This is a genomic window from Bradyrhizobium sp. NAS80.1, from assembly GCF_001908205.1.
In the GTDB taxonomy this organism is placed as follows: Bacteria; Pseudomonadota; Alphaproteobacteria; order Rhizobiales; family Xanthobacteraceae; genus Bradyrhizobium.
This window is the reverse complement of sequence record NZ_LGHL01000021.1, coordinates 1-56,516: the sequence shown is the minus strand read 5'-3', so window position 1 is coordinate 56,516 and position 56,516 is coordinate 1. Positions and strand designations below refer to the sequence as shown.

The 56,516-nt window shown below is 64.5% G+C and carries 53 protein-coding genes and 3 pseudogenes (1 of these 56 running past the window's edge); 28 read left to right on the top strand and 28 right to left on the bottom strand.

Going from position 1 to position 56,516, the window contains the following annotated elements:
* Both AC629_RS05980 and AC629_RS05975 read right to left on the bottom strand, forming a co-directional pair.
* A protein-coding gene (locus AC629_RS05980; RefSeq protein ID WP_084803826.1) for an FUSC family protein crosses the window boundary here: on the bottom strand, positions 1–829 show its start. 1,223 nt of this gene lie to the left of the window's left edge; the window shows 829 of its 2,052 coding nt (coding positions 1–829); the start codon lies at positions 827–829; its stop codon lies off the left edge, out of view.
* Between the two features lie 2 nt (positions 830–831).
* The gene (locus tag AC629_RS05975; RefSeq protein WP_084803825.1) at positions 832–1,317 is read right to left on the bottom strand and encodes a MarR family winged helix-turn-helix transcriptional regulator; all 486 of its coding nucleotides are present in this window, start codon (positions 1,315–1,317) and stop codon (positions 832–834) included.
* A gap of 91 nt (positions 1,318–1,408) precedes the next feature.
* Between AC629_RS05975 and AC629_RS05970 the strand changes: the two genes are divergently transcribed.
* The gene (locus tag AC629_RS05970; RefSeq protein ID WP_084803824.1) at positions 1,409–2,635 is read left to right on the top strand and encodes an MFS transporter; all 1,227 of its coding nucleotides are present in this window, start codon (positions 1,409–1,411) and stop codon (positions 2,633–2,635) included.
* 10 nt (positions 2,636–2,645) lie between these two features.
* On the opposite strand, the gene AC629_RS05965 is transcribed toward AC629_RS05970, so the two are convergent.
* On the bottom strand, positions 2,646–3,554 hold the full coding sequence (locus AC629_RS05965; protein ID WP_084803823.1) for an amino acid ABC transporter substrate-binding protein: 909 nt from the start codon (positions 3,552–3,554) through the stop codon (positions 2,646–2,648).
* Between the two features lie 363 nt (positions 3,555–3,917).
* On the opposite strand from AC629_RS05965, the gene AC629_RS05960 reads away from it, so the two are divergent.
* From AC629_RS05960 to AC629_RS05920, 10 genes and pseudogenes are all read left to right on the top strand, one after another.
* Positions 3,918–4,712 (top strand): ABC transporter ATP-binding protein, encoded by a 795-nt coding sequence (locus AC629_RS05960; RefSeq protein ID WP_245331724.1) that lies wholly within the window; start codon positions 3,918–3,920, stop codon positions 4,710–4,712.
* Positions 4,709–5,452 (top strand): ABC transporter ATP-binding protein, encoded by a 744-nt coding sequence (locus AC629_RS05955; protein WP_084803821.1) that lies wholly within the window; start codon positions 4,709–4,711, stop codon positions 5,450–5,452. The genes AC629_RS05960 and AC629_RS05955 overlap by 4 nt, the downstream gene beginning before the upstream one ends.
* Positions 5,449–6,303, top strand: coding sequence for a branched-chain amino acid ABC transporter permease (locus tag AC629_RS05950; protein WP_084803820.1), 855 nt, complete (start codon positions 5,449–5,451; stop codon positions 6,301–6,303). Before AC629_RS05955 ends, AC629_RS05950 begins: the two co-directional genes overlap by 4 nt.
* Entirely contained in the window at positions 6,300–7,277 is a 978-nt protein-coding gene (locus AC629_RS05945; RefSeq protein WP_084803819.1) for a branched-chain amino acid ABC transporter permease, read from the top strand. Before AC629_RS05950 ends, AC629_RS05945 begins: the two co-directional genes overlap by 4 nt.
* Positions 7,278–7,299: 22 nt before the next feature.
* A pseudogene (locus tag AC629_RS05940) lies at positions 7,300–8,115 on the top strand (ABC transporter substrate-binding protein); the annotation flags it as partial.
* 61 nt (positions 8,116–8,176) lie between these two features.
* Positions 8,177–8,440 carry an ABC transporter substrate-binding protein gene (locus AC629_RS49740; RefSeq protein WP_283845713.1) on the top strand — a complete coding sequence of 88 codons (264 nt, stop codon included), beginning with the start codon at positions 8,177–8,179 and terminating at the stop codon, positions 8,438–8,440.
* Positions 8,441–8,668: 228 nt separating this feature from the next.
* On the top strand, positions 8,669–9,430 hold the full coding sequence (locus AC629_RS05935) for a GntR family transcriptional regulator (RefSeq protein ID WP_084803818.1): 762 nt from the start codon (positions 8,669–8,671) through the stop codon (positions 9,428–9,430).
* Between the two features lie 223 nt (positions 9,431–9,653).
* Complete coding sequence (locus tag AC629_RS05930) at positions 9,654–10,892, top strand: amidohydrolase family protein (RefSeq protein WP_084803817.1); 1,239 nt, start codon at positions 9,654–9,656, stop codon at positions 10,890–10,892.
* Between the two features lie 81 nt (positions 10,893–10,973).
* Positions 10,974–12,179 carry an amidohydrolase family protein gene (locus tag AC629_RS05925; protein WP_084803816.1) on the top strand — a complete coding sequence of 402 codons (1,206 nt, stop codon included), beginning with the start codon at positions 10,974–10,976 and terminating at the stop codon, positions 12,177–12,179.
* Between the two features lie 157 nt (positions 12,180–12,336).
* Positions 12,337–12,663, top strand: coding sequence for a hypothetical protein (locus AC629_RS05920; protein ID WP_084803841.1), 327 nt, complete (start codon positions 12,337–12,339; stop codon positions 12,661–12,663).
* Here AC629_RS05920 and AC629_RS05915 read toward each other — a convergent pair.
* From AC629_RS05915 to AC629_RS05880, 8 genes and pseudogenes are all read right to left on the bottom strand, one after another.
* Complete coding sequence (locus AC629_RS05915) at positions 12,653–13,570, bottom strand: DUF1932 domain-containing protein (RefSeq protein WP_168195403.1); 918 nt, start codon at positions 13,568–13,570, stop codon at positions 12,653–12,655. The two genes, AC629_RS05920 and AC629_RS05915, sit on opposite strands and share 11 nt — an antisense overlap.
* Positions 13,567–14,436, bottom strand: coding sequence for a substrate-binding domain-containing protein (locus tag AC629_RS05910; protein WP_084803814.1), 870 nt, complete (start codon positions 14,434–14,436; stop codon positions 13,567–13,569). The genes AC629_RS05915 and AC629_RS05910 overlap by 4 nt, the downstream gene beginning before the upstream one ends.
* A gap of 85 nt (positions 14,437–14,521) precedes the next feature.
* Positions 14,522–15,205 (bottom strand): 4-carboxy-4-hydroxy-2-oxoadipate aldolase/oxaloacetate decarboxylase, encoded by a 684-nt coding sequence (locus AC629_RS05905; RefSeq protein WP_084803813.1) that lies wholly within the window; start codon positions 15,203–15,205, stop codon positions 14,522–14,524.
* Positions 15,202–15,916: pseudogene (locus AC629_RS05900) on the bottom strand (PIG-L deacetylase family protein). Before AC629_RS05900 ends, AC629_RS05905 begins: the two are co-directional and overlap by 4 nt.
* 68 nt (positions 15,917–15,984) lie before the next feature.
* Complete coding sequence (gene dctA / locus AC629_RS05895) at positions 15,985–17,283, bottom strand: C4-dicarboxylate transporter DctA (RefSeq protein ID WP_084803812.1); 1,299 nt, start codon at positions 17,281–17,283, stop codon at positions 15,985–15,987.
* Positions 17,280–18,164: an amidohydrolase family protein gene (locus AC629_RS05890; protein WP_084803811.1), complete on the bottom strand. Its 885-nt coding sequence runs from the start codon at positions 18,162–18,164 to the stop codon at positions 17,280–17,282. The genes dctA and AC629_RS05890 overlap by 4 nt, the downstream gene beginning before the upstream one ends.
* Positions 18,164–19,123 carry an amidohydrolase family protein gene (locus AC629_RS05885; protein ID WP_084803810.1) on the bottom strand — a complete coding sequence of 320 codons (960 nt, stop codon included), beginning with the start codon at positions 19,121–19,123 and terminating at the stop codon, positions 18,164–18,166. Before AC629_RS05885 ends, AC629_RS05890 begins: the two co-directional genes overlap by 1 nt.
* 74 nt (positions 19,124–19,197) lie before the next feature.
* Positions 19,198–19,908 (bottom strand): TetR/AcrR family transcriptional regulator, encoded by a 711-nt coding sequence (locus AC629_RS05880; protein ID WP_084803809.1) that lies wholly within the window; start codon positions 19,906–19,908, stop codon positions 19,198–19,200.
* A gap of 115 nt (positions 19,909–20,023) precedes the next feature.
* Between AC629_RS05880 and AC629_RS05875 the strand changes: the two genes are divergently transcribed.
* From AC629_RS05875 to AC629_RS05860, 4 genes are all read left to right on the top strand, one after another.
* Positions 20,024–21,001 (top strand): tripartite tricarboxylate transporter substrate binding protein, encoded by a 978-nt coding sequence (locus AC629_RS05875; RefSeq protein ID WP_084803808.1) that lies wholly within the window; start codon positions 20,024–20,026, stop codon positions 20,999–21,001.
* Between the two features lie 7 nt (positions 21,002–21,008).
* Complete coding sequence (locus tag AC629_RS05870) at positions 21,009–21,815, top strand: ABC transporter substrate-binding protein (protein WP_084803807.1); 807 nt, start codon at positions 21,009–21,011, stop codon at positions 21,813–21,815.
* Between the two features lie 191 nt (positions 21,816–22,006).
* A complete protein-coding gene (locus AC629_RS05865; RefSeq protein ID WP_084803806.1) occupies positions 22,007–22,930 on the top strand; it encodes a PepSY domain-containing protein in 924 nt (307 codons plus the stop codon).
* Positions 22,931–23,003: 73 nt separating this feature from the next.
* Complete coding sequence (locus AC629_RS05860) at positions 23,004–24,269, top strand: DUF763 domain-containing protein (RefSeq protein WP_084803805.1); 1,266 nt, start codon at positions 23,004–23,006, stop codon at positions 24,267–24,269.
* 22 nt (positions 24,270–24,291) lie between these two features.
* On the opposite strand, the gene AC629_RS05855 is transcribed toward AC629_RS05860, so the two are convergent.
* The 4 genes and pseudogenes from AC629_RS05855 to AC629_RS05840 all read right to left on the bottom strand — a co-directional run bounded on the left by AC629_RS05855 (position 24,292) and on the right by AC629_RS05840 (position 26,774).
* On the bottom strand, positions 24,292–24,525 hold the full coding sequence (locus AC629_RS05855; protein ID WP_084803804.1) for a hypothetical protein: 234 nt from the start codon (positions 24,523–24,525) through the stop codon (positions 24,292–24,294).
* A 93-nt stretch (positions 24,526–24,618) separates the two neighbouring features.
* A pseudogene (locus AC629_RS05850) lies at positions 24,619–25,487 on the bottom strand (cytochrome P450).
* An 80-nt stretch (positions 25,488–25,567) separates the two neighbouring features.
* Positions 25,568–25,894: a hypothetical protein gene (locus AC629_RS05845; RefSeq protein WP_084803803.1), complete on the bottom strand. Its 327-nt coding sequence runs from the start codon at positions 25,892–25,894 to the stop codon at positions 25,568–25,570.
* A 106-nt stretch (positions 25,895–26,000) separates the two neighbouring features.
* A complete protein-coding gene (locus AC629_RS05840) occupies positions 26,001–26,774 on the bottom strand; it encodes a ferredoxin--NADP reductase (protein ID WP_084803802.1) in 774 nt (257 codons plus the stop codon).
* 156 nt (positions 26,775–26,930) lie between these two features.
* Between AC629_RS05840 and AC629_RS05835 the strand changes: the two genes are divergently transcribed.
* Positions 26,931–28,127 carry an amidohydrolase family protein gene (locus AC629_RS05835; protein ID WP_084803801.1) on the top strand — a complete coding sequence of 399 codons (1,197 nt, stop codon included), beginning with the start codon at positions 26,931–26,933 and terminating at the stop codon, positions 28,125–28,127.
* A gap of 119 nt (positions 28,128–28,246) precedes the next feature.
* Here AC629_RS05835 and AC629_RS05830 read toward each other — a convergent pair whose 3' ends face one another.
* From AC629_RS05830 to AC629_RS05795, 8 genes are all read right to left on the bottom strand, one after another.
* A complete protein-coding gene (locus AC629_RS05830; RefSeq protein ID WP_074119246.1) occupies positions 28,247–28,702 on the bottom strand; it encodes a MarR family winged helix-turn-helix transcriptional regulator in 456 nt (151 codons plus the stop codon).
* 14 nt (positions 28,703–28,716) lie between these two features.
* Positions 28,717–29,421 (bottom strand): ABC transporter ATP-binding protein, encoded by a 705-nt coding sequence (locus AC629_RS05825; RefSeq protein ID WP_084803800.1) that lies wholly within the window; start codon positions 29,419–29,421, stop codon positions 28,717–28,719.
* Positions 29,418–30,209 carry an ABC transporter ATP-binding protein gene (locus AC629_RS05820; protein WP_084803799.1) on the bottom strand — a complete coding sequence of 264 codons (792 nt, stop codon included), beginning with the start codon at positions 30,207–30,209 and terminating at the stop codon, positions 29,418–29,420. Before AC629_RS05820 ends, AC629_RS05825 begins: the two co-directional genes overlap by 4 nt.
* Positions 30,206–32,095, bottom strand: coding sequence for an ABC transporter permease (locus tag AC629_RS05815; protein WP_084803798.1), 1,890 nt, complete (start codon positions 32,093–32,095; stop codon positions 30,206–30,208). Before AC629_RS05815 ends, AC629_RS05820 begins: the two co-directional genes overlap by 4 nt.
* A 252-nt stretch (positions 32,096–32,347) precedes the next feature.
* Positions 32,348–33,550, bottom strand: coding sequence for an ABC transporter substrate-binding protein (locus AC629_RS05810; RefSeq protein WP_084803797.1), 1,203 nt, complete (start codon positions 33,548–33,550; stop codon positions 32,348–32,350).
* Between the two features lie 80 nt (positions 33,551–33,630).
* The gene (locus AC629_RS05805; protein ID WP_084803796.1) at positions 33,631–34,215 is read right to left on the bottom strand and encodes an amino acid synthesis family protein; all 585 of its coding nucleotides are present in this window, start codon (positions 34,213–34,215) and stop codon (positions 33,631–33,633) included.
* Between the two features lie 26 nt (positions 34,216–34,241).
* Positions 34,242–35,141, bottom strand: coding sequence for a UPF0280 family protein (locus AC629_RS05800; RefSeq protein WP_084803795.1), 900 nt, complete (start codon positions 35,139–35,141; stop codon positions 34,242–34,244).
* Positions 35,138–36,595: a 6-hydroxynicotinate reductase gene (locus tag AC629_RS05795; RefSeq protein ID WP_084803794.1), complete on the bottom strand. Its 1,458-nt coding sequence runs from the start codon at positions 36,593–36,595 to the stop codon at positions 35,138–35,140. Before AC629_RS05795 ends, AC629_RS05800 begins: the two co-directional genes overlap by 4 nt.
* Positions 36,596–36,843: 248 nt before the next feature.
* Here AC629_RS05795 and AC629_RS05790 point away from each other — a divergent pair, with 248 nt between their 5' ends.
* Entirely contained in the window at positions 36,844–37,326 is a 483-nt protein-coding gene (locus tag AC629_RS05790) for a (2Fe-2S)-binding protein (RefSeq protein ID WP_084803793.1), read from the top strand.
* Positions 37,326–40,856 (top strand): molybdopterin cofactor-binding domain-containing protein, encoded by a 3,531-nt coding sequence (locus tag AC629_RS05785; RefSeq protein ID WP_084803792.1) that lies wholly within the window; start codon positions 37,326–37,328, stop codon positions 40,854–40,856. The genes AC629_RS05790 and AC629_RS05785 overlap by 1 nt, the downstream gene beginning before the upstream one ends.
* Position 40,857: 1 nt before the next feature.
* Here AC629_RS05785 and AC629_RS05780 read toward each other — a convergent pair whose 3' ends face one another.
* Positions 40,858–41,823, bottom strand: a complete 966-nt coding sequence (locus AC629_RS05780) for a catechol 2,3-dioxygenase (RefSeq protein WP_084803840.1) — start codon at positions 41,821–41,823, stop codon at positions 40,858–40,860.
* 436 nt (positions 41,824–42,259) lie between these two features.
* On the opposite strand from AC629_RS05780, the gene AC629_RS05775 reads away from it, so the two are divergent.
* From AC629_RS05775 to AC629_RS05765, 3 genes are all read left to right on the top strand, one after another.
* Positions 42,260–43,999, top strand: coding sequence for an ATP-binding protein (locus tag AC629_RS05775; protein ID WP_143198938.1), 1,740 nt, complete (start codon positions 42,260–42,262; stop codon positions 43,997–43,999).
* A gap of 224 nt (positions 44,000–44,223) precedes the next feature.
* Complete coding sequence (locus tag AC629_RS05770; RefSeq protein ID WP_084803838.1) at positions 44,224–44,802, top strand: peroxidase-related enzyme; 579 nt, start codon at positions 44,224–44,226, stop codon at positions 44,800–44,802.
* 24 nt (positions 44,803–44,826) lie between these two features.
* The gene (locus AC629_RS05765) at positions 44,827–45,309 is read left to right on the top strand and encodes an MgtC/SapB family protein (RefSeq protein WP_084803791.1); all 483 of its coding nucleotides are present in this window, start codon (positions 44,827–44,829) and stop codon (positions 45,307–45,309) included.
* A gap of 37 nt (positions 45,310–45,346) precedes the next feature.
* Here the strand turns inward: AC629_RS05765 and AC629_RS05760 are convergent, their stop codons facing one another.
* Together AC629_RS05760 and AC629_RS46550 are read right to left on the bottom strand one after the other, a co-directional pair.
* Entirely contained in the window at positions 45,347–47,641 is a 2,295-nt protein-coding gene (locus AC629_RS05760) for a hypothetical protein (protein WP_143198937.1), read from the bottom strand.
* Between the two features lie 92 nt (positions 47,642–47,733).
* Complete coding sequence (locus tag AC629_RS46550; protein WP_168195402.1) at positions 47,734–47,889, bottom strand: hypothetical protein; 156 nt, start codon at positions 47,887–47,889, stop codon at positions 47,734–47,736.
* A 395-nt stretch (positions 47,890–48,284) separates the two neighbouring features.
* On the opposite strand from AC629_RS46550, the gene AC629_RS46545 reads away from it, so the two are divergent.
* On the top strand, positions 48,285–48,440 hold the full coding sequence (locus tag AC629_RS46545) for a hypothetical protein (RefSeq protein WP_167561209.1): 156 nt from the start codon (positions 48,285–48,287) through the stop codon (positions 48,438–48,440).
* Between the two features lie 15 nt (positions 48,441–48,455).
* On the opposite strand, the gene AC629_RS05755 is transcribed toward AC629_RS46545, so the two are convergent.
* Positions 48,456–49,085: a ParB-like protein gene (locus tag AC629_RS05755; protein WP_084803789.1), complete on the bottom strand. Its 630-nt coding sequence runs from the start codon at positions 49,083–49,085 to the stop codon at positions 48,456–48,458.
* A gap of 324 nt (positions 49,086–49,409) precedes the next feature.
* Here AC629_RS05755 and AC629_RS05750 point away from each other — a divergent pair, with 324 nt between their 5' ends.
* The 6 genes from AC629_RS05750 to AC629_RS05725 all read left to right on the top strand — a co-directional run bounded on the left by AC629_RS05750 (position 49,410) and on the right by AC629_RS05725 (position 54,260).
* A complete protein-coding gene (locus AC629_RS05750; protein WP_084803788.1) occupies positions 49,410–49,751 on the top strand; it encodes a hypothetical protein in 342 nt (113 codons plus the stop codon).
* 225 nt (positions 49,752–49,976) lie between these two features.
* Complete coding sequence (locus tag AC629_RS05745; protein WP_007592476.1) at positions 49,977–50,264, top strand: acyl carrier protein; 288 nt, start codon at positions 49,977–49,979, stop codon at positions 50,262–50,264.
* 10 nt (positions 50,265–50,274) lie between these two features.
* A complete protein-coding gene (locus AC629_RS05740; RefSeq protein WP_084803787.1) occupies positions 50,275–50,745 on the top strand; it encodes a 3-hydroxyacyl-ACP dehydratase FabZ family protein in 471 nt (156 codons plus the stop codon).
* A complete protein-coding gene (locus AC629_RS05735; protein ID WP_084803786.1) occupies positions 50,742–51,947 on the top strand; it encodes a beta-ketoacyl-ACP synthase in 1,206 nt (401 codons plus the stop codon). The genes AC629_RS05740 and AC629_RS05735 overlap by 4 nt, the downstream gene beginning before the upstream one ends.
* 93 nt (positions 51,948–52,040) lie before the next feature.
* Positions 52,041–53,318 (top strand): beta-ketoacyl-ACP synthase, encoded by a 1,278-nt coding sequence (locus tag AC629_RS05730; protein ID WP_084803785.1) that lies wholly within the window; start codon positions 52,041–52,043, stop codon positions 53,316–53,318.
* Positions 53,319–53,327: 9 nt separating this feature from the next.
* Positions 53,328–54,260, top strand: coding sequence for a lipid A biosynthesis lauroyl acyltransferase (locus AC629_RS05725; RefSeq protein ID WP_084803784.1), 933 nt, complete (start codon positions 53,328–53,330; stop codon positions 54,258–54,260).
* Between the two features lie 125 nt (positions 54,261–54,385).
* Here the strand turns inward: AC629_RS05725 and AC629_RS05720 are convergent, their stop codons facing one another.
* Positions 54,386–56,119 (bottom strand): winged helix-turn-helix domain-containing protein, encoded by a 1,734-nt coding sequence (locus AC629_RS05720; protein WP_084803837.1) that lies wholly within the window; start codon positions 56,117–56,119, stop codon positions 54,386–54,388.
* Positions 56,120–56,516: the final 397 nt, after the last annotated feature.

Genomic DNA, 56,516 nt, shown 5'->3' with positions numbered 1-56,516 from the left:
GCGCAAGATCCTCCAGCAGCCGCTTCAGCGCGGGCTGCCGGCTCAGAGCCTCCTCGCCCAGCGCAGCCAGCCGATCTTCCAGCGACGCTATCACCGGCAGCAGCATCAGCATGCGCAGCCGGATCTCGCTGAGACCGCGAACGGCGTTGGTGTCAGTCAACCGGTCATAGGCAAGATGAGTGGAAAGCGTGTCGATCTCGACGATGTCGGTCGCGAGCTTGAGGCGCCTGCCGCGGCGCGTTTCGCTGGTTCCTTCACGCAGCAGCACCACCTGGCTGAGGCGACGCGCATCAGACATCCAGCTGTCGACGCGATTGCCAACGGCCGGCGCGACGCTGCGAGGGAAAACGACGGTGGAGACGAGGCTCGCGCAGATGATGCCGAGGCAGATCTCCTCCACCCGCGAAATCGCGGTATCGAAGATGGCGCCGGGCTCCGACACCGCGGGGAAGCCGATCAAGGCGACCGTGTATCCGGCCAGCATGAAGACGTAACTGCGCGGCGTGCCGTCGAGCAGTGAAAGGTAGAGGCAGAGCCCGACCCAGAGCGCGATCGCGAGGCAGAGCAATTCCGGCGCATTGATCAGATTCGGCACCAGCACCACCGTCATGGTCGCACCGACCAGGGTGCCCATCACCCGGAAGAAGGCCTTGGAGCTGGTCGCCCCTGCGAGCGGCTGCGAGGTGATGTAGACCGTCGCCATCGCCCAATAGGGTCGCGGCAAATCCATGGCCAGTGCGATGACAAGCGCCAGGATCGACGCGGCGAACGTCTTCAAAGCAAAAATGAGGTCCGCGTGGCGGACCAGGAACGGCTCTTCCGCACGCATGACTATTTCGCCTCTGCAAAAGGCCTTGGCAGTGACTTGGCTTCATGCAGGCGATTGGCCCGCTGCTCGATGCGCTGGAGCGTCTCGAAGGTTATCGCAAGTTCCTCAGTGCCGATATCCCTCAGCAGGCTTGCCCGTACCCGGCGCAACACCCGGTTGGTTTCCTCGACCTTGGCCGCGCCCGCTTTGGTCAGATGCAGCGTTTTGGCACGGCGGTCAGTCGGATCTTCGCGACGCTCTACGAACCCCTCGGCCTGCAGCAGGTCGATTAACCGGACCAGCGACGGCCCCTCGATGCCGAGTTCGTCGGCGAGCACACCCTGACGGACGTTCTCGCCCTGGCGCGACAGCACCAGGAGCGGAATCGCGGTTGCGTAGGACAGGCCGTGCTCGGACAGCGCCTGATCGGACTCGCGCCGCCAGATTCGGCCAAGCCGCGTGACCAGCCGGCCGATTTCGCCATGGATATGAGCCTGCGAAGGAGCCATGCAAATTAGATAGGACACGAACTATTAGTTTGCAACTATATAGCCGGCATCTTCAGGCTGATCACGCAAAAGCGAACGAGGACAATTCACGATGGGACCGGGTTCCGCGACAGACGTGCGGGCGGCGATGGCAGGCGAGAGCACGCTAACGCTGATCCCGACCTTCGTCGTCGTGGCCGTGGACGCAACCGGCATGGGGATCATCCTGCCGCTCCTGCCCTTCTACTCGCAGCGGCTCGGCGCCACGCCGTTCCTTCTCGGCGCGCTGATCTCGGCCTATGCCGTCTGCCAGCTCATCGCCGGCCCTGCGGTAGGCATGCTCTCGGACCGTTATGGCCGGCGGAAGGTGCTGGTGGTCAGCCAGATCGGGACGCTCGTCGGATTTGTCCTGCTTGCACTCGCCGGCAACCTGACGCTGGTGTTTCTGGCACGCATCATCGACGGTCTGACCTCCGGCAACATCTCGGTCGCTCACGCCTACGCCGCCGAGCACAGCGCGCCGGCGACGCGCAAGCAGGCGCTCGGCATGACCAGTGGCGCGATCGGAACCGGACTGCTGCTCGGCCCGGCGCTATCGAGCTTCCTTGTGCATTATGGCCAGACCGCACCGGTATGGGCCGCGGCCGCGCTCTCGCTGATCAGCATTTTGGCGACGATCGCCCTGCTCCCGCCGGACCATCCGGCGTCCGAGCAGCTCTACCAGCATCGCGTGCCCGAGCCGACGCAGGCCCGCAGCCTGCTCAGCATGCGCTACGCCTGGCGCCTGCTCGGCCTGCTCGTCGTGTTCTTCTTCGTCAACTCGATGTTCCTGTCGCAGATCGGCCTGTTCCTGTCGGCGCGGTTCTCGTGGGACGGCCATCCCTTCGGCGCACGCGAGCTCGGCTGGATGTTCGCCTATGCCGGCTTCATCAACATGCTGGTCCAGGGGCTGCTGATCACGCGCGCGAGTCTCATTGCGTCCGACCGAAGCATCGTCGTGGCGGCGTTCGCCTGCATGGGTCTCGGGTTCGCCGGCCTTGCGTCTGGCAACAACATCGGCCTGCTCGCGGTCAATCTGACGCTGATCATCGCCGGCACCATGTTCGCGCGCAGCACGCTGACGGCGGAGCTGTCGCGCAGCACCGCGATCAACCGCCAGGGCATGATCATGGGGCTCAACCAGTCGCTGATGTCAGGCGCGAATATCAGCGCCCCGCTGGTGAGCGGCGCGCTGATCGGTCATCGGCTGTTCGTCCCATGGGCGCTGGCGATGGCTGCGATCGCGGCAATCGGCGCGGCGCTGGCCGGCCAGCTGCTCGACACGCCACGAATGCGCTAGCGCCCTCGCCTCAGTTCACCACGTAGACATCAGGATCGGCGCTCGAGCTCGGCTTCTTGAAGGCGTTGCGCAAGGCCGCCGACATCGGGACGTTGTAGTTGAGGCCGTTTGGCGGCGTCGGCGACTCCAGCCACTTCCTGTAGAGGACGTCGATCTCCGGGCTCGCGTAGAGCTCCGTCGTCGCGCGATCGGCCAGCGCCTTGAACGGCGCGTCCTCCCTGCGCAACATGATCCCGTAGGGCTCCGGCTTGGAGAACGTTTCCTCGCTGATCATGAAAACCTGCGGCTCCTTCGAGCGCGCGATCGCGACCGCGAGCTGGACGTCGTCGAGCGCGTAGGCCTGGGCTCGGTCGGTTTCCAGCAACAGGAAGGCCTCAGCTTGGTCCTTGGCCGGCATCACATTGATGCCGAGATTGCGCTCGGTGTTGACCTTGGCGAGCTGTGTCAGGTTGACCGACCCCGCCACCGCGGTGACCGCCTTGCCCTTGAGATCGTCGATGGTGTTGATCTTTGCGGCCTTCTTGGCTGCAAATCGCGTCGCGCTGAGGAAGTGCGTGTTGGTGAAGGCGACCTGCTTCTGGCGGTCGGCACTGTTTGTCGTCGCCGAACAGTGCAAATCGAGTGTGCCGTTGACCATCAGCGGAATCCGGTTCGACGAGGTCACGGCGACATAGTCGACGGCGATGTCGGGCATGCCGAGCTGCTTCTTCACGGCGTCCACGATCTTGAGGCAGATGTCCATGGCAAAGCCGACCGGCTTCTGGTTGCCGTCCAGATAGCTGAAGGGAACGGACGCCTCCTGATAACCCAGCGTGATCTTCTTGGTCTCCTTGACCTTCTGGAGCGTGCCCGAGAGGTCTTCGGCAGACGCTGCGCCCGCAAGACATGTCAGGGCAAGGATAACGGTGGGAAGACGCATCGGCAGCTCCTCAAGGGGGTCATCGGCCGCACCGAATGTCGGGGCGGGGCCATGGAAGTTGATAGCCCAGCGCCGGAACGATCGCCAGACGAGGTTCCGTCTATCAGCTATCGCGCTTTTATATGTACCGCTGCGGGAGGCGATATCATGCGGAGCCGTCAGGGTTGAGGGCGTCGCGGTCTGAACACCTCAGGGCAAACGACCAGTCAGCACAAGTTTTCACATCGGGCCCGCCATACCCTCGCCTTGCGAGGCCGCCTGCCTCTTGCGATTTGATTCCAAATCAATTGCCGCGAGTGCTGCCCCGCCAAAAAGTACCGTTTGCCGCAAGTGCGACCGGGACAACAAGGGATGGACGGCCGGGTGGCAAGTTCCGGGGAAACGGGTCGCGGCGCGAGCGAGGTCCTGCGCGTCCAAGGGCTAACCGTGCAGTATGGCGCGCTCGTCGCCCTGCGCGACGTGAGCTGGTCCGTCCACAGCGACGAGATCCTCGGCATCATCGGCCCGAACGGCGCCGGCAAGAGCAGTTGCTTCGCCGCGGTCACCAACGCCGTCACCCATCGCGGCCGGACCTTCCTCGACAACAGCGACGTCTCGACGCTGAGGACGTTCGACCTGGCTGGCCGCGGCCTGCGCCGCACCTTTCAGCAGAACTCGTTCTTCGGCGAGCTGACCGTTCTGCAAAACGCGGTTTCAGCCATCTTCCGCGACTTCTCGACCAATCTGGCGACGTCGCTGTTCGCGCCCTGGCGAGAGGCTACCACTCGCCGCGCCGCCGAGACGGCGGCTGCACAGTTGCTCGATTTCTTCGGGATCGCCCGGCAGTATCACGACCAGCTCCCGGGCGACATTCCCTACGGCGTACAACGCCTGCTGTCTGTCGCGCTGGCCTATGGGACCGGCGCAAAAGTGCTCCTGCTCGATGAACCCGCGGCCGGGCTCAGCGGCGGCGACATGAAGCAGCTCGCCGATGTCCTGATCGGCCTGCGCAGGCGCAATCTCGCTCTGGTCGTCATCGAGCATCACATGGACCTCATCATGTCGATTGCCGACCGCATCGTGATGATCGACCAGGGCGCGATGCTGGCGACGGGAACGCCGGCCGACATCCAGCGCGATCCCCGCGTGCGTGAAGCCTATCTGGGGCGCGACGAATGAGCGGCGTGCTCAAAAGCGACAATCTCTCCGTGCGCTATGCCGGCAATGTCGCGGTATCAGGCGTCAATATTGCCGTGCCCGCGGGCCGGATGGTCGGCCTGGTCGGCGCCAACGGCGCAGGCAAGACCACGCTCGTCAACGCGCTTGCCGGCTGGTCGCGCGGCCGCGCCGTCGTCACCGGCTCCGTTCAGCTCGAGGGACGCAGCATCGAGAAGCTCGCCGCCCATGAACGGGTGGCACGCGGTCTCACGCTGGTGCCCGAAGGCAAGAACATCTTCGCCGAACTGACTGTCGATGAGAACCTGGCGCTGGTGCGGCCGCCTGCGGACACGACCGGGCGGCACACCTTCACCATGCCTGAGGTCTTCGACTTCTTTCCACGGCTTGCCGAGCGCCGCTCGCACAAGGGCGCGGCGCTGTCAGGCGGCGAACGGCAGATGCTCGCGGTCGGGCGCGCCCTGCTCGCCGGCCCGCGCGTGCTGATGCTCGACGAACCCTCCGCGGGCCTCGCGCCCCGCCTGATCACCGATCTTCTGTCGCGGATCCGTCTGCTGGTCGATCGCGGCCTGCCGGTGCTGCTCGTCGAGCAGAACGTGAAGGCGGCGCTCAAGGTCGTCGACCATCTCTATCTGCTTGAACGCGGCCGTATCGTCGGCGAAGGGCCGGCCGACATCATGGCCGCCGACCACCGCATCATCGAGGCCTATCTCGGCACCATCGCGGATGGAGCGCCGTCGTGAACATCGCCCAGCAGATCATCAACGGCATCGTGCTTGGCTCCGGCTATGCCTGCATCGCCCTCGGATGGACCATCCTGCTCGGCGTCGCTCGCCTGGTGAATTTCGCTCACGGCCAACTCTACATGCTCGGCGCGTTCGTGACCTGGTACGCCATCACTAGGGTCGGCCTGCCCTATCCGCTTGCCATCGTCGTGGCGATCATCGTGCTGGGCGCCATCGGCCTCGTGATGCAGAGCGCGATGATGCGCCTGGTCATGACGCAGAACCTGACTAGCCTCATGATCGTGACGCTCGGCCTCGGCTATGTCCTGCAAGGCGGCAGCGCGCTGATCTTCGGCGGCAATCCGCAAACGCTGCCTGGAACCTTGGCGAGGGCCAAGGTGGACATCGGTCCGCTCTGGTTCACCTGGCAGGACGTGCTGGTGCTAGCAGTCACGCTCGCCCTCTACGCCGCCGTCTGGCTGTTCACACAGCGCACCCGGTTCGGCTCGGTCATTCGCGCCGTGGCCGAGGACCCGAAGCTTGCAGAGCTCTTCGGCATCAACGCCAAAATCGTCTACTTACTCGTCTTCATGTTCGAATGCTCGGCGGTCGCGCTCGGAGCGGCGCTGGTTGCGCCCCGTTCGCCGATCCTGACCAGTATGGGCTTCAACGAGGTCATCATGACCTTCGTCGTGGTCGTGCTCGGCGGCATCGGCTCGATCGGAGGTGCGCTCGTCGCGGGCCTCGGGCTCGGGCTATTCACGGCCTTCTTCGGCGCGTTCGTCGCGCAGGCTTATACGACGGCGGCGGCCTTTGCGCTGCTGCTGGCGCTATTGGTTATCCGTCCGGCGGGGCTCGCGACCAAATGACCGCGATCGAATCCCAACGACCGAGCTCAATCCCTTTCCTCCGCATCGCGGCGGTCGCGGCCTTTGTCGTCATCGGCTTCATGCTGCCGCGCCTGCTCGGCGGCACATCGGTGGCCTATTCGACACTGACCACGATCGCGATCTTCGCCGTGATGTGCTACGGCGCGGATATCGTGCTCTCCTATCTGGGCGAGGTTAGCCTCGGGCACACCGTGTTCTGGGCGATCGGCGGCTATGCGGCTGCGAACCTCTCGGTCAAATACGGCCTGAACGGCTGGATGACGGCGGCCGCAACGATTGCGCTGTGCCTTGCCGCGGCGGCCTTTCTCGGCGCCGTCACCTTGCGGACCCGCGAGTTCGTGTTCTCGCTCGTGACCTATGCTGCCGCCGTCGTTGCCTATGAGATCGCCTTCAACTGGGACGCCGTCGGCGGCTCCGACGGGGTAGTCGGCATTCCTCCGCTGAAGCTCCCCTTGCTCGTCACCACGTTCTCCGGGGCGATGCAGGAGGACCTCTGGCCGATCGCGTTCGCCCTGCTCTTGCTGACGCTCGCCTTCATCGCGCGCTTCCGCCGCTCCCGGCTCGGGACCACCGCGCTGATGGTGCAGATGAACCCGGCGCTGGCCGCGAGCCTCGGCGTCGATCCGCGCCGGATCAGGCTCGCCGTGTTCGTGATCTCGGCACCGATCACCGGCCTTGCCGGCTGGCTCTACGCCTATCAGCGCGCCTATGTCGGCCCTGATATGTTCGAGTCCTACTTCCTGGTGATGATGCTCACGGCCATCGTGCTGGTCGGACGCCGCGTCCTGCTTGGACCGTTGATCGGCACAGCCCTCCTGATCGCCCAGCAGAACCTGCTGTCGCTTGGCGGCGACTGGAACAAGATCGTGCTCGGATCGGTTCTGGCGCTGGTCCTGATCTTCTGGCCCGCCGGACTCGTGGGTCTGTACCGCCGTATCACCAAGAAAACGTAAGACACATATTGGGAGGAAGAGCATGCACAAGACGAAACTGGCTCTCGCGCTGCTGTTGGGTCTCGCATCAGCGCCGGCCATGGCACAGGACATCAAGGTCGGTACTATCTTTCCGCTGAGCGGCGGCGCCGGTCCCGACGGCCAGACCGTCACCAATGCCGTCAAGCTCATCGTCCAGCAGATCAACGACAAGGGCGGCCTGCTTGGCCGCAAGCTCACGTTGATCTCCAAGGACGACGAAAGCACGCCCGCGGTCGGTGTCAGCCGCGCCAACGAGATGATCGCCGAGAAGGCCGACGTCGTGATCGAAGGCTGGAACTCCCCGGTCACGCTCGCCATGCAGCCGATCCTGGCGCGCGGCGGCGTTCTGGACATCACCGCGGTCTCGAAATCGGACCTGATCCTGAGCGGCGAGACAAACCCTTACGCGATCCGCATCAACAGCTCGAACGGCTTTGACGCTGGCGTGATCGCCAAATATGTCGTGGAGACAATGAAGGCGAAGAAGGTTGCCTTCCTCACCCAGAACGACGTCTACGGCAACGGCTTCCAGACGGCGGTCGAAGCCGAGTTCAAGAAGCTGAATTTCCCCGGCGAAGTCGTCATGACCGAGAAGTTCGCATTCAAGGACACCGATTTCCGGGTGCAGCTCACCAATCTCAAGGGCGCCAACGCCGACGCCATCATCGTCACCAACTCGTCGAACTCCTCAGGGCTCCCGGCGATGGTCGAGCAGTATCGCCAGGCCGACATCAAGTCGACCTTCGTCGGCGCCGTCGGCATCATGCTCAGCACGGTGTTCAAGGTGGCCGGCGATGCCAATAACGGCGTGATCTCGGCCGACATCTTTTTCCCCCGACCTGCCCCCGTTCACGACCCAGCCGGAAAGCACTTCGTTCGTGGCCGCCTACAAGAAGGCCTACGGCGCCGATCCCGACAAGAGCGCAGCGCTTGGCGCGGCTGCCGTGCAGGTCTGGGCGCAGGCGGTCGAAGCGACCAAGTCGCTCGATCGCAAGACGGTGGCGGAAGCGATCCGCGGCAAGGCCGTCAAAGGCACGGTGTTCGGGGATGTCCAGTTCCTGCCGAACGGACAGATGCAGCCGCGCTACGTCGTCTTTAGGGTGGTCGACGGCAAGAATGCCAAACTTGAGGCGCTGCAGTAGCGGTCGCCAACTCTCTCAAAGCCTCTCGCTTGGAGAGCGCTCGCCTGTTCTGCAGACGGGCGCTCTTTCATATCTCGCCCTATTCGCAAGCGACCTGGTACTCGACCCAACCCGTAAGGCGCTCCGACAGCGGCTGCCACATCCGCTGAAAGTGCATGCAATTGGAGTATTCGATCGCAAAGGGCTGTGCTAGAGAGAGAGGCTTCGACCCATTCTGAGGATTCGCCGATGGCGGCGCGCCCCACCAGAAAGACTTCCAAATCGTCAGACAAGGTCGGCGTGATCTGCCGCGCGCTGCGGCGCGCGATCATCGAGCAGGCGCTCGAGCCCGGCGCAAAGCTGCCTGAGGATGCGCTGGGCGAACGTTTCGGCGTCAGTCGCACCATTGCGCGCCACGCGCTGGGGCAATTGGCAGGGGAAGGCCTGGTCGAGCTCCGCCGCAACCGGATCGCTGTCGTGGCGACGCCAAGCTGGCAGGAGGCGCGCGACGCCTTCGACATCCGCATCGAGCTCGAGCGGCTCGTGGTCCGTCAGCTCGCGGGCAAGCTGACCAAGAGCCAGATCGCCGAGCTGAACGCCCATGTCGACGCCGAGGACCGCGCGCGCGGCGGCACGGATGCGGTCTCGATCCGCCTCGCTACCGAATTCCACATCCTGCTCGCGCAGATGACCAACAGCCCGATCCTTGTGCGCTATGTCAGCGAGGTCGCCTATCGATGCTGCCTGACGCTGTCGCTCTACAGCCGGCCGCATTCGAGCGAATGCGCCATCAGCGAGCACCGCGCCATCATCGCCGCGCTCGCCAAGGGCGACGAGGCCAAGGTGATGGAATTGATGCGCCATCACCTGGATTCCGTGGCCAATCGCGCACTGGTGGCCCCTGTCCCGCAGCGCGGCCGCGATCTCCTCGATATCCTGGCGCCTTATGCCGACGAGGTAACGGGCGATCGCGTCGTCAAGCTGCCGAAAGTCGGGCGATCGAGGCCGTGAGATAGGCCTCCACGATCTCTGCGTCGGTCATCGGGGCTTCGGCTTTCGCGGGGGCGGACAAGGTGGGGGCGGACAGAGCGGGTTCTCTGGGGCCTGGATATCCTACAATTCCTCCTTGGAAGTGCATGCATTTTGTTTGAACAATTTTGTGATTGATCTGCACACAATTTGGTGCTGCCAACTCTCGCCGCATCCACTAGGCTGTTACAGCTGAACCCACGCCATGACCCAGCCCGCCCTCGACCTGATCTTCCGCAACGCGCTGTTGCGATCATCCGCCGCACCCGTCGATATCGGCGTGAAGGGCGGCCGGATCGCTGCGATCGAGCCGCGGCTCGCCTGCGAAGCCGTCGAGATCGACGTCGGCGGGCACCTGGCCCTGCCCGGCTTCGTCGACACCCACATCCATCTCGACAAGGCCTGCCTGCTCGGCCGCTGCGGGCACGATCACGGCAGCGTCTCGGAGGCGATCCGCGCCGTTGCCGGGATGAAAAAGGATTTCACGGTCGAGGACGTCTACGCGCGCGGGGCCAAGGTGCTTGAACGTGCGATCGTGCACGGCACGACGCGGATGCGCACCCATGTCGAGATCGACCCGCGCATCGCCTTGCGTGGCTTCGAAGCGGTCAAGGCGCTCAAGCACGACTATGCCTGGGCGCTCGACCTGTCGCTCTGCGTCTTCCCGCAGGAAGGCCTGACCAACGACCCCGGCAGCGAGGAACTGCTGATTCAGGCGCTGCGTGATGGTGGCGAAGCCATCGGCGGCTGTCCCTATATGGACACCGACCCGAACGCCCATCTCGAACGCATCTTCGATCTCGCGCAGGAATTCGACGTCGACGTCGATCTTCATCTCGACTTCGATCTCGATCCGTCCTGGTGGCACCTCGACGAGGTCTGCCGGCAGACCGAGCGGCGCAACTACGGGGGACGCGTCGCGATCGGCCATGCCACAAAGCTTTCCGCGCTGCCGCCGGAGCGGATGAAGGCCGCCACCGCACAGCTCGCGAAAGCCGGCGTTGCTGTCACCGTGCTGCCCGCGACCGATCTCTATTTGATGGGGCGCGAAGCCACCCACAACGCACCGCGAGGGCTGACGCTCGCCCACAAGCTCGCGGGTGATGGCGTGCTGTGCTCGGTGGCGACCAACAACGTGCTCAATCCCTTCACGCCGTTCGGCGACGCCTCGCTGCTGCGAATGGCGAACTTCTATGCCAACGTCGCACACGCCTCGGTCAACGAATTCGACACCTGCCTCGATCTCGTGACCGAACTGCCGGCGCGGCTGATGAATCTTGGCGATTACGGCATCAAGGTCGGCAATCCCGCCGATCTGGTCGTGCTCGACACAAAGGACAGCCGCTTTGCCATCGCCGAGCTGCCGGACACCGTGATGGGCTTCAAGAGCGGCCGGCAGACGTTTGAGCGGCAGCGGCCCACTCTCTTTACCCCCGGACGCTGAACGGCTCTTGCCTTCCCGCGCATTGCGCCAAAGCCGCGTCCTGCGCAACTATCACCGCAAATCAACCGACGGAGGAACCAGATGGCGCTCGACACGATCTTCCTGAACGCGCGCTTCGACGGCGGGGCTCGCCATCACATCGCGGTCAAGGACGGCCGCATTGCCGCGATCCCGCCCGCTGACCAGCCGCCCAGCGGCGCCGAGACGATCGACCTCGGCGACGCGCTCGTCGTGCCCGGTTTCGTCGAAGGCCACATCCATCTCGACACCAGCTTTTATGGCGACGCCTGGCGTCCGCACAAGCCATGCACGAACGGGTTCAACGTGCATGAACGCGTCGCCTTCCAGGCCCAGAACATGGCCGAGGCCGCGCCGATGGATGTCCGTGCGCGCAATCAGCTCGATCTCTGCATCGGCCGTGGCAGCACGCAGATGCGCAGCCATGTCATGGTGGACGGCTCGGTCGGGCTGAAATCGCTCGAGACGATTTTGCGCGTGCGCGAGGAATACAAGGGGCTGATCGACATCCAGCTCGTCGCCTTTCCCCAGAGCGGCATCCTGTCGAGCCCGGGTACGCCGCAATTGCTGGACGAGGCCATCGGCCTTGGCGCCGATCTCGTCGGCGGGCTCGATCCCGCGAGCTTCGACCGCGACGTCGAAAAGCACCTCGACGTCGTGTTCGGAGTGGCCGGCAGGCACGGCGTCGACGTCGACATCCATCTGCACGACATGGGCACGCTGGGCGCCTTCGAGATCGAGCAGATCGCGGCACGCACGCGCGCGCTCGGCATGGAGGGCCATGTCGCCGTCAGCCATGCCTACGGGCTCGGCGATATCTCCATGGATCAGCTCAAGACGATCGCCGACATCCTGGCCCGCTCCGGCGTCGCGATCATGACGAATGCGCCGGGCGCCCGGCCCTTTCCGCCGATCCTGGTTCTGCGCAACGCCGGCGTCACCGTCTTCAGCGGCAACGACAACATCCGCGATTCCTGGTGGCCCTATGGCGACGGCGACATGCTGCGCCGGGCAACGACGCTCGGCTATCGCTCGGGCTTCAATATCGACGAAGAACTGCGTGTCGCGTTCGATGTCGTTACAGAGGCCGGCGCAAAGGCGCTGCGGCTCGAAGGCTACGGCCTGCGCGTCGGCGCCAAGGCCGATTTCGTGACGCTGAACGCGGAACATGTTCCTGAGGCCGTCGTCGCGGTCCCGCAGGGGCGTTCCGTCTATAAGAACGGCAAGCTCGTCGCTTCCAACGGTAAGATTGTCGGGAGACGCGGCTAATCATTGGGCCGCTCCCCTCCGATTTTACCGCTGTTCCTTCCCCACGTTCCGAGTCCGGTAGAATCCCGGACCGTAGCGGTGCGCATTGCACGACCGACCACCCGGGTCATACTGGGAGGCGCTCTGACCATCTGCGTTCAATTGGGGAAGTATGGATATGTTCAGCGCATTCAGCAGCATTGATTACCACTCCATTCGGGCCAAGACGCCCGCCGAGACGGCGGTCAAGCGACTGAACGGCATCGGCGAAGTTTTGTCAGGCCTCGATATATCGGCGATCCACACTCAGCACGACATGGCCCGCGCGCTCTGGACGCTCGATACCGCCGACAAGTGCATCCGCATGATCCTCACCGAATTCCGCACCGAGCGCGCCAAGGACCAGGTCGTCCGCGAGGCAAAACGCCTGATCGACTTGATCGCGCTCGCCCGCGACGAGATCTCGGGTTATCGAGACGACAGCACGTTCAACCTCACCGCTTGATCTTCGCCAGGATACGGTCCGCCTCGGTGCGCCAGTCGGCGCTGCGGGCGAACTCCTTCGTTCCTTTGGTGCCGAACAGGCCTTCGTCGGCGAGATCGGCCACCCAGGCCTGACGCTCGGCCGTGCCTTGCGCGGACCACGGCGTCAGCCCTGCCTCGCGCACGGTCTCGGCGACCTCGCGTACCTCTTCGGCACGGCGGCGGCCGTGCTCGATCACGCGCTGGAAGAAATAGGCGCCCTGCTTCTCCCAGTTGATGCCCGGGAACGTCTCCGCAAGTGAGGCCAGCACGGCATCCTCGACGCCATAGGCGCGCGCTGTGGTGAAGCTCTCGATGACCATGGCTTCCAGGCCCTTGATCATGATGCTGCGGCACATCTTCACCGCGGAGGACACACCGAGCTTGTCGCTCGCAACCTTCGCCGCAAATCCGATTGCGTTCAGAAGCGGCTCCAACTCCTTCGCGCCGGGACCGCCGAGCAGCAGCGGCACCTTGATGCGATAAGGCGGCACCGAGGTCATCACCGCACCCTCGACATAACGTCCGCCGGCCCCGTCGATCAGCGCGGCGGCGCGCTGCTTGGCACCAGGCGATGCCGAGTTGAAATCCAGGAACCAGGTACCCTGGTTCACCGCCGCGGCGCAGGCTTTTGCCACCGGCACGGCCTGGCTCGCCGTGACCGCGGAGACGATGAAATCGGACTTCGCGGTCAGCTCGGCGTGGGAGGCTGCAAGGCCGACGCCGAATTTCGCCACATGCTCCTTCAGCGGCGCGCCCTGCTCGGTTCCGAGCTTGATGTCAAAAGCGGCGACCTTGATGTCCTGCTGGCGCAGGTCCCCGGCCAAAATCCTGCCGACCTCGCCATAGCCAATCAACCCGATCTGCCACCGTTTCGGATCCGACATCAGTTCAGTCCTCGCGTCGTCTCATCGAACAGCTCCTCGACCGCATAGCGGCGCGGGATCAGCGCCTGCTGGAATGCGTAGTCGATAATCAACTCCAAAGGTTTCCTGTTCGCCTCGATCCCGAACGGGACGAGGTCCGGCGTTGCCGCAGGTCCAGCCTGCGACTTGTTTCGCTTGAGGAGATCATAGATGCCCGCAACCACGTCGGGATGCGATTTCGCGAGCTTCTCGGTCACGACCACGAGATGATTGACGGGCACGACACCGCGACGCGCATACCATTTCGCGGCTTCCGCGGCCGGATCAGGGAGTAGCGGCTTCAGCCGCGCATCGTTCGAGGTCTCGCCGAGGACGGCGTCGAGCTCGCCATCGAGCAGCATCTGCTGGATCTTCTTGTCCTTCGGCGCGCGCTCGGTGGTGTCGACATATTCGGCGACGTGCGGATCCTCGAAGGTGACCCAACGGATCTTGTCGAGATTGACGCCATAGTCGTTGGCGAGAATGCCCCTGATCCAGGCCCCCGTGGTCGTCGTGAACGAACGGATGCCGACGCGCCTACCTTCGAGATCGGACGGCCCAAGCGTTCCACTCTGGGGATTGTAGAGCGCATAGGAATGCTGGAAGCGGCCGAGCATGGTCGCCGGCAGCAGCACCAGCGGCTTACCGTGCGCCTTCGCCATCAAATAGGTGACGATCGCCATCTCGCAGACGTCGAAGGCCTGTTCGCGCACCATCGGCTTGAACGCGGTGTTGGTCGGCGCGTACTCGATGAAGTCCAGGTCGAAGCGGTCGGAGCGGAGCTCGCCGCTCTTCACAGCCTGGACATGGGGGTGACTGCCGAGCACGGCCTTAAGCTTCAGACGATCCATCCGCCCGCTCCGCTTCTCACGAGCATGATCCGGAAAAGTGCACTGCGGTTTTCCGAAAGAGATCATGCTCAAACAACATTTCGCTTTAGACATCCTCGGGATTGTCGACGTAGACGAGCCCGGCCTTCGCCAGCGCTTCGCGCATGCTGTACATGTCGAGGCCCAGTTCGCCCGAGGCCAGCCGCTTGCGCTTGCCACCTTCATCCGCGTTGCGCTTCTTCGCCTTCTCGGCGACTTCCGCGGCGTAGCGCTTCGGCACCACGACCACACCGTCATCATCGGCCACGACGATGTCGCCGGGATCGACGTTGACGCCGGCGCAAACGACGGGGACGTTGACCGAGCCGAGCGTGGCCTTGACCGTGCCCTTGGCCGAGACCGCGCGCGACCACACCGGGAAGTTCATCTCGTGCAACGCTTTGACGTCGCGGCAGCCGGCATCGATGATCAGCCCCTGCACGCCGCGGGCCTGGAGCGAGGTCGCGAGCAGCTCGCCGAACATGCCGTCGGTGTTGTCGGTCGTGCAGCCGACGACGAGAATGTCGCCCTTCTTGCACTGCTCGACGGCGACATGGATCATCCAGTTGTCGCCGGGCTGCGCCAGCACGGTGACGGCGGGACCGGCAATCGCCGCGCCCGGCCACACCGGCCGCAAATACGGCTTCATCAGGCCGACGCGGCCATAGGCCTCGTGAACCGTCGACACGCCATACTCCGCCATCCCGGCGGGATCGGCACGCTTGATGTTGCGAACGACGACCGGCTTCATGCGAGCACCTCCTCAACCGTCGGGAACAAGCGCTGATAGGCTTCGCCATAGGTCATGGGCACGCCGGTATTGCGGCTGCCCTGAATGCCGCGGTTGAGCGCGACGCGCTCGTAATAGCCCCATAGATGCTTCTGCGCGGCGAGGATCTGGAACGCCTCGTACTTCTCCTTCCACACCTCGTCGATATTAAGGATCAGGTTGGGCTTGTAGTTGCATTGCTCCGGCTGGTGCGGCTCGAACAGGAACACCGGCGGCGCGGAGTATTTGTACTGCGCGCCGGGCTTGTGGCCCATGGCCTGCGCGACGACGCGGGTCTCCTGCGCGAAATGCGCCGCGTTGGGATGGTCGAAATTATAGGGGTCTTCCAGCGCGTGCGTCAGCACGAAGCTCGGATTGAGCTCGCGGTAGATATCGACCATGCGATCGAAATGCGCCTCGTTGAGCTTCAGTGGATAGTCGCCGCAGTCGAAGAACTCGATCTCCGCCCCCCAGCAGCTTTGCGGCCCGCTCCGCCTCGTCCTTGCGGCCGGCCTTGACCGATTCCAGCGTCGCGCCCTTTTCCTTCCAGGCGAACTGGCTCTCGCCGCGCTCGCCGAAAGACATGCAGACGATCTTCATGCGAAAACCCTTCTTCGCATGCAGCGCGATGGCGCCGCCGGCGCGCCAGACGAAATCGCCCGGATGGGCGGTAATCACGAGACCTGTTTTCATGGGACAAACTCCCCTCTTTCATTCGTAAGCATCATCGGCTGCCTGCGTCATGCAGGAAGCCGGTTCATTCAAGCCGCGGCGGCGGGTTCCTCGCCGTCGAGCACGCGCTTCAGGCGCTCGCTATCGAGCGCACCTTCCCATTTGGTAATCGCGATGGTCGCCACCGCGTTCCCGATCAGATTTGTTGGCGTCAGCCCCTGCGACATCAGGCGGTGGATGCCGAGCACGAGCGCGACGCTCGTCACCGGAATGGATCCGGTGGCCGACAGCGTTGCCGCCAGCACAACGAAGGCAGCGCCCGCGATTCCCGCCGCGCCCTTGGAGGTCACGAGCAGGATCAGCAGCAGCTCGATCTGCTCGGCAAGCCCGAACGGCGTGTTGGTCGCCTGCGCCAGGAACACCGAGGCAGCTGCCAGGTAAAGGCAGGTGCCATCGAGATTGAAGGAATAGCCGGTCGGGATCACGAGCCCAACCACGCTGCGCTCGCAGCCCGCCTTCTCCAGCTTGGTCAGCATCCGCGGCAACACCGTCTCGGACGACGTCGTGGCGATGCAGATCAACAGCTCTTCCCAGATGTAGCGGATCAGCTTGACCAGCGAGAAGCCGCACAGCCGCGCCACCGGACCGAGCGCGACGATGATGAAGATCACACAGGTCAGATAGAAGCCGCCCAGAAGCTTGCCGAGCGAGGCCAGCGAGCCCACGCCGAACTTGCCGACCGTAAACGCGATGGCGCCGAATGCGCCGATTGGTGCCGCCCACATCACGAAGCCGACAACGGCGAACACCATCTTGGCGGCGATGTCGATCAGATTAACCAGCGGCGCCGCGCGCTCACCGAGCTGCACCAGTGCAAAGCCGCACAGCACCGAAATGAACAGCACCTGCAGGATGTTGCCTTCGGCAAAGGCGCCGATGAACGTCGCGGGCACGATGTTCATCAGGAACGGCACGAAGCCGATGGCGCCGGTCTGCTTGACATAGGGCTCAACTGCGCTGGCATTGATGCTGGCAGGATCGATGTTCATGCCCACCCCGGGCTTGAGCACATTCACCGCGATGAGACCGATGATCAGCGCGATCGTGGTCATGATCTCGAAATAGACGATCGCCTTCACCGCGACGCGCCCGACACGCGCCATGTCGGCCATATGGGCGATGCCATGGACGACGGTGCAGAAGATGATCGGCGCGATCAACATCCGGATCGCCTTGATGAAGGCATCCCCGAGCGGCTGCATCTTGGCGCCAGCCTCGGGACTAGCGATCCCAAGCGCGATGCCGGCCGCCATGGCGATGAGCACCTGGATCCAGAGCTCCTTCCACCAGGCGCGGCCGCGCGGCTTGTCGATCGCAAGCGCTGTCATACGTCGAACCCAAACAGGCGCGCGGGATTGTCGACGAGAATCTTCTGCTGGAATTCCACCTCCGGCGCGAACAGCGGGATCAGGTCGACGAGGTCGCCGTCGTTCGGCATCACCTTGACGTTGGGATGCGGCCAGTCGGTGCCCCAGATGACGCGGTCGACCGCGGTCTCGACGATCTTTCGCGCGAATGGCACCGCATCGGTGAAGGGCGGGCCGCTAGAAGACACCCGCTCCGAGCCGCAGATCTTGACCCAGCACTTCTCGTCGCGCTGCATCAGCTCGATCAGTATCCTGAATGGAAGCTGATCGAGCCCGTCGGAAGCCTTCACCCGTCCCATATGGTCGATGGTGTAGCTCAGCGGCAGTCTTGCCAGCATGTCGGCATATTCCGGCAGGTCGATCGCATCGAAATGCAGGTCGATGTGCCAGCCGAGCGGAGCGACCATCGCAATGACGCGATTGAACACGCTCTTGTCAGGGACGCCGCCGAGATGGCGGACGAAATTGAAACGGCAGCCGCGGAAGCCGCCCTCATGCAGCACGCGAAGCTCACGTTCAGTGATGGTGTCGTCGATATTGGCAACCGCACGGTAGGTGCCGTTACTCTGCGCGATGGCATCGAGCGCCACCGTGTTGTCGATGCCGTGCACGCTGGCATTGACGATGACGGCACGCTCGACACCGAGCTTGGCATGCAGTGCGCGGAAATCCTCGAGCGGCGCGTCCGGCGGCGTATAGGAGCGATCAGGCGCGTAAGGGTATTTCGCGCCGGGCCCGAAGATATGGCAATGCGCGTCGCAGGACCGTTTTGGCAGCTTGAATTTCGGCGTGCGCGTGTTCGGATCGGGCGGCGGAATGGTCGGCGTGTACATCATTGTCATCAGGTGAACTTGAACAGCCGCGCCGGATTGTCGACCAGCAGCTTCTGCCGAACCGCGCTATCTGCCGCGTAGAGGGGGATCAGGTCGACGATCTCGCCGTCATTAGGCATGATCTTGACGTTGGGATGCGGCCAATCGGTACCCCAGATGACACGGTCGGGCGCATTGTCGATCAGCGCTTTCGCAAACGGCACGGCGTCGTGGAACGGCTTACCGCCGGCAGAAGCGCGCTCCAGGCCGGTGATCTTGACCCAGCACTTCTCGTCCTTCTTCTGCAGGTCGAGCAAGGCGGTGAAGCCGGGATCGTCGAGCCCCTTCCTCGCTTGCACCGTGCCCATGTGGTCGATCACGTAGGGCGTCGGCAGCGCGGTCAGGATGGGCGCGAATTCGGCGATCGTGCCCGGCTCGAAATAGACGTCGATATGCCAGCCGAGTTCGGCGACACGGTGCACGATGCGCTGGAACTTGGTCATGTCGCCGACGCCGCCGAGGCGCTTGAGAAAGGCGAAGCGGCAGCCGCAGATGCCGCCCTTGTCGAGCGCCGCCAGCTCCTTCTCGGTCATCTCGTCACTGACGTTGGCGATACCCTTATAGGCGCCCTCGCTCTGGGCGATGGCATCGGTGACGACACGATTGTCGGTGCCGTGCACGGTGGCATTGACGATCACGCAGCGTTCGACGCCGATCTTCTCATGCAGGCTGCGGAACGTCTCCAGCGGCGCATCAGCCGTGTTGTAGGGCCGCTTCTCGGCGAAGGGATAGCGGGACGCCGGCCCGAAGATGTGGGTATGGCTGTCGCAGGACTTCGGCGGCAGCTTGAACGACGGCGGCTTTGGATTTGCGTCCGGCGGCGCGATCGTCGGTATCGCCTTCGGCTCGGCTCCTTGCGCGCGCGCTTCGCCCGCGAGCGCCGCGCCGGCCAGTCCGGTCAAAAGATGCAAGCACTCGCGCCTGTTCATTTCCTCGTCACCCAGTCACATGGCCCGCTTGCGAGCGGAAGCGCGAGGTCGCGTCTTCTCTCGGGCAGTTTCTTTCAAGTCTTGCTGCTTGCAACAGCCCGCCGCCGTGCCGGCGCGGCCTGATCCAGCGCCGGAGCCTGGAACGCTGCGACGGTGGCCTGCACCAACTGCTCGATGGCGCTGGCGGCATCGTTGCCGTCGGCCTCACCGCGCGACAGGCGCGAGACGCGATCCGGCGTCACCAGCGAGTAATAGAGCGCGCCGAGCAGGAAGTGGCTGCGCCAGACGATGTCGGTGCGGGGAATGTGCGGCAGGCTCTCGTGGACCGCATCGATGAAGGCGTGGCTGGTGTCGTCGAAGGTCTGCGCGATGATGCGACGCGCGACCTCGTTGCCCTCCGCCGACATCACGGCGCGCAGCCGCGTGAAGCGCGCCCCGCCACCAGTGAGATCACTGCCCGAGGTGAAGGCCGGCACGATATAGGCCCGCACGATCGCTTCCAGCCGGTCCTGCAGATCGCGCACGCGCCTGGCGGCCGCGAGCAGCTCGGAACGCCGCAGGTTCATGGGCCCGCAATGGCGCCGGTAGATCTCCAGCAGCAGGCCGTCCTTGGTCTTGAAATGATAGGTCACACTGCCCGGATTGGCCCCGGCCGCCTGCGCGATATCGCGCACCGACACGGCATTGAAACCGTTGGTGGCGAATAACTCCTCGGCCGCGGCGAGGATCGCCTCGCGCATGTTCGGCTTGCGGGCCGTTTCCTTGCTGGTGGGCTTGCGTACCATGTGATTTGTACTATCGTACAAAAGATCAGGTCTCGTCAACAAAAACCATGGGCAACGTACGGGGCGGCTCAGAGACAGCTGCCGGCGCGCAAATGCCCTGAAGGAGTGCTGGAAAATGCTGGGTTTGAACAAGAAGATCGGGCGTCTCGTGCTCGGCGCCGGCCTGCTGCTGGCGGGCGGCGCCGCGCAGGCTGACAACTACCCCAGCAAGCCGGTCCACATCCTCGTGCCCTATGCGGCCGGCGGCGCGGTCGACGTGCTGGCGCGCACACTGGGCCAGGCGCTGGCGAAGACCTGGGGGCAGCAGCCCGTGATCGATAACCGTCCCGGCGCCGGCGGCATCGTTGCCTCGCAGGCGCTGACGCAGGCCGCGCCGGACGGCTACACGCTGATCCTGGTCGCGAGCGGCCACCCGCTCAATCAGTTCATCTATCCGAGCGTGCCCTATGACACGTTCAAGGATTTCACCGCGATATCAGAGGTCGCCTCCTCTCCGCTCGCGATCGTGGTGGCGAAGGACAGTCCCTACAAGACGCTCGGCGACCTCTTGGCAGCAGCAAAGAAAGAGCCGGACAAGCTCTCCTACGGCATGTCCGGCAACGGCACCTCGGCGCATCTCGCCGGCGAGTTGTTGAAACACATGTCCGGCACCAAGATCGTCGCGATCCCCTACAAGGGCGGCGCACCGGCGCTGACCGCCGTGATCGCCGGCGAGATCCCGCTGAGCATCAATCCGCTCGCGGAAGCGATCGGCCAGCTCGAGGGCGGTCCGGTGCGCGCGCTCGCGGTAACCTCGGCCGAACGCTCCAAGGCGCTGCCCAATGTCCCGACGGTCGCCGAGTCCGGTGTATCAGGCTATGACGTCTCGGTCTGGTGGGGCGTGCTTGGTCCGGCCAAGATGCCGCCAGAGATCGTGGCGAAGCTCGAAGCCGATTTGAAGGCGGCGCTGCAGGACCCGGGAGTGCTGTCGACGCTCGGCAAGATCGGCGCAGCCCCGGTCGGCTCCTCCGCGAAGGATTTTGACGCCTACATGCATGCCGAGGCAACCAAGTGGGAGCCGGTGCTGAAGGCCGCCGACATCCGCGCGCAGTGAGGCTCACATGAGGACCTTTTCTCATCGCGGGCGCCTTGCGCTTACCGCCCTGCTCGCGATTGCAGTCGTCAGCCTGCTCGGCGCGCCGGCGCGAGCCGACGGCGAAGCAAAGCTTCTGGCGCCGAGCGGCAGCTTGCGCGTCGGCATCTATCCAGGCAGCCCGACCTCGATGGTATCAGACGCGGCCGGCAAGCCGCACGGCCTGAGCTACGATCTCGGCGCCGAGCTGGCAAAACGGCTCGGCGTCGGCGTCGACTATGTCAGGTTTCAGCGTGTTGCCGACATCGTCAGCGCGATCCACGACGGCCAGGTCGACTTCACCGTGACCAATGCCACGCCGGCTCGCGCGAACGAGGTCAGCTTCAGCCAGCCCGTGCTGACGATCGAGCTCGGCTATCTCGTTCCGGCGAACTCGCCGATCGGCAAGGCCGAGGATATCGACAAGCCCGGCGTGAAGATCGGTGTCACCAAAGGCTCGACCTCCGAACGCACGCTGCCAACAAAATTCAAGAACGCGACCATCGTTCCCGCCGAAAGCGTCAAGGTCGCCATCGGCATGTTCGGCCGCGGCGAGATCGATCTTTACGCCACCAACAAGCCAACGCTGTTCGAGATGTCCGACCAGATGCCGGGCGCAAAAATCCTCGACGGAAATTGGGGCGCCGAGCACATGGCCATTGCCATCCCCAAGGGACGCGAGGATGCGCTTCCCCTGCTCAACCGCTTCGTGACGGAAGAGCAGTCCTCCGGCGCACTGGACACGATCCAGCAGCAGGCGGGCCTGCGCGGCGCGACCAAGCCGACGCGCGAATGACGCTCAACTCGCCGCCTGCTCCGCGGGTCCGCCAGACGATCTCCGGCGAAGGTGCGAACGATTAGCATTCGCTAGCATCGCTGCGAACTGACTCCATTTGCTGCAAGTCAATGCGGGCAACATGGACAAAGCGTCATTTGTCTTCGGCGTTGCGTTGGGCAACCAAAGCCTGAGATTGCCGGAGACCGAGAATGAGCAAGCCCGTCTTGTTGACACTTCATCGTTGGATCACGCTGGCCTTCGCCCTGCCCCTACTCGCGATCATCGCCACTGGATTGATTCTTTCCTTTGAGCCCCTGGTGCAGGTCAGCGGCATTGGCGGTCCGGCGATCGACTCCGGACGCATCGTCGATCTGGTGAAACGGTATGATCCGGACGGCAAGGCGCGCGGGCTTGCGATCAATGCCGGTGAGCAGCGGATGACGCTGCAAGGCGCCGGCACCCCGGCGATCGACCTCGCATCAGGCGAACCCGCCGCCGCCAGCTCCCGCCTCCCTGATCTCTTCCTGTGGGCGCGGTTCACGCATGAACGGTTGCTCGGCCAGGCCTGGCTGGTGACGAGCTCGACCATCGCCATGGTATCTCTGATGGTGCTCGGCATTCTCATGGGGCTGCCCCGGCTGCGCAACTCGCTCTCAGGATGGCACAAGGGCACCGCATGGTTTGCGCTGCCGCTGATCCTCCTCTGCCCGCTGACCGGACTGTGCATGGCGTTCGGCCTGACATTCCAGGGCGGGGCCGCTCCAGCCGGCGGCGGGCGTCCTCTCCCCCTACCCGACGCGGTTCGCATGGTCGCGGCCTCCCATGACCTGTCGCACGTGATTTCGATCGGCGCGCGGGGCGGCCGCATGATGGCGCGGATTTACGAAGGCGGAGAACTGCGCGCCTACGCCGTCAATTCATCGGGCGTCGCACCGCTGCCGCGCAACTGGCCGCGCCTGGTCCACGAAGGAAACTGGTCGGCCGTGATCGCCTCGCCGCTTAACGTCGTGACGTCAATCGCACTCCTGACGTTGCTGTCGACCGGTCTCCTGATCTGGGCGCGGCGAAAGCTGCGCAAGCCGCGATCGCGCCCCGATCGGCAAATCGGTGCGGCCGTGGTCACCGCCGGCTGATCGCGTCCCGCGCCGTGCACGGCGGCACTCGACTGATGCAACCGTCGCCCGACTGCGCTAATTTGAAGCGGTCATGACTCGACGTACCGGCAGCGCCGATCTTCCTCTCCACACCGGGCGGGTTCCGCCATGGCTTGCGAGCCGCATGGCCTCGCTCGGCGCGATCGTCACGCAGGCGATCGTGCATCATTACGGGCGCGACGCATTCCTCCAGCGTCTCTCTCATCCGTTCTGGTTCCAGTCGTTCGGCGCCGTGATGGGCATGGACTGGCACTCCTCGGGCATCACGACCTCCGTGATCGGGGCGTTGAAGCGCGGGCTCGGACCGCTGCAGGACGAACTCGGCATCTATGTCTGCGGCGGACGCGGTCAGCATTCGCGCAAGACGCCGGACGAGCTGTTTCAGCTTGGCGACCGCGTCGGATTTGACGGCGCAAAGCTCACCCGCGCCAGCCGCCTGGTGGCAAAGGTCGACAGTGCCGCGGTCCAGGACGGGTTTGATCTTTATCTGCACGGCTTCTTCGTCACCGCGGACGGGAAATGGACCGTGGTGCAACAAGGCATGAATGGCGACAAAAGGCAGGCGCGCCGCTATCACTGGCATTCAGAGGCGCTGAAGAGTTTTGTCGATGCGCCGCACAGTGCCATCGACGGCCCGCAGCAAGGCGAGATCGTCAATCTCACGGACCATCGCGCCGACGTCTCGCGCACCGCGCAGCTCGAGCTCTTGAGCGATCTTGGCCCCGATCGCATCGTCTCTGAATTCGAGCGGCTCACCGGGACTGCCCCCGAACCCGCGCAAGAACCGGCACAAGGCTTGCTGCCGCATCTGATCATGCCTGCGCATCATGATGTCAGGCCCAAGGACGTGTTCGCGCGCCGCCTGCATGGCACGCTGGCCGCCGCGGCCGAGCGTGGCCCGGTCGACTTCCCGGAGCTGTTGCTGACGCCGGGCGTCGGCGCGCGCACCGTGCGCTCGCTCGCAATGGTGGCCGAGGTCGTGCACGGTGCGCCCTATCGCTTCAGGGATCCGGCGCGCTTCTCGCTCGCCCATGGCGGCAAGGACCGGCATCCCTACCCCGTTCCGATCAAGGTCTATGATGAAACCATTCGCGTCCTGAAGGGCGCGGTCCAGAATGCAAAACTCGGGCGCGAGGAAGAAATGCAGGCACTCAAGCGGCTCGATGATCAGGCGCGGCGGCTGGAACGGAGCGCGCGCGGGCCATCTGTCGACGCCTTCATCGCGACCGAGCGTGCTGCGTCACCGGATCTCGACGGCCGCTCCGTGTTCGGCTGGGAGCGCGACCTCGTCGCTTCCAGGAAGTCGACCGGCTCCTGAGGCCGTTGCTTAGCGCAATCGCTTATTCCTCGGCTTCCTCATCGTCGGTCAGCCTGTTGGCCGAATGATCCTGATACTGCTCGGTCTGGATGAATTTTCCGTCCATGCCGCGAATGTCGGAATGCTGGGCCTTGTCGCGGTTCGACAGGATCATGTTATCGCCGATCTTGTCCTTGGGAATGTCCGTCAGCGCTCCGCTCCCTGCGCCCTTGCCGTGCGCGCCTGAACCGATATGCGTCTTGCCTCCATGGGGCATGGATCCCTCCATCGCTTGTTGTCCGCATTCGGCCAACGCTTGCACCGACGGATTTGTTTCGCGGTTGCACGAGGGAACGCCTGCCACGTTCGCCTAACTGACCAGCAACTGCTCGACCTCGGAACTCGTCTGGCGCCTTTCGCCGGCATCGGCCGTGACAGGGAGTTTCTCGATCGCGCGAAGGCCCGGCCGCTTGCGCCAGTGAACCTGCGATGGATCGACGGCGAGACCAAGCCGCGGCCATCGCACGAACAGCGCTTCCAGCGCGCAGGCTTCCTCGATGCGCGCGAGCTGATGGCCGAGGCAGAAATGGATACCCGTCCCGAAGGACATGTGACGGTTCGGCTTGCGTTCGAGATCGAGGCTCCCGGGACGATCATGCATCGCCGGATCCATGTTCGCGGCGGCAAGCATCACCATGACGCGATCACCCTTCTTCAGCTGCACGACATCGTGTTGGCCCAGGCGATGAACCTCGGACGATCGGCCTGAGGCAGGCCCAGGAGCTCGGAGATCACCGCGAGCGGCAGGATGCGCGCGTAGCGCTCGACCAGATCGGCCGGGCTTCCGCTCGCAAAAAGCTCGTCAGCGAGATCGTCGGCGATGGCCCGGATGCGGGGCTCCATCGCGACGATCGCACGGCGACGAAAGGCCTCGTCCACGATGCTGCGCAGCCTCGTGTGATCCGGCTCGTCCATCGTCAGCATGTTGTTGGCGATGGTTTTGACGTATCTCGGCATCCACCAGCGCAGACCCGCGACGTCGCCATCCTCCTTGCGCAGCGTGAAGGTGGTGCTGTCTTTCAGGACCTCTGCTGTCGCGTCATGGGTCGTTGTAACCCAGACGTCGCCGACGAGAGGAAATCGCGTCGCAACGACGGGGCCGGACATGCGCAACGTCGCGATCGCCTTGGGCGGATCGCGAAAGAAGGCCTCGCTGGTGAAATCGAGGCGCGGTGTCATGGGATCACCGGAGTGGTTGTTGGCGTCTCACGCAGATGGTGCTCGACGCGGCCCGCGCAAGGGGGCCGAGCGCGACGAGTCTACCCGCGTCCCGGCGAGCGTTGGCCGGTCTTGCGCTGCTGCTGGTTGGTATAGGCGTCCCAATGACTCCAGCTGCCATTGCTGAGGCTTTGCAGATCGGTGGCGAGCGGACGGCGCGTGCGCTTGTCGTAATCGGCGATCGCGCGCTCGGACTGCGCGATCTTGTGCTTGAGTTCCGCAATCGTCTTCTGGGTGTCGCCGTTCCGCTTCGATGAGGCAATCTCGCCCATCGTGAAGCGCGCGGTCTCGAGCGCCTTCAACTCGGCGCGGTTCTTCTTCAACTGGACCCGGTGCCAGGCGATGTTGCTGTCGCTGTCCGCAACCATGTGGGAACTCCGTTGATTCGTTCCCATATAGTATCAAGCACCGAATCGGCGTCGCAACGCCCGCGCGGCGGCAAAAATGCGGCCTTATTGCGCGAAAGTTCCTGACTTAGCGCTCGGCAAAGGCCTTTTCGACCACGAACTGGGCCGGCTCACCATGGCTGCCCTCGACGAAGCCGCGCTCGGTCAGGAGCACACGGGTGTCCGTAACCAGCGCCGGGCTGCCGCAGATCATGACGCGGTCGTGGGCTGCTTCCAGCGCCGGCAGGCCGATATCGGCAAACAGCTTCCCGGAGGTGATGAGGTCGGTGATGCGGCCGCGGTTGCGGAAGGGATCGCGGGTCACCGTCGGATAGTAGATGAGCTGATTGCGGATGTAGTCGCCGATCAGTTCGTCTTTCGGCAGCGTCTCGGTGATCATCTCGCCATAGGCGAGCTCCTTGACGTGACGGCAGCCGTGCAGCAGCACGACCTTCTCGAAGCGCTCGTAGGTTTCGGGGTCCTTGATCACGCTCAGGAACGGCGCGAGGCCCGTGCCGGTACCGATGAGGTAGAGGTTGCGCCCCTCTTCCAGGTTGTCGATGACCAGCGTACCGGTGGCCTTGCGGCTGACGATGATCTCGTCGCCTTCCTTCAGGTGCTGCAGGCGCGAGGTCAGCGGGCCGTCCGGCACCTTGATCGAGAAGAACTCCAGCGTGTCCTCGTAGTTGGCGCTGGCGACGCTGTAGGCCCGCAGCAAGGGCTTCTCGCCGACCTTGAGCCCGATCATGGTGAATTCGCCGTTGCGGAAGCGGAAGGTCGGGCTGCGCGTGGTCTTGAAAGAGAACAGCGTGTCGGTCCAGTGGTGGACGCTCAAAACGCTTTCCTGATTGAAATTGCTCATCTCACCTTCCTTGTCGCGTCGTTAGCGGTTCTGAGGCGGTCAGCTATGCGTCGTTTGTACACGATCATTCGTATACTAATGAATAATCCTGCTTGATCCCGCGGTCAAGGCTGCCCAAGATCGCGAGCGTTGCAGTTAGGAATAAGGAGCCCTTCCATGGCGAATGACGCACCCCAGGCCACCGGACCTTCGAAGCTCGTGATCCGCAATATCGGCCTGATCCTGTCCGGCGCCCTGGAAAAGCCGATCCTGGACGGCGACACCATCGTCGCAGAGAACGGCAAGATCACCGCGATCGGCCGCTTCAAGGACGTCAACACGGAAGGCGCGACCACCATCGTGGATGCTCACGGCACCACGGTGGCACCGGGCCTGATCGACAGCCACGTCCACCCTGTCGCCGGCGACTGGACGCCGCGGCAGAACCAGATCAACTGGATCGACAGCTACCTCCATGGCGGCGTCACCACCATGATCTCCGCCGGCGAAGTCCACATGCCCGGCCGTCCCCGCGACGTCGTCGGCCTGAAGGCAATGGCGGTGTTCGCCCAGCGCGCGTTCTGGACCTTGCGTCCGGGCGGCGTGAAGGTTCACGCCGGCGCGCCGGTGATCGAATGCGAGATGGTCGAAGAGGACTTCAAGGAGATGGCCGCCAACGGCGTCAAGCTGCTCGGCGAAGTCGGCCTCGGCGGCGTCAAGGACGGTCCGACCGCGCGGAAGATGGTCGGCTGGGCCCGCAAATATGGCATCCAGAGCACGATTCACACCGGCGGCCCGTCGATCCCCGGCTCCGGCCTGATCGACAAGGACGTGGTGCTCGAGGCCGACACCGACGTGGTCGGTCACATCAATGGCGGCCACACCGCGCTCCCCGACGACCAGATCCGTTGCATCTGCGAGGGCTGCAAACGCGGCCTCGAGCTCGTGCACAACGGCAATGAGCGCTCGGCCCTGTTCACCCTGCGCACCGCACGCGAGATGGGCGATTTGCACCGCGTCATCCTCGGCACCGACGCGCCCGCCGGCTCCGGCGTGCAACCGCTCGGTATCCTGCGCATGGTCTCGATGCTGTCCTCGCTCGGCGAGCTACCGGCCGAGATTGCGTTCTGCCTTGCCACCGGCAACACCGCGCGGATGCGGCAGCTCGACTGCGGCCTGATCGAGGTCGGCCGCTCCGCCGATTTCGTCATCATGGACCAGGCTCAGCACTCGCCCGGCAAGAACATTTTGGAGAGCGTCCAGCTCGGCGACCTCCCCGGCATCGGCATGACCATCATCGACGGCATCGTGCGCACCCAGCGCAGCCGCAACACGCCACCGGCAGGGAAAGTGCCGGAGGTAGTAGGGAAGTAGACGCCATATACACAGTCGTCATTCCGGGATGCGCCGTTAGGCGCAGGCCCGGAATCCATAACCCCCGCTCGTGGTTATGGATTCCGGGCTCGCGACTTCGTCGCGCCCCGGAATGACGTTCACCGCAACTTGTTCAACAGCGCCATCAGCATCTCGCGCTCCTTGGCGTCGAGCGGCGCAAGTGTTTCGCGGGTGATCGCGAGCGCATTCGGCGCCAGCTTTTCCGCAAGCTGCTGACCGGCACGCGTGAGACTCACCAGCAGGCGTCGTCCGTCCTCTGGGTCCTGGCTCGTCTCGGTCAGGCCGCGCGCCGTCAGCCGGTCGATCACGCCCTTGATGGTAGCGACGTCCATCGCCGTGAGCCGTCCGAGCTGGTTCTGCGAGCACGGCCCGGTCTCGGCGAGCTTTGACAGCGCCGCCCATTGGGTCGGCGTCAGGTTGATGCCGATATCGCGCGAGAAGATCGAACTGTGGCGCTGCCAGACCTGGCGCAGGATGAATCCGACCTGCTCGTCGAGCACGTAGGACGACTTGACCGGCTTGACGCCCTTCTTCACCGCGACAGTTCTCGCCATCTGCTCCCCGCCCCTCACAACGACAGATGCGCGTCGCGGATGTCCGGGCGCGCATCGAGCTCGGCCATCGTCCCGCCAAAGCAGATGCGGCCGCGTTCGATGATGTAGGCGCGATCGGAGATCAGCCGCGCGAAGTGCAAATTCTGCTCGGAGACGACGATGCTGACGCCTTCCTTCTTCATGGTCAGGATGGCATCGACCATCTGTTCCACGATCTTAGGCGACAGCCCTTCCGAGGGCTCGTCCAGCAGCACCAGTGACGGATTGCCCATCAGCGTGCGCGCGATCGTCAGCATCTGCTGCTCGCCGCCGCTCATGCGCCCACCCGGACGGTTTTTCATCTCGCCCAGGTTCGGAAACAGCGCGAACAGTTTTTCGCGCGTCCAGTATGGCGCGTTCGGACGCTTCGGCTGGCGGCCGACTTCAAGATTCTCCTCAACGGTCAGGTCGGTGAAGATGCGCCTTTCCTCCGGCACATAGCCGAGCCCTTCCCGCACGATCTCGTGCGTCGGCCGCAGCGAGACGTCCTTGCCCTCGAACATGATCCGGCCCGAGCGCTGCGCGACGAGGCCGACGATCGAGCGGAACGTCGTCGATTTGCCGGCGCCGTTGCGCCCCAACAGCGCTACCACTTCGCCTTCGCCGACCTCGAAACCGATGTCGAACAGGATATGCGCGGGGCCATAATGGCTGTTGAGCCCCTCGACCGTCAGCTTCATGACGAGGCTCCCTCGCGGTGGCGGGCATCGTAGACGAGGCCTTCGCCGAGATAGACCGCCTGCACCTGCGGATTGCCGCGCACCTCGGCCGGCGAGCCCTCGGCGATCAGCGTGCCGCGGTTGAGCACAATGATGCGGTCGGCATGCTCGAACACGACATCCATATCGTGCTCGGTGAAGAGCACGCCGATCGACTTCTCCCGCGCGATTCTCGCGGTGAGCCGCATCAGATCGACGCGCTCGCGCGGCGCCATGCCGGCGGTCGGCTCGTCCATCAGCAGCAGCTTTGGCTCGTTGGCGAGCGCCACGGCGAGCTCGAGCCGCTTCAGGTCGCCATAGGCAAGCTCGCCGCAGGGGCGATCCGCGTAGCCGCCCATGCCGACGAGCTCGAGCAGCCGCCCCGCCTCGCCACGATCGAAGTTCGGAGCCGAGCCCCAGAGACTGAACAGCTGCTTCTCATGGGAGATCAGCGCGACCTGCACGTTCTCGCGCACGGTCATGGTGGCGAACGTCGCGGTGATCTGGAAAGTGCGTCCGACCCCGAGCCGCCAGATCTCACGCGGCTTCTTGCCGGTGGTCGCCTCGCCGAGCAGACGGACGTGGCCGGAGTCCGGCCGGTTCTGGCCGTTGAGCATGTCGAAGCAGGTGCTCTTGCCGGCGCCATTCGGGCCGATCAGCGCCAGGATCTCTCCGGCGCGCAGCGAGAACGAGACGCCGCGCACGGCATGAATGCCGCCATAGGATTTGGTCAGGCCTTCGACCGCGAGAAGTGGGGTTGCAACGCTCATTCGGCGGACTCGATCGGCTTGGCAAGCAGGGAGGATCCCGGCGGCGATGCCTTCCTGCGGCGCTGCGCCAGCATCTCCAGCATGCCGACGATGCCCTTGGGAAGGACGACGACGATCAGAACGATGAAGCCGCCGAGCACGAGTTTCGACAGATCGGTCTGGCTGACCAGCCAGATGTTGAGCGCCTTGTAGACGATGGCGCCGACCACCCCGCCCGACACCGTCTCGACACCGCCGAGCAGCACCATGACCAGCGCATCGACCGAGAGCGAGATGCCGAGATTGTCCGGGAAGACGCTGCCCTTGAGATAGGCGAACAGCGCACCGCCGATACCGGCCGTCGTCCCTGCGATCACGAAGGCGGTCCACTGGATGCGCTTGGCGTTGATGCCAACCGCCTCGCTGCGCAAGACGGAGTCACGTGTCGCCCGGAGCGCGTAACCGAACGGCGAGAACACCGCGACCCGCAGCGCGATCGTCACCAGAGCCGTAACGCCGAGCGCCAGCCAATAGAAATGTGACGGGCTCGCCGCCCATTTTTCCGGCCAGATGCCGAGAATGCCGTTGTCGCCGCCGGTCACGCTCACCCATTGGAACGCGATCGACCAGACGATTTGCGCAAAGGCGAGCGTCAGCATCGCAAAATAGACACCCGAGAGCTGCACGGCGAAGAAGCCGAACACGGCCGCGCCCATGCAGCCCAGCAGTGGTCCGAGCAGAAGGCAGACGATCATCGGCAGCCCCGCCATCTTGGCGAGGAAGGCGACACCGTAGGCACCGAGGCCGAAATAGGCGGCGTGGCCGAAGGACGCCAGTCCGCCGACCGACATCAGGAAGTGCAGGCTGACGGCAAAGATCACGAAAATCGCGATCTCCGAGCCGACGGTCAGCGCGTAATTGCCGGCGAACAGCGGCAGCATCGCCGCGACGATCAGCGCTGCGAGCGCGGCCAGTCGCTCGTTCGACGTCAGCGGCCGCCAGGGGTTGACGGTGAGACCGGGCGTCTTGCGCGCGGCCGCCTCCGGCTTGCCGAACAGGCCCCAGGGCCGCACGATCAGCACCACCGCCATCACCAGGAAGACCAGGATGATGGAGATCTTCGGAAAGATCAGGATGCCGAAGGCGTTCAGCTCGGACACCAGCACCGCCGCGACGAAGGCACCGACGATGCTGCCGAGGCCGCCGATCACGACCACGACGAAGACTTCGACGATGATGCGCAGGTCCATGGCATGGTGCACGGCATCGCGCGGGATCTGGAGCGCGCCGCCGAGTGCGGCGAGGAAGACGCCGACGGCGAACACAGACGTGAATAGCCATTTCTGATTGACGCCGAGCGCCGCGACCATGTCGCGGTCCTGCGTCGCTGCGCGCACCAGGACGCCCCAGCGCGTGCGCTGGAACAGCAGCCAGAGAATGCCGAGCACGACCGGCCCGAGCACGATCAGGAACAAATCATAGCTCGGAATGTTCTGGCCGAAGAAATCGACCGCGCCCTTGAAGCCCGGCGCGCGGCGGCCGACGAGATCGTCGGGACCCCAGATCAGAACCACGAGATCCTCGACCATCAAGGTCAGGCCGAACGTGCCGAGCAGCTGGAACAGTTCGGGCGCGTGGTAGATGCGCCGGAGCAGCACCATCTCGACGATTACGCCGATCAGCGCCACCGCAAGCGCGGCCATAACGACCCCGCCCCAGAAGCCGAACGCGCCGGAGAAACGCTCCGTCAGCGTGAAGGCGATGTAAGCGCCGATCATGTAGAAGGCGCCATGCGCGAAGTTCACGATCCGCGTCACGCCAAAAATGATCGACAGGCCCGATGCGACCAGGAACAGCGACGCTGCGCTGGCGAGACCGGTCAGAAACTGTACGACGTAAAAGGCCATCGGCGGTCCGGGTTGGAAGTGCGCGCCAGATCGTGCGGCACGTCAGGTCTCGGTTCACCTCGCCCCGCTTGCGGGGAGAGGTCGAATTGCGAAGCAATTCGGGTGAGGGGGAGTCTCCGCGAACTCGGTGGTCACCTCCCTCGCGGAGACTCCCCCTCACCAAAGCCGATGCTGCGCATCGGCATTCTTCAGGACGGCGGACAGAGGCCGCCTATGCCCTCTCCCCGCAAGCGGGGCGAGGGAGAAGGCAGATCAGTCCCTCGGACGCAGCTTTTCGACTTCCGCGTCGCTTGGCAGATAGTCCGAGCCCTTCTTGTAGGTGGAGTCCACCATCACGCCCTTGCCGTCCTTCTGCGCGGTCTTGCCAAGATAGGCGCCGAGCGTCGACTGATGGTCGATCTTTCGGAAGGTGATCTCGCCGAACGGCGATGGCATCGAGAGACCTTCGGCCGCCGCGATCATCTTGTCGGTATCGGTCGAGCCGGCCTTGGCGATGATCGCCGCTGCCGCCTTGATGGTCTGGTACCCGACGATCGAGCCGAGGCGCGGATAGTCGTTGTACTTGGCCTGGTAGGCCTTCAGGAACGCCTCATGTTCGGGCGTCTTGATCGAGTACCAGGGGTAACCGGTGACGATCCAGCCCTCGGGCGTCTCGTCCTTGAGCGGATCGAGATATTCGGGCTCGCCAGTCAGGAACGACACGACCTCACGCCCCTTGAACAGGCCGCGGGTGTTGCCTTCGCGCACGAGCTTGACGAGATCCGGACCGAAGGTGACGTTGAGGATCGCTTCGGGATTGGCCGCGGCCACCGCCTGCACCACCGGGCCTGCGTCGATCTTGCCCTGCGGCGGCCACTGCTCGTCGACCCACTGGATGTCGGGGCGCTTCTCCGACATCAGCTTCTTGAACACCGCCACCGCGGACTGGCCGTATTCATAGTTCGGCGCGATCGTCGCCCAGCGTTTAGCCGGCAGCTTGGCGGCAGCTTCCACCAGCATCGCGGCCTGCATATAGTTGGAGGGCCGCAGGCGGAAGGTGTACTTGTTGCCCTTCGACCAGGTCACGGCGTCCGTCAGCGGCTCGGCCGCGAGGAAAAACACCTTCTTCTGGTTCGCGAAGTCGCTGACGGCGAGGCCAATGTTCGACAGGAACGTGCCCGTCAGCATGGCAACGCCCTCGCTGGAGACGAGCTCGTTGGCCGCGGTCTGCGCATCCGCCGGCTTGCCGCCGTCGTCCTTGGAGATGACGACGAGCTTCTTGCCGTTGATGCCGCCCGCCGCGTTGATCTCTTCGACAGCGAGCTGCCAGCCCTTGCGATAGGGCTCGGTGAAGGACGGCAGCAGCGAGTAGCTGTTGATCTCGCCGATCTTGATGTCCTGCGCCAGGGCCGAATGGGCCATGCCGCCAGCCAGAAGCGCAAAGGCCGCGCCGACAAAATAGTTTCTTGCTCGCATCCCAACCTCCAGTTTTGACTCTCTACGTCTCAAGCACGATCTTGATCGGAGAACTTGTGCCCATTTCTCCAGATCATGCCCTATCTCAAGCCGTCTTCGCCCTTGATCTCCGCAACCGTCAGCCCGCCGACGCGCGGCAACGGACGGCCACTATCGGTGACGGCGACTGCGACCATGATCTCGTTGGCGCGGGGTGCGTCGTTGATCTGCACCTCCATGCCGTCGAAATGACTGCGCACGAAGGCCGCGTCCTTGTGGCCGAGGGGAATGTCGAGCGTCGTGCCGGGACCGCTGCGCTTCTTCGACGACGGAATCAGCGCAGCGCCCTTGCTCAGCACCTTGCGAACCGGCGCGCCCATCTTTGGGTGGAGGATGGCGGCGGCATGTTCGAGCTCGCCGTTCTCGCCGACGGCCGCAGCCTTGCCGTAGCTCTGGGCCTTCGCGCCATCGATGCCGAGCGCCGCGACCGCGCGCTTCGACAGGAGCTCGCCGAGCTCCTCACCGATTGCGATCAGCGGCGAAAGGTCTTCGACATATTTTCCGGCAAAGGGATTTTCGATGACGGCAATTGCGGCCGCGCGCCGGGTCGGCGGCGACACCTGCCGGCCCATCTCCATCTGCGTCTCTTCGACGACGGTGACGATCTTGCGGATGATCGCGCTCATATTTGTTTCCTTAGGCTCTTCCCTGTTCAGGCATGAACCGCGTTCTCCAGCACTGGCGGGCGCGATCGTTGCCGTTCAATATCCTTTGTTCCGATGACAAGCAAATCACCACAAAGCTGCAACACGGCACCCTCGATCAGTCCTCGATCGAATAGTTGCCGTGCACAATCCGCGCCAGCTTCGAGCGCTGCCGCGATCTCGTTCTGCGACAATTCACCGACTTCGAGGGTGACGAGGCGCGCGCCGAGATCGCTATCAGGCTGAAGCTCATTCGCAGGGCGCCGTATGATCGCGGAATGTCCCGGCAGATCCACGGCATTGGCTATGATGGTGGCCGCCGCATCGGCCTGCGACGCAGTTGCGGCCAGCACCGTCACCGCGTCGGCAATCCCCAGGGAAAAGCTGCGGCCATGCCGACCGCTGGTCGCGATGCCGCGCGCAGCGTCATCCGCATCGACCTTCATCGTCCGCATCACGCCGGCGCGGTCGGGCCGGTCCATCAGGCCTATTGAAAAATGCTCACCCCGGCCAAGATGAAGGGCGATGTCGCCGCCATTGTTGACATAGGCCTGATCAAGCGTCGCAGCGTCCAACATCGCCCGGAGAATCTCCTCCGCCACGCTGCCGGCCACGGCAGCCATCGGCGTGATGAAGCAGTCGGTGGCATAGGGCGCCACCGCAGCATACATGCGGCGTGCGACAACGCCATTCAGCATGCACTTGGCGGGGGCCACCGCCTTGCGCAGTTCGGACAGTTCCGCGCAGAGCTCGTCGAGCAGCCCGGTGAAGCGACCCGCTGCCGCCTCATAGGCCGCACGCACGTCGTGGGTGCGCCCCCTCGCCTCCACGATCAGATCAATCGGCCCATCCTGCAAATGCAGCCGCCGGCCATCAGACAGCAATGCGATTTGCGGGAGCCTCGTCATGCCCGGGGTCCCGGAATCGGATTCTGCCAGGGCAGCTGGCGCACATCATCGCCACCCTTCACTTCGGACAGCGGCTTCACATAATCCATGTGCCCGCCGAGCGCGGCATAGTCGGACAGCTTCATCGTGAATTCGATCGGCGCGACCAGCGCCGGCGTCGGCACATAGCCGAACGCGCCGGCGGGCATCTGCGTCACATCGACCATGTAGGTGATGCCGCCGCCCGGCCAGACATAAACAGGCGCACCGCCGCTGGTGACGCGCGTCAGCGCGTCCTTCACCGAGCGCGTCAGCCGCACCGGATTGTCGGTGACGCCCGCGCGCAGCGAGCCGCCGGCACCAGCCATGAACAGCACCGTGCACAGCGCCGGCTCGCAATTCTCCTGGATGCGCTCGACCGAGAACTTCAGGTCATCAGGCATCTCGATCTCGACCGGCTTCAAGGCCTCGTCGAGCACATAGTATGATGAATGCTCGCCGGTCGTGGAGACCATCAGCATCGAGAGGCCGGCCCTGGCTTCCTTGGCGTCGAAGGGACCGAGAATCGAGAGCGGATCGGAGATGTTGGTGCCGCCCCACCCCGTGCCGGGATCGGCGACCTGGAAATAGCGGCCGGGCGTCGACCGCCGGCCCTTCATCTTGATGCCGGTGTCGGCGATATCGAGCAGCTTGCCGGCCTGGTGCTCGCTCAGCACGCCGGTGATGTGATCGTCGACCACCACGACCTCATCGACCTTGCCGTGCCACTGCTTCGCAAACATCCCGATCGTCGCCGAGCCGCAGCCGACACGCATGCGCTCTTCCCTGACACCGTTGACGATCGGCGGCTGGCCGGCCTGCACCACCACGCTTGCGCCGCCGTCGATGGTGAGCTCCACCGCCTTGCAATTGGCGAGATCCATCAGCGTGTCGCAGGTGACGCGGCCCTCCTTCTTGGAGCCGCCGGTGAGATGATGCACGCCGCCGAGCGACAGCATCTGCGAGCCGTATTCGCTGGTCGTGACGTGGCCGACCGCCTCGCCCTGCGCGCGGACGGTCGCAGTTTCGGGGCCGAGATAGCGGTCGGTGTCGATCTTCACCTTGATGCCGCAATAGGAGAATATGCCTTCAGTGACCACAGTCACCATGTCGACCCCGTCGACCTCCGCGGAGACGATGAACGGCGCCGGCTTGTAGTCGGGATAGGTCGTGCCCGCGCCGATCGCGGTCACGAACGTCGAGGGCTCGTGGACGATCTTGCCGTCCCAATCTTCGGTTCGGCTGAACGGGACGAGCTTGCCGCCATGCGAGACAGTGCGCTCCAGGATCACGTGCGGATCAACGCGAACGAGCTTGCCATCATGATTGGCATAGCGGTCGCAGGCGCCCGCCGCGCCCGGCTTGATGTAGCACATCACCGGACAGGCATCGCAGCGGATCTTGTCGATCGCGGCGCTCGTTATTTCCATCACCATGTCAAAGCCAGCGGACTTGCATTTATCATTCGTATACGAACGATGGTGCGCGCGCTCCCGATAGCTGTCAAGCGGCAGTGCGGCGCAAAAGATGCGACTGCCGCATAAAACCTCATTTGCCTATCCGCTCTGTCCACAAACAAGGCAGTCGCGCTGCAGTGCGGCATGCACGGCTTGCACGTTTGTGTACAAACGGTATCGTCGCGCCATAGATTCAGCAGCACTTCGCCGCGGGCTTGGGAACGAGGATGACGCAAACACCGATCCGCCTCACCGTGAACGGCAGGATCCACGAGGTCACTGCGGCGCGAGAAACGCCGCTGCTCTACGTGCTGCGTAACGACCTCGCGCTCAACGGCCCGAAATATGGTTGTGGCCTCGGCGAGTGCGGCACCTGCACTGTCCTGATCGACGGCGCGGCGGCGCGCTCCTGCGTCATTCCGATCAGCGGCTGCGCCGGCCGCGACATCGTGACGCTCGAAGGGCTCGGCACACGCGACAAGCCGGATGTGGTGCAGCAGGCCTTCATTGACGAGCAGGCCGCGCAATGCGGCTATTGCCTCAACGGCATGATCATGACCACCAAGGCGCTGCTTGCGATCAACCCGCAGCCGACCGAGCAGGAGGCGCTGGCGGCGCTGCGCTACAATCTCTGCCGTTGCGGCACGCATGTCGAAATTCTGCGCGCGGTGATGCGCGCATCGGGCCAGCTCACCGAGGCCACGGATTGATGGCCTCCCCGCATCCGAACGGAGCCGAGCGGCAATCCGGTTCACTCGTTGTCGTCCGCACAGTGGACGAGTGCACATCCGAAACCTTCCTGCGGATCACCGGGGATGGAACAGTCAGCGCCTATAACGGCCATGTCGATCTCGGCACCGGCATCCGCACCGCGCTCGGCCAGATCGTCGCCGAAGAGCTCGACGTCTCCTTTGCCCGCGTCGTCGTCGTGCTCGGCGACACCGCGATCGTGCCGAACCAGGGCGCGACGATCGCCAGCGAAACCATCCAGATCACCGCAGTGCCCCTGCGCAAGGCCGCCGCGCAGGCGCGGCACTTCTTGATCGCGCGCGCAGCCGAGCGGCTGGAGCTGCCGGTCGCCAACTTGCGGATCGAAGACGGCCTTGTTCGCGGGCACGACAATCGCAGCGTCAGCTATGGCGAGCTGATCGGCGGCGAGACGATCCGCCTCGAGCTTGTTGACGACGTCGCCGTGAAGCCTGTCGGCGATTACGCCATCGTCGGCCAGTCGATGCCCCGCGTCGATCTGCCGGCAAAGGCCACGGGCGAGCTGACCTTCGTGCACGACATTCGCCTGCCCGGCATGCTGCACGGCCGCGTGGTGCGTCCGCCCTACGCCGGTGTCGATGCCGGTCCGTTCGTCGGCACCAGCCTGATTGCGGTCGACGAGGCCTCGGTACGCGACATTCCCGGCCTCGTGGCCGTCGTGCGCCTTGGCGACTTCGTCGGCGTCGTCGCCGAGCGCGAGGAGAACGCGATCCGCGCGGCGGAGCAGCTCGCGGTGCGCTGGAAGCCGACGCCGGCACTGACTGACCTCGCCGATGTCGAGACCGCGCTGCGCGCCAATCCGTCGACGCCGCGCACGTTGATCGACAAGGGCGACGTCAGTGCGGCGATTGCCGGCGCGGCCAAGCCGATGCAGCGCACCTATGTCTGGCCGTATCAGATGCACGCCGCGATCGGCCCGTCCTGTGCCGTCGCCGACTTTCAGGACGGCAATATCCGCGTCTGGTCCGGCACGCAGAACCCGCATGTGCTGCGCTGCGATCTGGCCCTGCTGATCGAGCGGGCGGAAAGCGAGATCGAGGTCATCAGGCTCGAGGCTGCCGGCTGCTATGGCCGCAACTGCGCCGATGACGTCACCGCCGATGCGCTGCTGCTGTCGCGCGCGGTCGGCCGGCCCGTGCGCGTGCAGTTGACGCGTGAGCAGGAGCACGCCTGGGAGCCCAAGGGCACCGCGCAGCTGATCGACGTCAATGGCGGATTGGACGCGGACGGCGGCGTCGCTGCTTACGATCTCGCCACGCGCTATCCGTCGAATGCGGCACCGACGCTCGCGCTTCTGCTGACCGGGCGGATTTCGCCCGAACCTGCCGTGCTCCAGATGGGCGACCGTACCGCAATCCCGCCCTATGATTACGACCACATGCGCGTCGTCGCCCACGACATGCCGCCGATCGTGCGTGCGTCCTGGTTTCGCGGCGTCTCGGCGCTGCCGAACACGTTTGCGCATGAATCCTATATCGACGAAGCCGCGACCGAGGCCGGCGTCGATCCGATCGAATATCGCCTGCGCTATTTGAAGGACCAGCGCGCCGTCGATCTCGTCAATGCGGTGGCAGAGCGCGCGGGCTGGACGCCGCGACCGGTACGGCAAGCCAAGGACGGTGAGGTCGTGCAGGGGCGCGGCTTTGCCTACGCACTCTATGTCCACAGCAAGTTTCCGGGCTATGGCGCGGCATGGTCAGCCTGGGTCGCCGACGTTGCGGTGAACAAGACGACCGGCGACGTCAGTGTGACGCGCGTGGTCGCGGGGCAGGACTCCGGATTGATGATCAATCCGGACGGCGTGCGGCACCAGATCCAGGGTAACGTCATCCAGTCCACCAGCCGCGCGCTGATGGAGGAGGTCTCGTTCGAGCGCGGCGCGGTGGCGGCGCGCGAATGGGGCGCCTATCCGATCATTCCCTTCCCCGACGTGCCCAAGATCGACGTGTTGATGCTGCCGCGGCCGGACCAGCCGCCGCTTGGCGTCGGCGAGTCCGCATCGGTGCCGAGCGCGGCAGCGATCGCCAATGCGATCTTCGACGCCACCGGCGTGCGCTTTCGCGAGCCGCCATTTACGCCCGAGCGTATCCTCAACGGGTTACACGGCGATGCATCCGCCACGCCGCAGGCCCTGCCCGCCCCTGCAGCGTCGCCGCCGTCTCGCATCTGGCAAAATCCGTTCGCGAAGCGCGCCGGCATCTTCGCGACGATTGCGGCCGTCTGCACCGCCGCGATCGGCATCGGCGCGGCGCTGCTGCCGGGGCGCGCGATCGCACCGATCGCACGGCCCGACGCTTCGGTCTATTCCGCGGCGACGATCGCGCGCGGCCAGCAGCTCGCCGCGCTCGGCAATTGCGCGGAGTGCCACGCCACGCTTCGAGGCGCACTCAACGCCGGCGGCCGCGCACTGGAGACGCCGTTCGGAACGATCTACTCCACCAACATCACGCCCGACGTCGAGACCGGCATCGGTGCCTGGTCCTATCCCGCCTTCGAGCGCGCGATGCGGGACGGGCTTCATCGCGACGGACGGCAGCTCTATCCCGCCTTCCCCTACACGCATTTTTCGAAGACTGATGATGCCGACATGCAGGCGCTCTACGCTTATCTGATGGCGCAGCCCGCGGTCCGCGCGACCGCGCCGGCAAACACGCTCGCCTTCCCATTCAATCTCCGCCCGCTGCTCGCGGGCTGGAATGCGCTGTTCCATCAGACGCGCGAGTTCAAACCTGATCCCGCAAAATCGGAGCTGTGGAATCGCGGCGCCTATCTCGTCGAGGGTCTCGGCCATTGCAGCGCCTGCCACTCACCGCGCAACGCGCTCGGCGCCGAGCAGCGCGAGGCCTATCTCGCCGGCGGCTTTGCTGAAGGCTGGGAGGCGCCGCCGCTGACTTCGCTCTCGCACGCGCCGATCCCGTGGAGTGAGAACGAACTCTACGCCTATTTGCGCACCGGCCATTCGCGCTACCACGGCGTGGCCGCCGGCCCGATGGCGCCGATCGTCAGGGATCTCGCCGCCCTGCCCGATCAAGACATTCGCGCGATGGCCGCCTATCTCAACTCGTTCAACGACGCGACAGCCGATGCACCTGCGCCGGATGCACTCGCCGCGAATCTCGAGAGCGCAACGCAGGTCACCGTCGCCTCTTCCACCGGCGCGCGGCTTTATCTCGGCGCCTGCGCCGCCTGCCACGAGGTCGGCGGACTGCCGCTGTTCGGCAGCCGCCCCTCGCTCGCGCTCAACAGCAACCTGCACAGTGCAACGTCGGACAATCTCGTTCAGGTCATCCTGCACGGCATCGCCGAGCCCGTCTCGAGCGATCTCGGCTACATGCCCGCCTTCCAGGCGAGCATGAGCGACGCACAGGTCGAGGAGCTCGTCACCTTCCTGCGCAAGCAATTCGCGCCCGACAAGCCCGCATGGACCGGCGTCCGCGAGACGATCGCGCGGGTGCGATCGCCTCCGCACTAAATCAACCGTGCTTCACTTCCACCGGGGGCGTGCCGTGGGTGTGGAACGACTCGATCGTCTTCAGGCCCCACGCCTGGCCCTTCTTGCGCTCCTCCTCGGTCCACACGATCGGCTTCCAGTCCGGCGCGAGGATGAGGCGCGCACCGGCATTGGCGACCTCGACGCGGTTGCCGCCGGGCTCGTAGACATAAAGGAAGAAGGTCTGCTGGATCGCGTGCTTGTGCGGACCGGTCTCGATGTGAACGCCATTCTCCAGGAAAATGTCGGCGGCGCGAAGAATCTCTTCGCGGCTGTCGAGCGCGTAGGTAACGTGATGGAAGCGGCCGGGCACGCCGGAATGGTCGAGCGAATAGGCGAAGTCGTAGCTCTTGTTCGACATGGTCAGCCACATCGCCGCTTCCCGGCCGTCGTTGAGCACGATCTGCTCGGTGAGGCGGCAGCCGAGATAGTTCTCGAAGAACTCGCGGTTGGCCTTGATGTCGACGGCGAGGCAGTTGAGATGGTCGAGGCGGCGAACGTTGACGCCGCGTGCGGGAAAGCGCTGCGCCTGGTTCTTCAGCGCAGGCTTCAGCTCCGGCGGAGCCTGATACCATTCGGTCTCGTAATAAAGCTCGACGATGTGGCCGTCGGGATCGCGGCAGCGGAAGGTCGGTCCCTGCCCCATGTCGCCGTCGATCCAGCCGATGTCGAAGCCGGAGCCCTTCAGCGCGGCGACACGGCGCTCCAGCGCCTGCTGGCTCCGCGCGCGCAGCGCCATATGCTCCATGCCTGACGTCTTCGACGCCGTGAGCTTGAGCGAATAGCGCTCGTAATCGTCCCAGCCGCGCAAATAGACCGACTCGCCCTTCTGCCCGCTCACGGTCATGCCCATGACGTCGACAAAGAATTTCAGGCTCTCGTCGGGCTTCGGGGTCAGCAGTTCCATGTGGCCAAGATGGGCGAGATCGAGGATCGGTTCGGGCTGCATGGTTTCCTCCAAGGCGTGGCTGCGATCCTTGTCACGGGATCGCGCAACCGGGCGCGGGGCGCAATGTCAATGGGTGCGCCCGGGTGGCGCTGCGGCCGCGGGCTCATTTGTACTAATGTACAAATGATTAGGTCCCGTCAACAAACCAAGGCGTGCCCCTTCCGCAACGAATGCCGCCCCGCCTCCCACAACGGCCATCCCCGAACGGCGGACTGACTGCCCGAATGGTAAAATCTTCCTTAATTGCGTCTGAACCCCGAGGCTTGGAAAATCAGCATTTTCAGCGGCTTCTGCCCGCAAGCATGCATTGGGTACAAACCTCATGACCGAATTGTCGCGGATTTAACAAAGCGACCGCGCCTGCCGTTTAACCGTTTGTCCAGCGACGGCCGCGCATAGTTCCGGGAAACATTTTGGCTTCTCGGGTTCATCCATCGTGACATCCTTTGGACGCGTGATTTCGGTTCGCGGATCGCTCGCGCGGGTCGGTCTTCTGGCGGAAAGCCGGATGCCGATTGCGGAAGTGAGGGCGACCGTCGGCCGCTTTGTCAGCATCCGCTGCAACAGTTCGGTCATCGTCGCGATGATCACCGAGGTCTCCTGCGAAAACCTGTCGAACAACGACAACTATATTGCGATCGCTTCGGTCGACCTGCTCGGCGAAATCCTCAACGCCAGCGACAAGCCGAAATTCCAGCGCGGCGTCACCAACTATCCGACCATCGGCGATGCGGTCGAGCTGATCACGAGCCAGGAGCTGCGCACGATCTACGCGCCCACCGGGTCGGACCAGATCAATGTCGGCTTCCTGCAGCAGGACCGCTCTGTCATTGCCTATGTCGACGTCGAGGAAATGCTGTCCAAGCATTTCGCCGTGCTGGGATCGACCGGCGTCGGCAAATCGACCGGCGTGTCGCTCCTGCTCAACGAGATCCTGAAGGCGCGACCGAACCTGCGCATCTTCCTGCTCGACGTGCATAACGAATATGGCCGCTGCTTCGGTGACCGCGCGCTGGTGCTCAACCCGCGAAACCTGAAGCTGCCGTTCTGGCTGTTCAACTTCGAGGAAATCGTCGACGTGCTGTTCGCCGGGCGGCCTGGCGTGCCGGAGGAACTCGACATTCTCGCCGAAGTCATTCCGATCGCCAAAGGCGTCTACACCCAGTACCAGAACGCCGACCGCATTGGCCTGAAGCGCGTCGACCCCAAGCACGTCGGCTACACCGTCGATACGCCGGTGCCTTATCGGCTCGTCGACCTGATCTCGCTGATCGACGAGCGCATGGGCAAGCTGGAAAACCGCTCCTCGCGCATCATCTATCACAAGCTGATCTCGCGCATCGAAGCCGTGCGCAACGACCCGCGCTACACCTTCATGTTCGACAACGCCAATGTCGGCGGCGACACCATGGCCGAGGTCATCAGCCATCTGTTTCGCCTGCCCGCCAACGGCAAGCCGATGACGGTGATGCAGCTCGCCGGCTTCCCGGTGGAAGTCATCGATTCCGTCGTCTCGGTCCTGTGCCGCATGGCCTTCGACTTCGGCTTGTGGAGTGACGGCGTCTCGCCGCTGCTGTTCGTCTGCGAAGAAGCGCACCGTTACGCGTCCGCCGACCGCAATGTCGGCTTCGGCCCGACCCGCAAGGCGGTGTCGCGCATCGCCAAGGAAGGCCGCAAATACGGCGTCTATCTCGGCCTCATCACCCAGCGTCCGGCCGAGCTCGACGCCACCATCATCTCCCAGTGCAACACGCTGTTCACGATGCGTCTTGCCAACGACCGCGACCAGGCGCTGCTGCGCGCCGCGGTGTCGGATGCGGCCGCGAACCTGTTGTCCTTCGTGCCTTCGCTCGGCACCCGCGAAGTGCTGGCGTTCGGCGAAGGCGTGGCGCTGCCGACCCGGCTGCGCTTCAAGGAGGTGCCGCCACATCAACTGCCGCGCGGCGAGGCCACCATCAGCAGCGTGCCGTCGGTCACCTCCGGTCATGACATGCATTTCGTCAGCGCCGTGCTCGAGCGCTGGCGCGGCGCAACCTCGCAGCGCGACGTGCCGAACGACCCGGTGTTCTCGGCATCGCCCGCCAAGACGCACTCCAGCGTCGAGGCCCCGATGCTGCAACCGTCGATGGGGCTGGACCCCGATCGCTTCTCGCTCTTGAAGAAGCCGCTGCGGTAAGAGCAACCTCTCGTGTCCCGGACGCGCTGCAACGCGCAGGCGTTGCTGCGCAGAGCCGGGACCCATGCCGCACACACTGCACTCTCGGAAACATGGGCCCCGGCTCTGCAGCGCACCGCCGAAGAGGCGCTGCGCTGCGTCCGGGGCACGAGACCTTGTGACGCCTCTGGAGCGTCTCTCATACATCGACTATGTTTGCCGCCCCCGATCTGGAATCCATGCCCATGACAAAGCCCGCGCAACGCTTTCCCGCTCCCGCCCTCGACACCCTGCCCGACGACATCCGCACGCGGCTCCTCGCCGTACAGGAGAAGAGCGGTTTCGTGCCGAACGTGTTCCTGACCCTGGCCTACCGGCCCGACGAGTTCCGCGCGTTCTTCGCCTATCACGACGCGCTGATGGAGAAGGACGGCGGCCTCACCAAGGCCGAGCGTGAGATGATCGTGGTGGCGACCTCGGCGGCCAACCAGTGCCAGTATTGCGTGATCGCGCATGGCGCGATCCTTCGCATTCGCGCCAAGAACCCGCTGATCGCCGACCAGGTCGCGGTGAACTACCGCAAGGCCGACATCACGCCGCGGCAGAAGGCAATGCTCGATTTCGCGATGAAGGTCTCGGCCGATGCGCAGCGCGTCTCCGAGGAGGATTTCGCCGCGCTTGCGCCCCACGGTTTCAGCGACGACGACATCTGGGACATCGCTGCGATCTCCGCCTTCTTCGCACTGTCCAATCGGCTCGCCAATTTCACCGGCATGCGGCCGAACGAAGAGTTCTATCTGATGGGACGCCTGCCCAAGAAATAGGTTAAGAAATAAGTTGGACACGCGATGACAGCGCTGGACTGGCCCGAAATCCTGCTTCGCCTTGGCGTTGCGACGCTCGCCGCCGGCGCGATCGGGCTGGACCGGGATTTGCACGGCAAGCCGATCGGGCTGAAGACGCTCGGCATCGTCGGTCTCTCCACCGCGACCGTCGTGCTGCTCGCCGTGCAGTTCGCCGAGCCCGGCAAGGTCACCGATGCTGCCAGCCGAGTCATCCAGGGGATCCTCACCGGTATTGGATTCCTCGGTGCCGGTGTCATCGTGCACCAAAGTACGAGATTTCGCGTCCGCGGACTGACCAGCGCCGCCTGCACCTTCCTCGCCGCCTGCCTCGGTATCGTCTGCGGCGCCGGAGAATGGAAGATCGTCGCGGTTGCTTTGGCTCTGGCCTTCGTACTGCTCACGGTCGGCCGACGCATCGAGCGCCTGCTGCACCGGATGCTCGGCGGCAAGGACGAGGCGCACGAGACGAAAATGCCGGAGCATTGAGCGAGTTCGGTACCAGGACGCAGCGCACGAGTATGCGTTAGAACTCGGCTTGGCTTACAACGCCAGCGGGGCGACCGCCAACGATGATAATGCCGCGTTCGGCAAGTGACCCGCCGCGTCCGTCCGGCGCGGTTACTGTGATAAGGTGCCGTCCATCGCGCAATTGCGCGACGAGTTCGTACCCAAGGCCCAGGTCGCCGTCCAGATCCGAATTCCACCGAATTTCATCGGACCGGACAACACCGAGCCCGCGGCAATCGATCATCGCGCCCAACGGCACGGCGCCTGGTGCTATCGGACACTGGGGATCAGGCAGCCGCAGATAAAGCCGGCGACGACTGCGCTGCAGCTCGAATTGAGAGCTGTCGGCGCTCGCGCTGCGAAATTCCGCGGTTGCGATGGCGCGGAAGAAACAGCGTTCGCCGCCGGGCAAGCGTTCGCTTTCCACCAGCACCTCGCCGTCTGGAGGATCAAACGCGACCGGTTGCCATGTCGCGCGATCATCGCCGCTGAACAGCACGACTATCGACGGCCGGGCCCGCGGATGATGCGCGTGCACGCGCAGTACGAGGAATTGGTCCCGCCGCTCGGGGCCGCTCAGCTCGACCTGCGGCGGTTCGCCCACTTCGAAGGTCGCGAACGGTTCGCGGCCATCATGCAACGAGATGGCAGCGACTTCCTCGCTCGGCCATTCAATCGCTTCATGCAGATCGTAGAATGGCTCGCGGTTGAGCGGAACGGCTACACCTCCTCCACAACAGCCGCAGGTCGCTTGCGCGCGCGTGTAGAGACAATGATGAGTCGCAATGATCCGGCGATGCGCATCGAGCAGATCAACCGAGAGTGGCGAAATGGCGCCATCGCTCGGCCGCGACACCATGCCGGCGGCTTCGATCCGATAAGCCTTACGAATCTCGATGCGGTTCTCGTCGCCGACAGGGCGATGCACTCGCACTGCCAGGATCAGAAGCGAACGAACGCGACGCGGATCGGCGGGTGCGGTTTGGTGATTATCGCGCGCATTAAGGATCTTCAGATAGGTGTAGGGCGAGATCCACTGCTTCGGCTTGTAGGACATGATGTCGGATGTGTCCGACGGACCGAACAGCGTCGGCGGCGTCGTTCCTGGATCGATGCCGACTTCGCCGATGGAGGTCTTGCTTCCACCATAGTTTGGATAGTTTGGGTCGTCGCTGCTGTCGCCTGGCACCGCGACGTGGTTGCAGGTGAAGACGTGTCCCATCTCGTGGGCGAAAATGAAATCGTAGGCAAAACTTGTGTCGCCCCCTGCAAAGGCGGCGCCGACGCCTTCAGCGAGACCGCACCCCGTGTTGTAGGAGCCGGCAGCGGCGGGAATGGCTGCGCTCGGCACAAACGCGAAGACGATATCGCCGAGCTGGAACAGAGCGGTGAAGATGCGCGTGACAGCCAGGTCAGCGAGCAGGCCGGTCCACGCGGTGTTACAACCTCCACCCGTCGCGGCGGACGCAAACGCTGCCGAGCTGTTCGTCGACGTTCCAAGAATCGTCGTCTCAAAATAGGGGAACGGCAGCATCCGTTCGGCCGTGCGCATCGTGCTGAGCATAATCGCATCGGTGGGGCTCGTAACCTTGCCGGCGCTGTCGGTCCAGTTGACCCTGACTACGGCGACACGCGGCGGCCGCACATCGATGAAATCGATATAGCGCCCGGTCGCGACGCGATCCTGGGGCGCGGATGAAACGCCGTCGCTGCCAGCACGCCAGAGCCGGACGGAGAGATAAAAGTGGCCGGTCCGGCAATACCATGCTGGCACGAAGAAATTCAGCGACGAATTGACGTGCACGATGTGCACCGCAAGCGCGCCGGGTCCACCAACTGGGACCGTCAACTCGCTGTCCCACAGATCGCGCGAGAGCTCGTTACGCGCGCCGAGCCGGGCCCCGTCGGCGCGCGTAGGGCCGGTCCGGTAAACGATTCGATCGCCAACCGAAAGCACCAGCTCACCAGTGACGCGTGCGCCAGTGAGTGTGTCCGGCTCGGCAACGCCGGGCTGCACGTACGGATAGGCACGCACCACCAGCGGCTTGAGCGCAACGAGCGGGATCGAATTGTCATCGCCGTAGCTGACGCCGACGGCGCCGTTGTACTGGATTGATTGCGTCAACTCGAGGCCGGCCAGCGCGAGGTGTCGCCTGGGCCACAATAGGTCCGGAAGCTGATTCTGCGGGTCCCAGGGGAGCGGTGGTTGCTCGAGATCCGGCTGCACTGGCTTGCCGCGAAAAAGGCCAGCAAATTGCCGTGCGACCGCCGCAACGAGTGCGTCGAGTTCAGGACCATCTTGGGCGTTCATCTGGCGCTCCATAGGGCGTTTTCGAGCGCAGTGGGTACCGACGCCCGGCCCGACTACCGCTGCATTTCCTACGGCTGCGAAGCGCTATGCCGCTAGCGCTTTTCCATCAACTCGAGCGCCGGGGCAAAGCGCTCGGCAAATGTCAAAGTCTTTGCGTGATAGGCTGCGGCAAACGAGGCCGAGAAGAATGTGTAAATTCCTGCTGAGGCGACCGCGAGCAAGGCAGCGGCGAAGACCAGACGGCGCATTCCTGCCTCCTGTGTGGGCTTGATTGCGCGTCAAAATGGAACGGCTTTGTTTCAGGACCTTTTCGTGCGCGCGGAAAATGATTTCGCTCAAGAGACTGTGATGAGGTCCGTGAGGCCGCACCCACCTCCGTATGGTCGCTCATTTCCAAGGCCCACTGCCCGGGCTCGTACACTCGAGCGACAGCGAGAGATTCTCGTGCGCGTCAGACTAGTCCAAAGCGACGCATGGGCAGCGCGAACTTCACGCTCGAAAAGCGCGACTAACAATAGTCATCGTTGTTTTGCAACGGCGCGAGCCGAGCCGGGAATTTTGCGCCGGACATCACGATCGTGAATCGCAAGACTGCCGCGACAAGCAGCCTTGCTGGAATGAAGAGCCTTCGCGGAACGCTCAAGTGAACGTCGCCATTCAGAAGCTCAATGGCCTGTGGCACCTCGTTGTCGGGTCGTGTCAGATCCGAACTCCGTTCCTGGAAACCCAGGACCGCGAGTTGGTCGTGACTTACGCCCGGCGCGTCTACCCTGGCGCCAAGATCTTCCTACGCGAGTGACGTGAGCATCGCGCCTCAATCATCATCCGCCGGCCCGCACCAGCCGGGCAGATAGATCGCATCCTTGCTCTTGGCCGCGGACAGGGCCTTCTCGAGCGCCTTGTCGAAATTGGCGTCCACCGCCTTGCGCGACAGTTTTCGGCGCAGAAAGTCGGCCCACAGGAATTCCGAGAACGGCGTCGTATCCTTGGCAAAACCGCCCATGCGGCGGAGCTCACCGGCAAGGCTCCGGAAGGGATCATCCTTGAGATCGGCGACCGATTTCGGCAAATCGCGGAACGGCCGCCGTTCGCCCTTGGCATCGTAAGGATAGACCCAGCGCTTGTTATCCATCACTCCCCAGAACGCTTCGCGCTCGACCATGCGGAGATCGCCGACGACGGTCACCAGCACCTCCTTGATGCCCTCGTCATGCAGCGCGCGGCCGAGATGATGATGGTCGATCACGTAGTAGCGCTCGTCGGGTCCGAAGACGACGGGGATCATGTGGGTGCCCAGCAGATCGGATTGCTTCTTCTTGGCGTGCTCGCGCCAGCGCCTGCGCTTCTCCTTGACCTCACGCATGCCGACCGTCATCTGCGTCGGCCGAAGCGACAGGATCGACACCGGATGCACTCTGGGTTCGCGCGCGTGGGTGGTCATCATGATCGAGGGCCTCTCACATAGTTGCAACTTGTGGTTTGAGTTCCCCAGATTATGCCATGGGCCTTGGCGCTGCAAAATGCGCTCGGCCCGGACACGGATCACAAGCCGATGTTCACGGGACAGGGTCAGGCAAGGTCCATGGCTCTTGCTGCAATGCAACCCGGCGTTTCCTGACACCGGTCTGACCGCCAATTTCGCGATCGTTCGCAAGGTTCATGAAAGAGCGTGAGAAAGCGCAATGCGCGGGCGCGCCGAGAAGATTTTCTGCAACGCGTTCATCACGTGTGCTATCTAAAAAGTGCGCTTCGGAGTGATCCCCGCACCATGAAAACCCAGCGGCCCAAAAGCTCGGATGACGAGCACCGGGTGCTCCAGTTCAGGCCGCGCACCTCGTCCTCCCCGACGGTTCACCGGGGTAGCGGCACCGTGCAGCCGCTCCGCGCCGCGCCCGAGTCGCTCGACCTGTCGCGCTACGAGCAGCCCCGCCCCGAGCCCGATGATTTCCGCCACCGCATGCTCGCCAATGTCGCCGCGCTTGCCTTCACCATCGCGCTGACCGCGATCGGGATCTGGCTCGCCGTGAGCATCGCCGACCTGCGCCGGACCCAGGATTGCGTGCTGATGGGCCGCCGCGACTGCGTCAAGATCACGACGCCGCATATCTAGGCCCGGCCTCGCCGCCGGTCCTCAGGTGGAACGGACTCTGGCGGGCATCCCCAGCCGGGTGTCTCCTCGCCTGCCCGGCTCCATTGAACTCAGGGCGGCGCTCCGATATACGGGCTTTCGACCCGGCCAGAGGGGGGTTGAGGGCGTCACTCGGGGCGCGATGCCCACCCACCGCGCCACTCTGGAAAACCTGTAAAATATCCGCAATATATCAAAGGCTTAGTGATGTCCTCCACATTCGATCAGGTCGCTACGATCATCGCTGAAACCTGCGACATCCCGCGCGACACGATCACGCCGGATAGCCACGCCATCGATGATCTCGGCATCGACAGTCTCGATTTCCTGGACATCGCGTTCGCAATCGACAAGCAGTTCGGTATCAAGCTGCCGCTGGAAAAGTGGACCCAGGAGGTCAACGACGGCAAGGCGACCACCGAGCAATACTTCGTTCTGAAGAATCTGTGCGCCCGCATCGACGAACTGGTTGCGGCCAAGGGCGCGAGCGCCTGAGCGCGCGGTCATGCAACTCGAATACTTCCACATGATCGATCGCATCGTCGACCTCAACGTCGACGAGAAGCGAATCGTCGTCGAGGCGCAGGTCCCGAACAAGAGCACCATCTTCGAGGGGCACTTCCCGGGCTATCCCTTGATGCCCGGCGTGCTCTTGATCGAATCGATGGCGCAGGCCTCGGGCTGGCTTCAGCTCGGCGTCCTGAGGTTCGAGCGCATGCCGATCCTGGCCGCCGTGAAGGAGGCCAAGGTCCGGGGCTCGGTGTTCCCCGGCGATCTCATGAGCATCGAGGCAACCCTTACCCATGAAGGCTCCGGCTACGCCATGACCGAGGCCAAAATCAGGGTCGGCGGCAAGCTGCGCGCCAATTCGACACTTACTTTCACGCAGATTCCCTTCCCCAATGCGGATATGCGCGGCTACATGGACGCGTTCGCCAAGCGCATCGGCTTTCCGCAACAGGCCGTATCGTCATGACTGAGACTGCTTCGAAGCCCGGCCAGACGGAAGTCTGGATCACCGGCATTGGCCTCGCCACCTCGCTCGGCGAAGGGCTGGACGCCAACTGGGCCGCGCTCCAGGAGAAGCGCGTCAATGTCGATGAGAAGGGTTTTGCGCCCTGCATCGTGCATCCCCTGATGCCGGTCAGCTTCGACAGCCAGATCCCGAAGAAGGGCGACCAGCGCCAGATGGAAGCCTGGCAGCGCATCGGCACCTATGCCGCGGGCCTGGCGCTCGACTCCGCCGGGATCAAAGGCAACAAGGACATTCTGTCGAAGATCGACATGGTGGTCGCCGCCGGCGGCGGCGAGCGCGATCTCAACGTCGACAGCGGCGTGCTCACGGCAGAGGCCAAGGGCGCCAACGCGCCCGGCTTCCTCAACGAGCGGCTGATGAGCGATCTCAGGCCGACGCTGTTCCTGGCGCAGCTCTCGAACCTCCTCGCCGGCAACATCGCCATCGTGCATGGTCTCGGCGGTACCTCGCGCACCTTCATGGGCGAAGAGGTTGCGGGCGCCGATGCCGCGCGCATCGCACTGTCGCGCATCGCCTCGGGCGAGAGTGACATCGCGCTGGTCGGCGGCTCGCACAATGGCGAGCGCAAGGACCTGTTGGTTCTCTACGAATTCGGCGACTTCAACCTGAAGGACAAGTTCGCACCCGTGTGGGCGCGCAAGGATCACACCGGCTTCGCGCTCGGCTCGGCCGGTGCGTTCCTGGTGCTGGAGTCCAGGGCGCACGCCGAGGCACGCGGCGCAAAGCCGTTCGCAAAGCTGTCGAGCGTCGTCGCCGACCTCGCCCGGCGCAAGCAGCCCGGCGACATGGCCGCGACGCTGGAGAAGCTGTGGGCCAAGCTGCCGACGCACGCGGGCAAGGGCGCGATCATATCAGGCGCGACCGGCGCGGAGCCCGCGACCTCAGAGGAGCGCGGCTTCCTGAAGAGCCATGCTGATTTCCCGGTGCGCGCGACCGGCACGATGTTCGGCCACACCATGGAAACGCAATTCCCGCTCGGGATTGCGCTCGCCGCGCTGTCGATCTCGCGCGGCGCGCTGTTCCCGCCGAACGACACCACGGGGACCGAGATTGAAATGCAGGGAGCGCCCACCCAAATTGTTGTGGTGGGAGCCGGACACTGGCGCGGCGAAGGCATGGCGCTGGTCGAGGCCGTGAACTAAAGCGCGTCGCGCTTTAGTTGGTTATTGTTTGAGCATGATCTTTTCGGAAAACCGCATCCACTTTTCCGGATCATGCTCTAGCGGGGAATCGACATGACTGCACCACGCGACAAATTCGGGCGTCCCGTCGTCGTCGTTACCGGCATGGGAATCATGACCTCGCTCGGTGCTGGCAAGGCCGACAATTGGGCAAAGCTGGTCGCCGGCGAATCCGGCATCCGCACCATCACGCGCTTTCCGATCGACGGCCTGAAGACCACCATGGCCGGCACGGTGGATTTCGTCAGCGTCGATCCGTTCTCCTCCACGGCCCTGTCCGAGCGGATGGCTGATCTCGTTACTCAGGAAGCACTCGAGCAGGCCGGCATCGGCGCCAAGGGCGATTTCCCGGGTCCCCTCTTCCTGGCGGTCGCGCCGGTCGAGGTCGAGTGGCCGCAGCGCCGCGAGCTCGGCCGCGCCGCCGGCAAGCTTGACGTAAACTACGACGATCTCCTGCGTATCTCCGGCGGCGGCAAGTTCGCCGCCTATCATCACCGCTTCATGTTCGGCTCGGTCGCCGCCTACCTCGCCGAGACCTTCGGAACCAAGGGTTCGCCGATCTCGCTGTCGACGGCCTGCGCCTCGGGCGCGACCTCGATCCAGCTCGGCGTCGAGGCGATCCGCCGCGGCGAGACCGATGCCGCGCTCTGCGTGGCGACCGACGGCACCGTGAATCCGGAAGCCCTCGTGCGCTTCTCGCTGCTCTCGGCGCTGTCGACCCAGAACGATCCGCCGCAGGCGGCCTCCCGTCCCTTCTCCAAGAACCGCGACGGCTTCGTCATGGCCGAAGGTGCCGGTGCCCTCGTGCTCGAAAGCTATGAAGCCGCAACCGCGCGCGGTGCAAAGATCCTTGGCGTGATCGCCGGCTGTGGCGAGCTTACTGACTCCTTCCATCGCACCCGCTCTTCGCCCGACGGCAAGCCGATCATCGGTTGCATGAAGAAGACACTGGCCGATGCCGGCATGGAGCCGGACCAGATCGACCACATCAACGCCCACGGCACCTCGACGCCCGAAAACGACAAGATGGAGTACAATACGACATCGGCCGTGTTCGGCGAGCTCGTGCAGAAGATCCCGGTCACCTCCAACAAGTCGATGGTCGGCCACACGATCTCTGCGGCCGGTGCGGTCGAGGCGATCTTCTCGCTGCTGACGCTCGAGCATCAGCGCATTCCGCCGACGATCAACTACGACATTCCGGACCCCACGATCCTGTTCGACGTCGTCGGCAACAAGGCGCGCGACGCCCGCGTCAGCGCGGTGATGTCGAACTCGTTCGGCTTCGGCGGCCAGAACGCCTCGCTGATCCTGACCCGCGAACCGGCCTGACCTGGACGCATGGCACTGCTTCCTGCGAGCACGAAGGCCCGCGCGCGGCAGGCCGCCAAATCGCTCGGCGGAAGCCTGATCGGTGCGGCCACCGTCGGCATGCTGCGCACCACGCGCTATTTCGATCCGGTCAAGACCTCGGACTTTTTCGCACGCGTTACGAAGATGATCGGCCCGCGCCTGCGCGAACACCGCATCGGCCGAGCCAACCTCACCGCCGCGTTTCCGGAGAAGTCGCCCGAGGAGATCGAGGAGATCCTGATGGGCGTCTGGGACAATCTCGGCCGCGTCGGCGCCGAATTCGCCCATATGGACCACGTCTGGGACTACGACCGCGACCATCCGGAAAAGAGCCGGATCGAATTACCCCAGCGCACCATCGAGCTGTTCGACCAGATCCGCGACGACGGCAAGCCGGCGCTGATCTTCACCTCGCATCTCGCCAATTGGGAATTGCCGGCGCTCGCCGCGGTCGCGCACGGGCTGGACACTGCGATCCTCTATCGCCGGCCGAACATCGCCTCCGCGGACCGCATCATCCAGGAACTGCGCCAGGTCAACATGGGCACGCTGATCCCTGCGGGCCGTGATGCGCCTTTGCGGCTCGCGCAGGCGCTGAAGGACGGCAAGCACGTTGGAATGCTGATCGACCAGTATCTGACCGGCGGCGTCGAGGTCACCTTCTTCGGCCGCAAGACCCGCGCCAATCCGATGCTGGCGCGCCTGCTGCGCCAGGTCGAATGCCCGATCCACGGCGCGCGCATCATTCGCAAGCCCGGTGGCCGCTTCGCCGGAGAGCTAACCGAGGAGGTCAAGCCGGTGCGCGACGCCGAGGGCAAGATCGACATCCAGGGCACGACGCAGGCGATCACGAGCGTGGTGGAAGGTTGGGTCCGGGAAAATCCCGAGCAGTGGCTCTGGTTGCACCGCAGGTGGCGGTAGGCAGCAAAGCTTTCTCCGTCATGGCCAGGCTTGTCCCGGCCATCCACGCGCTCCAAACACGAGATCAAAGACGTGGATGCCCGGGATAAGCCCGGGCATGACGACCGAACACGCTGCACCGCCCCCTACTGCTCCGGCAATCCTGCGTCCACCATTCCCTGAACCACCCGATCGAACGCTGCGATACACACCGGACTTGCGTTCTTCATCGGCGGCCAGACGTTGAGCCTGGTCGTGCCGGGCCGCAGCCTCAGCCCCTCCTCGATCGCCGCCCTCGCCTCCTCGAGCCGGCCTAATCTCTGGTAGGCAACCGCGAGCAGCATGTGCGAGCGCCCGGTCGCCGGCGTGATGGCGATCGAACGCTGCAGCCACGGCAGCGCCTCCTCGTCGCGGCCAATCAAGAGATTCGCCAAGCCCGCGCCGAGCAGCCATGTCCAGCGCGAGGCCGACGGCGTATCGTAGCGATCGGCTTGCCGGAATGTCGCGAGCGCATCATCGAAGCGGCCGAGATAGATCTGCCCGAGGCCGATCAGATAGAGCGCAGACCCGTCCCACGGATCGAAGCTCAATGCCTTGGCGCAGGTGACGAGACTTTCCACAAAATGGTTGGTCGCGCTGAGGAAGCGGCAATAGGCCTCCAGCACCGGTATAGAATTCGGCTTCGACCGCAACGCCTGCTCGAGCGTCGCATTGGCCTTCGCCTCGACCGCGACCGCCTCGTCCGGGCTGAACCAGACCATCTGGATGCCGCGGAGCTGCAGCGAAGACAGCGCAACCGCGATATCGAGATTATCGGGGTCGTCGGTGAGCGCCTTTTGCAGCATGGTCTGCGCCATGCCGAAACGCTCGCGCGTGGTCTGGTTGATCGATGCGATGGCCTGCTCGATCGCGACCCTGTCACCGCCCGCCGACGCCCCACGGGCGCGGGAGGGCGCCGCACTCGGCTCCAGCATTTCGTTGAGGCGGCGCGCAAGCGCATGGCCGACACCCGCGGCAAGTCGGGACTGCGCGAGCTGCGCGTCCGCCTCGTCAGCGTTGACCGAAGCCGCGATGACCGACTGAACCTCGCCGGTGCCCGCCTTGATAAGGCGCGCCCGCAACGTCCAGGACTGCTCGCTGTGCTGCAGCTCGCCCCGGATTTCGTAATCGGACGGCGCGGCAAGCGCGCCGGTGCTTTCGACAGCCGCCAGCGCAGGCGAGCGCGGCGCGACCACGCTGATGTTCTGGATCTTGGCAAAGCCATCCGTGAGGCGCCCGGTGACCTCCGTCGCCATCACCGCGCCGCCCGGGTCGCTGCTGGCGTCAACGATCGGCACCACGGCGATGCGGGGCGGCGTTCGCTTGGACAGGAGGTCCGGCTTCAACACCGGCGCGGCAACCGCAAGCCCAAGGAGGATCGCGCAGAAGCCGGTGACGGCGGGGATCATGACCCGCCGGCTCAGGATGGTGCGACGCGGCCTCGCAGATGCCGGGACAGGCTCGACCGGTGCCGCAGGCTGGAGCTCCCCGGCCGGGTCGGCCGAGGGCGGCCCGGCATGAGCGGGGCTGGCGGCCGGTTCAGCCGACACCTCCGCGGTCAGCAAGTAGCCGCCGCCGGAAGCGAGCTTGATCATCTGCCGCCGCTCGTCGCCGAGCGCGGTGCGAAGCTCGCGGATGCATTGGAACAGGCTGTCCTCGCCGACATGGACGTTCGGCCAGACCGCCTCCATCAGCTCCTGCTTGCTCAGGACCCGGCCGCCATTGGTGGCGAAATGCCGTAGCATCTCAAAGGTCTTGGGCCGGAGCTTGATCGCAACGCCATCGGCCCCCCGCAGCTCCGCGCGCTGCTGGTCCAGCTCGAAGCCGGCGAAACGAAGCACGTTGTCCCCCAAAGCGTCTCTCCAGACGGCCCATATAGTGGAAGTCCGCCAAAATTGCTCGAAAAACGGGTCTGAATTGTAAATTTCAGAAACCTTCAGAAACTTGCCAACGCCTTATCAAGACACCGCTTCCCTCTCGGTGAGATGAAGATGCGGCAGACTCGACTTTCCGGGCTGCGGGAATGATCGCGCACGGACGAGCTGCCAGGCTGATCCGTGCCGCGCGGCGGGGGGGAACGCAACGGTGGCAGCGGCAGCGGATCAATTTGGCGGCAAGCACCGCTTGCGGGCGCTCTTTTTGGTGTCAACGGCCTTGGCGTTGGTATCGACGCTGCCGGCGCTGGCCCAAAGCACGGGCGCCAACGGTGTGGCTGGCGGTAACGCGCCAGGCAGTTCG

What these genes read in the sequence shown, in the direction of transcription:
- AC629_RS05975 (WP_084803825.1), bottom strand. Translation starts at nt 1,317, where the DNA reads ATGGCTCCTTCGCAGGCTCATATCCATGGCGAAATCGGCCGGCTGGTC.
- AC629_RS05970 (WP_084803824.1), top strand. Translation starts at nt 1,409, where the DNA reads ATGGGACCGGGTTCCGCGACAGACGTGCGGGCGGCGATGGCAGGCGAG.
- AC629_RS05965 (WP_084803823.1), bottom strand. Translation starts at nt 3,554, where the DNA reads ATGCGTCTTCCCACCGTTATCCTTGCCCTGACATGTCTTGCGGGCGCA.
- AC629_RS05955 (WP_084803821.1), top strand. Translation starts at nt 4,709, where the DNA reads ATGAGCGGCGTGCTCAAAAGCGACAATCTCTCCGTGCGCTATGCCGGC.
- AC629_RS05945 (WP_084803819.1), top strand. Translation starts at nt 6,300, where the DNA reads ATGACCGCGATCGAATCCCAACGACCGAGCTCAATCCCTTTCCTCCGC.
- AC629_RS05935 (WP_084803818.1), top strand. Translation starts at nt 8,669, where the DNA reads ATGGCGGCGCGCCCCACCAGAAAGACTTCCAAATCGTCAGACAAGGTC.
- AC629_RS05930 (WP_084803817.1), top strand. Translation starts at nt 9,654, where the DNA reads ATGACCCAGCCCGCCCTCGACCTGATCTTCCGCAACGCGCTGTTGCGA.
- AC629_RS05925 (WP_084803816.1), top strand. Translation starts at nt 10,974, where the DNA reads ATGGCGCTCGACACGATCTTCCTGAACGCGCGCTTCGACGGCGGGGCT.
- AC629_RS05920 (WP_084803841.1), top strand. Translation starts at nt 12,337, where the DNA reads ATGTTCAGCGCATTCAGCAGCATTGATTACCACTCCATTCGGGCCAAG.
- AC629_RS05910 (WP_084803814.1), bottom strand. Translation starts at nt 14,436, where the DNA reads ATGGATCGTCTGAAGCTTAAGGCCGTGCTCGGCAGTCACCCCCATGTC.
- AC629_RS05905 (WP_084803813.1), bottom strand. Translation starts at nt 15,205, where the DNA reads ATGAAGCCGGTCGTCGTTCGCAACATCAAGCGTGCCGATCCCGCCGGG.
- dctA (WP_084803812.1), bottom strand. Translation starts at nt 17,283, where the DNA reads ATGACAGCGCTTGCGATCGACAAGCCGCGCGGCCGCGCCTGGTGGAAG.
- AC629_RS05890 (WP_084803811.1), bottom strand. Translation starts at nt 18,164, where the DNA reads ATGACAATGATGTACACGCCGACCATTCCGCCGCCCGATCCGAACACG.
- AC629_RS05885 (WP_084803810.1), bottom strand. Translation starts at nt 19,123, where the DNA reads ATGAACAGGCGCGAGTGCTTGCATCTTTTGACCGGACTGGCCGGCGCG.
- AC629_RS05880 (WP_084803809.1), bottom strand. Translation starts at nt 19,908, where the DNA reads ATGGTACGCAAGCCCACCAGCAAGGAAACGGCCCGCAAGCCGAACATG.
- AC629_RS05875 (WP_084803808.1), top strand. Translation starts at nt 20,024, where the DNA reads ATGCTGGGTTTGAACAAGAAGATCGGGCGTCTCGTGCTCGGCGCCGGC.
- AC629_RS05870 (WP_084803807.1), top strand. Translation starts at nt 21,009, where the DNA reads ATGAGGACCTTTTCTCATCGCGGGCGCCTTGCGCTTACCGCCCTGCTC.
- AC629_RS05865 (WP_084803806.1), top strand. Translation starts at nt 22,007, where the DNA reads ATGAGCAAGCCCGTCTTGTTGACACTTCATCGTTGGATCACGCTGGCC.
- AC629_RS05860 (WP_084803805.1), top strand. Translation starts at nt 23,004, where the DNA reads ATGACTCGACGTACCGGCAGCGCCGATCTTCCTCTCCACACCGGGCGG.
- AC629_RS05855 (WP_084803804.1), bottom strand. Translation starts at nt 24,525, where the DNA reads ATGCCCCATGGAGGCAAGACGCATATCGGTTCAGGCGCGCACGGCAAG.
- AC629_RS05845 (WP_084803803.1), bottom strand. Translation starts at nt 25,894, where the DNA reads ATGGTTGCGGACAGCGACAGCAACATCGCCTGGCACCGGGTCCAGTTG.
- AC629_RS05840 (WP_084803802.1), bottom strand. Translation starts at nt 26,774, where the DNA reads ATGAGCAATTTCAATCAGGAAAGCGTTTTGAGCGTCCACCACTGGACC.
- AC629_RS05835 (WP_084803801.1), top strand. Translation starts at nt 26,931, where the DNA reads ATGGCGAATGACGCACCCCAGGCCACCGGACCTTCGAAGCTCGTGATC.
- AC629_RS05830 (WP_074119246.1), bottom strand. Translation starts at nt 28,702, where the DNA reads ATGGCGAGAACTGTCGCGGTGAAGAAGGGCGTCAAGCCGGTCAAGTCG.
- AC629_RS05825 (WP_084803800.1), bottom strand. Translation starts at nt 29,421, where the DNA reads ATGAAGCTGACGGTCGAGGGGCTCAACAGCCATTATGGCCCCGCGCAT.
- AC629_RS05820 (WP_084803799.1), bottom strand. Translation starts at nt 30,209, where the DNA reads ATGAGCGTTGCAACCCCACTTCTCGCGGTCGAAGGCCTGACCAAATCC.
- AC629_RS05815 (WP_084803798.1), bottom strand. Translation starts at nt 32,095, where the DNA reads ATGGCCTTTTACGTCGTACAGTTTCTGACCGGTCTCGCCAGCGCAGCG.
- AC629_RS05810 (WP_084803797.1), bottom strand. Translation starts at nt 33,550, where the DNA reads ATGCGAGCAAGAAACTATTTTGTCGGCGCGGCCTTTGCGCTTCTGGCT.
- AC629_RS05805 (WP_084803796.1), bottom strand. Translation starts at nt 34,215, where the DNA reads ATGAGCGCGATCATCCGCAAGATCGTCACCGTCGTCGAAGAGACGCAG.
- AC629_RS05800 (WP_084803795.1), bottom strand. Translation starts at nt 35,141, where the DNA reads ATGACGAGGCTCCCGCAAATCGCATTGCTGTCTGATGGCCGGCGGCTG.
- AC629_RS05795 (WP_084803794.1), bottom strand. Translation starts at nt 36,595, where the DNA reads ATGGTGATGGAAATAACGAGCGCCGCGATCGACAAGATCCGCTGCGAT.
- AC629_RS05790 (WP_084803793.1), top strand. Translation starts at nt 36,844, where the DNA reads ATGACGCAAACACCGATCCGCCTCACCGTGAACGGCAGGATCCACGAG.
- AC629_RS05785 (WP_084803792.1), top strand. Translation starts at nt 37,326, where the DNA reads ATGGCCTCCCCGCATCCGAACGGAGCCGAGCGGCAATCCGGTTCACTC.
- AC629_RS05780 (WP_084803840.1), bottom strand. Translation starts at nt 41,823, where the DNA reads ATGCAGCCCGAACCGATCCTCGATCTCGCCCATCTTGGCCACATGGAA.
- AC629_RS05770 (WP_084803838.1), top strand. Translation starts at nt 44,224, where the DNA reads ATGACAAAGCCCGCGCAACGCTTTCCCGCTCCCGCCCTCGACACCCTG.
- AC629_RS05765 (WP_084803791.1), top strand. Translation starts at nt 44,827, where the DNA reads ATGACAGCGCTGGACTGGCCCGAAATCCTGCTTCGCCTTGGCGTTGCG.
- AC629_RS05760 (WP_143198937.1), bottom strand. Translation starts at nt 47,641, where the DNA reads ATGAACGCCCAAGATGGTCCTGAACTCGACGCACTCGTTGCGGCGGTC.
- AC629_RS46550 (WP_168195402.1), bottom strand. Translation starts at nt 47,889, where the DNA reads ATGCGCCGTCTGGTCTTCGCCGCTGCCTTGCTCGCGGTCGCCTCAGCA.
- AC629_RS05755 (WP_084803789.1), bottom strand. Translation starts at nt 49,085, where the DNA reads ATGATGACCACCCACGCGCGCGAACCCAGAGTGCATCCGGTGTCGATC.
- AC629_RS05750 (WP_084803788.1), top strand. Translation starts at nt 49,410, where the DNA reads ATGAAAACCCAGCGGCCCAAAAGCTCGGATGACGAGCACCGGGTGCTC.
- AC629_RS05745 (WP_007592476.1), top strand. Translation starts at nt 49,977, where the DNA reads ATGTCCTCCACATTCGATCAGGTCGCTACGATCATCGCTGAAACCTGC.
- AC629_RS05740 (WP_084803787.1), top strand. Translation starts at nt 50,275, where the DNA reads ATGCAACTCGAATACTTCCACATGATCGATCGCATCGTCGACCTCAAC.
- AC629_RS05735 (WP_084803786.1), top strand. Translation starts at nt 50,742, where the DNA reads ATGACTGAGACTGCTTCGAAGCCCGGCCAGACGGAAGTCTGGATCACC.
- AC629_RS05730 (WP_084803785.1), top strand. Translation starts at nt 52,041, where the DNA reads ATGACTGCACCACGCGACAAATTCGGGCGTCCCGTCGTCGTCGTTACC.
- AC629_RS05725 (WP_084803784.1), top strand. Translation starts at nt 53,328, where the DNA reads ATGGCACTGCTTCCTGCGAGCACGAAGGCCCGCGCGCGGCAGGCCGCC.